The sequence below is a fragment of the Pandoraea sp. XJJ-1 genome (assembly GCF_026802345.1).
GTDB lineage: Bacteria > Pseudomonadota > Gammaproteobacteria > Burkholderiales > Burkholderiaceae > Pandoraea > Pandoraea cepalis.
This window is the reverse complement of record NZ_CP113827.1, coordinates 916176-972592: the sequence shown is the minus strand read 5'-3', so window position 1 is coordinate 972592 and position 56417 is coordinate 916176. Positions and strand designations below refer to the sequence as shown.

The window sequence follows — 56417 nt, the reverse complement described above, 5'->3', positions numbered from 1 at the left end:
GCAGCTTGATGACATGGAGTTCCTGCTTGGAACACGAGGAGTCAAGCATGGTTACATTGACTATGTAGGGTGCTGGTTCGTGAAAGCTGTCGAATACGGAACGCACACGCAAGCGTCGTGCGCCTTCGTGGCGACGAACTCTCTCTGCCAAGGACATCAGGTTCCCCTGATCTGGCCTCTTCTTACGGCAGCTGGCCATCAGATTGCCTTCGCTCACACATCCTTCAAGTGGTCCAATCTTGCGAGCAAGAATGCGGGCGTGACGGTAGCGATCATCGGCCTGTCTAGGACGCCGAAGCCGACGCGGCAGCTTTACTCGGTCTCGGACGATGGCACTGTCACCATCAGACAGGTTCCACACATCAACTCCTACTTGGTAGGTGGGCCGGACATATTGGTGGTGAAGAGATCGTCTCCAGCCAACGGGTTGTCGCCGATGGACCTCGGAAACATGCCCTATGACGGTGGCAACCTACTCCTTTCGCGATCGGAGGTTGCAGCCCTGAAGCTACATCCCGAACAGCAGCACACCTTCATTCGTCGCATCTACGGGTCCAAGGAGTTCATCAACAACCTAGAGCGTTACTGTCTCTGGATCGAGGACGACCGACTCGACGAGGCAAGAAGCGTCCCTGAGATTGCGGGCCGTATTGACGGGGTTAGTGCCATGAGGCTGAAAAGCTCGGACGCCGGCGGCAGGGCAATGGCAGCACGATCCCATCAGATGCGAGAGATGCGGACTGCGCAGAACCTGACTGTCGTCATGCCGCGGACTTCCTCCGAGGCGCGTCCGTACCTACCCGCAGGAATCGTGGATGCAGAGAACATAGTGTCTAGCGAAGCTTTCGCTGTGTTTGATGCGCCGCTTTGGCAGTTGGGGTTGCTTGTCTCGCGTATGCATTTGATTTGGATCGCCACGGTCTGCGGCCAGCTTGAGACACGTTACCGTTACTCGAATGTTCTTGGCTGGAACACCTTTCCCGTGCCGATGCTCACCGACAAGAATAAGGCCGACCTTACGCGTTGCGCCGAAGATATTTTGCTGGCGCGGGAGCATCACTTTCCCGCGACCATCGCGGACCTGTACGACCCTGAGAACATGCCGGCTGACCTCCGCGCAGCCCATGATCGCAACGACGAAGTGCTGGATCGCATCTACATCGGTCGGTGCTTCAAGAACGACACCGAGCGGCTGGAAAAGCTGTTTGACCTCTATACCAAGATGACCGCTTCGGCTGCACCCGCCAAGGGCAAGAAGCGCAAAGCGGGAGCCAACGCATGAGCGACAAGATCAAGTCCGTACCGTCCGTTTCCGTCACCTACGCCCGCAACGGCGCATCGACCAAGGCCAATACCCTTGGGATGCGGCCCATGCAAGAGAGGGCATACGAGAGGCGGGGCGAGCAATACCTGCTTATCAAGTCGCCGCCCGCATCGGGCAAGAGCCGTGCGCTGATGTTCGTGGCACTCGACAAGCTCAAGAACCAGGGCATCAAGCAGGCCATCATCGTCGTGCCTGAGAAATCCATCGGGGCCAGCTTCAACGACGAACCGCTGTCGAAGTACGGCTTCTGGTCCGACTGGCACGTCGAACCCAAGTGGAACCTGTGCAACGCGCCGGGCAACGACAACGGCGGCAAGGTCAAGTCGCTGGGTGCATTCCTCGAAGGCGACGACAAGGTGCTGGTCTGCACCCACGCAACTTTTCGCTTCGCGGTCGATGCTTACGGCGTAGAGGCGTTCGACGACCGCCTGATCGCCGTCGATGAGTTCCACCATGTTTCGGCTAACCCCGACAACAAGCTGGGCACGCACCTCGGCCAATTCATCGCACGGGGAAAAGCGCACATCGTCGCCATGACCGGCTCCTACTTTCGGGGCGACGCAGAGGCCGTCCTCGCCCCGCAGGACGAGTCGAGGTTCGATACCGTCACCTACACCTACTACGAACAGCTCAACGGCTACGAGTACCTTAAGCAACTCGACATCGGCTACTTCTTCTACAGCGGGCCATATGTCGATGACATTCTCAAGGTGCTCAACCCGGCAGAGAAGACCATCATCCATATTCCCAACGTGAATTCGCGCGAAAGCACGGGGAAGAAGCATACGGAAGTCGAACACATCATCGAAGAACTTGGGGAGTGGCAGGGCATCGACACCACAACCGGTTTCCAACTCGTCAAACGCCCCGATGGTCGCGTGTTGCGCATCGCTGATCTGGTCGATGACGATTCATCGAAGCGCGACCGGGTGTCCGCCGCGCTGAAAGATCCGACGCAGAAGAACAACCGCGACCATGTGGACATCATCATAGCGCTGGGCATGGCGAAGGAAGGCTTCGACTGGATTTGGTGCGAACACGCACTGACCGTGGGCTACCGTGCCAGCTTGACCGAAATTGTGCAGATCATCGGTCGCGCCACCCGCGATGCACCTGGAAAGACTCGCGCGAGGTTCACCAACCTGATCGCCGAGCCGGACGCGACCGAGGAAGCGGTCACCGAGGCCATCAACGATACGTTGAAGGCCATCGCAGCGAGTCTGCTGATGGAGCAGGTTCTCGCTCCGCGCTTCGAGTTCAAGCCCAAGAATCCCGACAGCGGCCCGACGCCAGGCTTTAACTATGGCGAGGGTGGCTATGACCCGGACCGCTGCAACATCGGTGTCAATGAGCAGACAGGAGCCTACCAGATCGAGATCAAGGGCCTCGCCGAACCCAAGAGCAAAGAGGCAGCGCGCATCTGCCAGGAAGACTTGAACGAAGTGATCGCGGCTTTCGTGCAGGACAAGCACACCATCGAGCGTGGCTTGTTCGACGAAGAGCTGGTTCCCGAGGAGTTGACGCAGGTTCGCATGGGCAAGATCATCAAGGACAAATATCCCGAGCTTGACGCTGAAGACCAGGAGGCGGTACGCCAGCACGCTATCGCCGCCCTCAACCTTACGCAGCAGGCCAAGCGGCTTGTCACTGAAGGCGAGAGCGACGGATCGCCCAATACCGCCCTGATCGATGGCGTGCGCCGCTTTGCGATGGACGTGCGCGAGCTGGACATTGACCTTATCGACCGAATCAACCCCTTTGGCGAAGCCTATGCCATCCTCGCCAAGACAATGAGCGAGGACAGCTTGAAGCAGGTCGCGGCGGCCATCTCGGCCAAACGCACCTCGATCACGCCTGAAGATGCCAAAGTGATCGCCAAGCGCGCGGTTGAGTTCAAACGCGAGCGTGGGAGGGCTCCATCGGTTACCGCGCAGGACGCCTGGGAAAAGCACCTTGCCGAAGGTGCGGCCGCCTTCATGAGGTTCAGGGCGGAGGGACGCTATGAGTAACTCCGATCTTGACGACCTGGCGGCAGAGCTGGCCGAGTTCGCGCCACCTGAGAAGAAAAATGGACGTCCAGCCAGCGAGGAGCGTGTCATTGCCGGCTTCGAGGAAATCCAACGCTTCACCGAGCAGCATGGGCGTGCGCCGCAGCATGGCGAAGACCGCGACATATTCGAGCGCCTGTATGCAGTGCGACTTGACCGTCTACGCGCGCTCCCGGACTGCCGTGCCTTCCTTGAGCCGCTAGACCATCAGGGCTTGCTTGTTGGGTCGCCGGCCGTTGCTGCTTCCGCGGACGAAACTATCGACATCGACGAATTGGCTGCCGAACTGGCGGATGCTGCCGGCGCGGACGACATCACGGTCTTGCGCCATGTCCGTACCAGCGCCGAAAAGCGCGCGGCCGAGGAGGTCGCGGATCGCAAGCCCTGCGAGGATTTCGAGACCTTCCGGCCCTTGTTCGAGCGCGTGAAGGTGGAAGTCAAGACCGGTATGCGCCAGTCCCAACCCATCGAAGCGGGCCGCCGCGCGATTGAAGCCGGGGACTTTTTTGTTCTTGATGGCCTTACTCTCTACGTTGCTGAGGTCGGCGAGCCGCTGAAGACGACCGCCGGGGAAGTGGACCGCCGCCTGCGCCTCATCTTCTCCAACGGCACCGAAAGCAATCTGCTGCTGCGCTCGCTCCAGCGTGCGTTCTACAACGACCCCGCCGCGCGGCGGCTGGCCTCGCCCGAGAGCGGACAACTCTCCTTCGGCGGCGAACTTGAGGCCGATGATGTCGAAAGCGGCACGATCTATGTCCTGCGCTCCCTGTCCGATCATCCCTACGTCGCGCAGCACCGCGACATCATCCACAAGATGGGCGTGACGGGCGGCAGGGTTGAAACGCGCATCGCCAACGCCGAGAACGAAGCGACATATCTGCTGGCAAAGGTCGAGGTCGTTGCGACCTACAAGCTCGCTGGGATCAATCGCATTCGGATGGAGAACCTGTTCCACAGGCTGTTCGCGCCCGCTCGGTTGAACATCACTATCAATGACCGCTTCGGTCACCCCGTGCAGCCCGAGGAGTGGTTTCTCGTTCCTCTCTTCGTCATCGACGAAGCCGTGGCACGCATCAAGGATGGCAGCATCACCGGGTACATCTACGATCCCAAGGCTGCGAAGCTGGTGAAGGTATAGGGCAGCGCAAATGCATGAATAGCCTTGGCCTCAGGCCAGGATGAACTCCAGGAGGAAGCAGCATGATCAAGCCGCATCAGGAAGACCAAGCCGAGCCTCTTTTCATCACCGAGGAAGTCGAGGCCGAATTGATCGCGGCCGGCTACGAATTCTCACCGCCTGGCCACGCGAGGACCGCAAGCATCTCCGAGCTGTTCGGCTGGCGGCCTGGTGAGATGCTGTCGGAAGCCGTAAGCAGGCGGTTGGCGGGCACTTGTACAGCTAGGGAGTGCAAACCACGAGGCAAAGGTCTATGACGACGGAAGCAGAGGCGCTCGCCAACATCCTTGCGTGGTCTGCTGATAGTCCCGGCTGGCAGCGCGACGCACTGCGCCGACTTGCAACGCAAGCGGCTCTGGAGGCGGCCGAGATTGACGAGCTGGCTTCCATCTGCAAGGGCGACAACCCGGCAGTCCCGCTGGAAGCGGGGCACCTTCGCGGCCCGAACCGCGATCAGGGGGAAGTCTATCTGCGGCAGGTGCATGGAGTCCGGCATGTCAACGCCCTGGCTCTCGACCAACGGCTGACGCTCCACCGTGTCGGTTTGACAATTGTTTATGGCGACAACGGATCGGGAAAATCCGGCTACGCGCGGATTCTCAAGAAGGTATGTCGCGCCCGTATGCCTGGCCGAGCCGAGGAAATCGCGCCCGACATCTATGACGCTGCGCCAGGCACGCCGAGCGCCACGATCGAATACGCGATCAGCGGACACAACCGCACTTGCGCTTGGCAACTTGGGCAGGCTGCCGACACCGCGCTTTCAGGCATCAGCGTGTTCGATTCCCGCACCGCGAACGTCCACGTTGACGATACGAATGACGTGGCTTACACGCCGTTTCCGCTCAAACTGCTGGGTGCGCTGGCGCAGCTCTGTAAGTCGGTCAAGGACAAGCTCGCGGCCGAGATTGCGCAGATAAAGGCGCAAACGCCCGAGGCGATCAGGACGCCGGCATGCAGCAGGGACACAGCGGTTGGCAAGCTCATGGCCCGGCTCACCGCCAACACTGCGCCGGCGACGGTCGAAGCGTTGGCCACGCTCACGCAAGCAGAGCAGGACCGATTGGCGCAGCTCACGGCGGACCTGGCTGGTGATCCGGCTCGTGCGGCGCGCCAGCTTGCGGCGTTGAAGACCAAGGTTGATGGGCACGTTGCGCGCCTGGATCGGCTATTTGCTTCAATCAGCGACGATGCTGCCAATAACCTGTGCCGCCTTGCCGTTGATAGCGATGCCGCGCGCCGGGCGGCAGAAGCTGCCTCCAGTGCGCTGTTCCGCGACGAACCGTTGCCGCAGATCGGGTCGGAGGTTTGGCAGGCGCTATGGGCCAGTGCCCGAGCATTTTCTGACGCGGAAGCCTATCCCGAACGGCGCTTCCCCGTCACAGATTCCGGCAGCGTATGCGTGCTTTGCCAGCAGGATTTGACGCCTGTCGCCGCTGATCGTCTCAATCGCTTCGAGGCTTTTGTGCGCGACGACAGCCAGCAACGTGCCGACGCTGCGCGCGTCGCATACGACAAGGCGCTGGCAACGTTCAAGGGTGATGCTATTTCGTTGGCGGAGCTTACGAACATTGTGGCAACTGTCCGCGACGAACTGCGTCAGGATGCCTTGGCGATGGAGATCAGGGGCGCGGCCCTGCTGGCCCTGTGGCGTCATCGCCAGATCAGGCGACGCCACGCAAATCCAAGCGCCGCTATTGACGTGCCCGTTACTGAATATTCGCGTCAGGCGCTGGCCGATCAAGCAGCGGGCATTGAGACTCGGGCGAACGCCCTTGCCGCGGAGGCTGGCTCTCCAGCTCGCGTCGCCTTGCTTGCCGAAAAGGCCGAGCTTGCGGATCGGCAATGGCTTGGTGGCATCAAAGCCGATGTTTTCGCCGAAATCGAACGCCAGAAGAAAATCGCACGGCTTGAGGCAGCCCAGCGGGACACTGCTACGAACCGCGTCACGACAAAGAGCACCGAGATCGCTCAGGCTTTGGTGACAGACGCGCTACGTGCACAATTTGCTCGCGAGGTGGCGAGCTTCGAGATTGCTGGCCTCGCTGTGGAGCTGCGACAGCAAAACAGCGTTCAGGGCATCCCTCGCTTCAAGGTCGCACTTACACGGAAGCCCACGGCCGCGGTGGGACAGGTTTTGAGCGAAGGCGAGCATCGCTGCGTTGCCTTGGCCGCGTTCATGGCCGAACTCGCCACCACCGAAAACAAATCCGGCATCGTCTTCGACGATCCCGTTTCCTCGCTCGACCACATGCACCGGGAGGCCGTAGCTAAACGCCTGGTTGCTGAGGCCGCTCATCGCCAGGTCATTGTCTTCACTCATGACCTTGCGTTCCTATTCGAGTTGAATCGCGCGGCGGACGACGCGCAGCCTAAGCCGCCGGTTGCGATTAGCTCCATCAGCCGGGGTGCTGACAAGGCAGGTTTCTGCCGCAGCGAGCCGCCATTCAAAGCGCGTCGGGTCAGTGACATCACCACAAGTCTGAGCAATCAGCTTGCGGGTGAACGCTACCACTTCGAGCAAGGCAATCACGACGAGTGGCGAAAGTCCGTCAAATCCATCGCCGCAACGTTGCGCGATACGTGGGAGATCGCGGTTGAAGAAGCTGTCGGACACGTCATTCGGCGACTGTCCAACGAAGTGAAGACGCCTGGCTTGGTCAAGCTGACCGCGATCACGGTTGCTGACTGCGAGGCCATGCGCGACGGATTTGGTCGCTGTTCCGAGCTGCTGCACAGCGCCGCCGCTGCGTTGAATCGTCCTCTGCCGAGACCGGAAGCACTGACGGCAGAGATTGATGCGTTGGCGGCCTGGGCGGACAGCCTTCGGCAGCGTCAGGGCGCTGCGAGGTTGCCCTGAATCCTTGGCGTCACCTAAGTGCTGCGGGGGTGGGGCGTGGTATCGTTCATGGCATTTAAAGGGCATGCGTTAGTAAGTATTGGATTTATATGGTGGTTTTTTGGCTATTTATAATCGAGTGGGGATGATTCAGAGCGTGTTTAGGCCAGCCCGATCCCTGCACGGTCACCGGGCCATTGACGTTAGGGACACCCGTGGCAGGCGGCCTCCCGCCAACTTGAAAAAGCGCGCCACGCTACGGGGCGCTTTGCGTCTGTGGCCGCTCGTGGCTCTTGTGGACCGCCCCGAGGCGGTTCACGTGTTTCCTTACCTCCCTCGCCGACTGGAGAGCAAGGGAGGATCACCCGTCTACCGCGCAGAAATGGCCGTTGTCTGATGGATAGCGGTCATTTGGCCGGCCCAGCGACGAGCAGGACAACAGTCTCCTTTTGGCCGGAACGCGACACTACGCCGAGCGGCGCCCTCCTAATGGCACGACAGGGTCTACGGGCGGCTGGCGGAAAAAGAAAAGAAGCGACAAGCGAACGAGAAGCACCCGGTCGGGCGCTTCTCGTTTTTGACTGGCTACTTCATGTATTTGACGGTCACGGTGCCAGCGACCTTATTCTTCCCGATCTCATAGTCTGGATCATAGGTGGCGAGATTGTGCGCAGCTATACCAATTGCGGCACCTACGCCCAGAATAGCCGCCGGACTAAATATCGTTGCTAGGGAGGCAGAGCGATATTCCGTGTACACGCGGCATTTCAAATCGGATTTTTCGATTCTTCCTTCGATCATCTCGACGACTTTGCCGATGTCGGCGACGCCCACGACCTGAAATGAGGCGCGAGTGGAGATCAACTGGTTGAGCCTGCCGGTATTGAGTTCGTCGGCGGCGAACTTCTGAACGTCGATGGACATTTTTGGTCCTTCCAAGAGTGGGCATTTCGGACGCTGGGTTTCGTCGGCGTGTTGGCCTGCGACAATGCGGCGTTGCCGTGTTCCCCGTCAGCGGCTGATCTGGCGTCCGACAGTTTCCAAGTACATATGCGGGGCTGTGGGATATGGCCTCAGTTGCAGTTGCGCTGATCCTGGAAGTCAAAGTCGCTCAACTTGCCCCACCCGACGACACGCCCAGCACCCTGATTCGGGTTCGGTTTGTCGTAGTCCGGCACGGTCACCAACTGGATGTACCCGCCTGGCGCTTGCGCTTTGATGGTGAACGCTTCCATCGAGGTGAGCGCGCGTTTGCTTGCGGTGGCATTCGGTGCGTCGGCGACGTTGATCGGTGCCTTCATGACGAACCGCCCTCCTGGGCCCATCTTCGTTTTCGGAAATACACACTGTCCGACGTGATTGGCCGCGAACGCGGTCGACGAAACTACAAAGCCGATGGCGAGAGCCGTAGCGATTGTGATTTTCTTCATGATTTTCCTTGTGTTAATGGTGATGCGGGTGAGGGGCTGATTCGCCGTTTGTCGGGCTGGTCAGGCGAGCCCAATGAGGACGAAGGTTGCAATCCAAACCCAAAAGTAGGCTTTGGGTTGGCGCAACGAGGTGGCCCGCTTCCACAGGTACACCGGCACGATGAAAGCGAACTTGCCAAAAGCCGACGTGTCGACACCAGCTCGCTTGAGCTGCCGGTCGTCCAGCAAGCTCAAGCCAATGTTGACCATCAACGTGATGTACCAATACTGGTTTGACCGCAACGCTGCGGTAGCTGCCGCACTGGCCATATAGTCGGGGGCAATGGCAGCGGCAAAGGTCGCCTCAAGAAGTGCCCCGATGATTGGTGCGAACGCGAGGATCCACACGATCGTGTTGCCAATGCGTGTGGTCGGCAGCACCGGTGGCGCGCTTGCCAGACGTAAATGCACCGCGAGATCAGTTTCCGCAAGCTGCGTCCAGTCTGCTAATCCTTGCGACCAGACGAGAGTTTTCCCGTCGATCGTTCGGTTCTGAATCAACGCCCCGATCTCGATGGCACTAATCGCCCCGATGCGCTGGCCGTTCTTTTCGTAATGCCACGAGTCCGTCATGAAGCACCTTTCTCCTTAAAGGTTTGATGTGTTTACTCTACAAAGATGGGCGAACCATAGCCTTGTCCACTGACCGCAGCGTCACGGCTGGTTTTCGAGGCAAAGGATCAGATTAGATTTGTAGTATATAGTCATCATTAATTGATGTGTTTACAGCGTCGTTAATCAGTCGTCAAGCAGGCATCCTGCCGCTCATGACTGCCAAACGCCAGGACGCCACTGCTGCTCGCCAACCGGCCCCCATCTCGCTTGCCTTAGGCAAGCGGATCAAGCAATGTCGGCATGCTGCCGAGAAGTCCCAGGAGACACTGGCGTTTGAGGCACACGTGGATCGCACGTATATCTCTGCGATCGAGCGTGGGGTGGCGAACCCGTCGATTGAGACGATCGCTAACATTTGCCACGTGTTGGGTGTGACGCTCGCCGAGCTGTTCGAACCGCTCGGCAAAGTGTCCCTGGCGCCCACTGGCACTCGCCGTGCGAATGTGGCGACGCCGCCGGAGATCAAGCGTCAGCGCCTGCGCTAATGACATCGCGGATCGACACGCCGCCAAGTAATTGAACGCCTCGGGAAGCCGATGGCGACTGATATCGAAATAGCGTGTCGCTGTGTCGGGCAAGACGCGCATTGAACCCGGCAAGTCCAGGCTCGTTTCCCGCCGGGTCAATGAGCAACAGTGCTTGCGTATCAAAAGCGCGACCGCCTCCACGTCCCTCAATACCAACAACGAGCGCGGCGCGCCATTTGACCGGGTGCCGTTGCTGCCAGCCGATAATGACCGGCCATCCGGCGTCGAGCTCGCGCTGCACAAAGCATAGTAGGCCGCGCCCTGTGGCCGTACACATCGCAGGGCGCACGCCAAGATTCAACTCTGCGATAAAGCTCGCCAGTTCTGGTAACGTCATCCCGTCTAAATAATGCGGCCAAGCGTCGTCCCATACCTTCTGCTCTGGACCGCTACCGTGGTACGGCAGATAGACGGGATCCGTCAATTTGCCGAGTAGCGCAAGTGCCATGGCAACGCAGTGCAACGTGCTGCCGCCGTCCCAGTGACCTTGTCGACTGAACAGCGGGTTGCCTGTTTGCGCGATGACTGGTTGCTGACCTAGCCGGATGGCTGGGTGAAATTTCTGAATCAGCATGATCAATACTCTTCAGGCAGCAGAAGAGTCGTCGTCGACCGGTCGGCCTCGGTGATGATCCATACTTTCAGCTCTCCGCCCAATGGATAGCTCGATAGCACACGCCGCCCTGCCACGACCGACAGGTCGTTTTGCTCCCGATCAGCTTCGGGTAAGTCGCCCCAGTCGCCGCAGGCGTGGCGGTTGACCAAGGTAAAGATCGAGGTGCCAGCTGACTGGATGGCATCAACGGCGGCAGGCGTTGCCAACAAGCGGCCGAGCGGCAGGCGAGCGCGTCGGATGGGTAAAGTGGAATTCATCAAAATATCCTCCTAGATAGGGGCGAGCAGATACCTCCGAACGAATCGGACGTGCCGTTGAATGGAACCAATGGGGAAATGCCAGACGCAGAACGCGTCCGTAGGTTATGGTTGTTGCAGTAGCTAGCGAACTTCGGATGCGAGTGCGTTGGGGTAGTGCTTGGCGAGGATCTTATTCACTTGGTCGACCAGATCGGCGCGCAGGAACGTCAAATGACAATTTCCATTCTTGAACCAACGCAACTGGAAATAGGCGTTTTCGGCCTCCGTCTCGCGTAGACGCTGGGCGTGCAAAATGAGCGACGATATGCCATGTCGATGATCCGGCTCGGGCTTGCCATCGAGCACGCTGAACACTCGCGCTAGATCGTCCCGTTCGTTGGTGGCGTGATAATTTGAGCACCCTTGGGAAAGGAGATAGCGCACGATGATGCGCTTGCCGAAGCTGAATGGCGAATTGGATTTGTAGTCCCACGACAGCCGGCGAAAGCACTGAAGCACGCCGCGCTCGAGCATATCGCCGCGTGCGCCGTAGAGCTGGGCGAACGTGGCTTCGATATTGGCGGCGGTGAGTTCTGGCACGTCACCCTCTGCGATCTGCCGGTTCCACTGCTCACGTGCCTTGGCGTCCATGAACGTACGCATACCGGATTCCGACAGCAGGTGGTTCCAGCCGTGGGCATCGATGAGGCGCACCATGGCGGCTTGGGCTTCGTCGCGTTTGGCATAGTCGCCGGTGACGCTGGGACGGTCGCGGCAGCCGTAGCTTTCGTCGAGGACTAGCCGGGGAAAGCGTAGGTGCGCTGCGGCGGCGAGTTGTTGAGCTTCGCCGAGCAGGTCGAGTGCGGCGTGGATGCGCTCGACGATAGCCGTGCGCTGATTGGCGAGGTTGGCGATGCTGATGCTCTTGACGAGGTCGGTGGTGTCCATTGGGCATGGAGGGTTCGGTTTGAACGGGAAAGATGAGAGTGGGCATAAGCGCCGGGCAGCGTGCCCGGCAGCTATGCCGTGATGTCACGATCGGCAGGCTAGGACAGGTCGGCCAACTGGCGGCGCAGGGCGATAGCCCGAGCTTGCGAGCAGCCGAGGTGCCGACGGATGTCTGCAACGGTGGGGCGCAGCCTCCCGGCAGCAATGTCACGAGCGAGTTGGGTGGCGCCGTGATCGACGGCTTCCGGCGTAGGTGACGGTATCGACAATGGCGTGACGGGCTGTTCCGGCATGGCGTGACCGTCACAGTCAGCGTCAGCGCCGTCGTGACTTTCTGCGACTTCCGGCGCGACTGCGGGCACGACTGCCGCGAGTGGTGGTTTGCACCGAGAGCGAAGCGCGATGGCCCAAAGGAGACACGCTACGCCTTCCAGGACTGCCGCAAATGCCAGCCCAGTCAACAGATCGACGCGCGCTCCCGTTGTACCGAGTAACGCAGCGAGTCGTGCGGTCACGGGATTGATCGTCAACGCGTCGTGTTGGGCGATGGCGCGGTCGTCCAACGCTTGCGCGCGACGAATATCGCTGGCCTCTGCTTCCAGTGCATCGAGTCGGGCAGCCAGCGCGGCACGTCGTACCGCCAGAGTCGTGCATTTACCGGAACACGACTGGGCGTTAGCGACCGCCAGTCGTGCCAAGACGTCCGCTCGTTCTCCCATGACAACGGTAAGACTGCGCTTCAGAGGTGTAGCCAGGACAATGGGCACGGCGTCAGCGCGGATCTGCGCGGCGTGCTGCTGGGCGAATAGGAAGAAGTAGGCGTGACTGTTGATGATCGCGAGCATGCATGCGGCCCACAGCCAGTAGCCTACCCACCGGATGCCACCCGTAACACCTCGCAGCAACGCGGGCAACAGATGGGCGCTCATTACCAGCACGACGCCTAACGTGACCCACACGACCCGCTCGGCGAGCGTGCCGCCGCGTTGCCCGCCAGCAATGACCGAAATGCTGATCGCAGTGGCCGTGGCCGCTACGGCCAGCCACAGGGCAGGACGATCCCGGATCATGCCGCCAAATCTCGCTGATCGGCCCCGAGTAACGCGGCTCGCCGATCCAGCCGCTCCTTGAGACTAGACGGCGCAGTGGAACTGGGCACCCCGCTGTTGCCATCCGGTTCATCGTCACGTGATTCCGCGGGATAGAACTCCTCCGTAACCGCCGCGCTGTCTTCGATGGACTCTTCGAACGTGCCGTTCCGAAATCCGGCACGCGCTGCGGCGTCGAGTGCAGTCTGATCGAACCCAACCGCCTTTCGCCGCGCATCTAGTTCGCTCGCAACGGTGATCGCTTGTTCCAACGTACTCCCGCTTCGCACGCCGACGTCCACGTAGTAGATGGCCGAGCGGTAGCTTTGCGTGGTCGACTTGCCGCGTAGCTTCAGTTCCAGTGGTAGACATGCGAGCCGGTTGCCCGACACGGCGCTGAAGTAATGCAGGCGTGCGGCAAGTGTGCGAATCGAGTTGTACGAAGTGGTGCGGAAAATGAACGAGCCCATTTCGTCTTCGTCCCCAATGAGCACATTCAGGCGCCCATATGGTTTGCAGGCGCCACCTTGACCGAAGTCACAGGCTTCAGGGGACGGGCACGGCAACTCCTCGATACCGCCGCCGCCGGCTCGTCGACAAGTCTCGCCATTGCCGACGCACACGGGACGGCCCGACTCACGGTCGAAGCACGAGTACTCGGCGCGAAGGTTCAGGTCTGGATCGTTGAACAGGAGTTGAACGGGAATTGCACGCAGCTTGCCGGTATTGGCTTTACGCAGAGATTCATTCAGGGGGTGCAACATCCAGCCGTCGCGCTGCTGGATCTGGGTGGTCAGGGTGAACTGGTCGTCCTTTTCGGGACGACGTTTGCCGTTCTTCTCGACGACACGACCAATGGAGATCCGCCCAATGACGGGCGGCGTAATCGCAAGACCTTTGAGCATAAGGGACTCCTTGTTGATGCGAAGGGGAAGGTAGTGACGATCTAGACCTGCACAAGGAACCGGCGAGAACCGGGTTTCGTGATGGCGTACTGGATAGCGAGTTCGGGCTGATCGGCTAGCAACCGCTTGAGGTCAATGCCGGTGCCGTCCTTGCTGCGCTTGTAGGAAACGGAACCGGTCTCGAACTGCGCCCGGTCGGCTTCACCCATCGCTTGCGCGAGCGTCTGTTTCAACTGCGCTTCCACTGCCTGGCGAGATTCGATCTCGGTGCGTACCGAGACGAGATCGGCGAATGTTGCGGAAAGTGCCCGGTCATCCGTGAAATCGACCGTGCCGCCTGTGCCTGGATAGAGGCAGCGCAATGCCCGATCGGCCGATGCCGAGCCGTCGGCGGGCGGTGGAGTATCGGTCTGTACGTAATGCCAAAACGCCGCTTCGAGTTCGATCAATCGGGCAATCAGCGCGTCATCGCGAACAATCCGATGCACTTCGAGTGTCTGGCCGCATAGCAGCACCGCTATGTCAGCGGCGAGTTTCCCGGTGACGGCCAACTGGTGTTGGACCTGGAGCTGCACGTATTCCGGCACCCCGTCGCGCCATAGCCGAGCGCCGAACTCGCCCGCCGTCTTGCATTCGAGAATCGACACCTCGGGAGCGCCGACGATCTCGCGGTCGATATTGGCGAGCATCCAGGCAACGGTGGGATGCCGGAGCACGGCGTTGACGCGCCTCACTCGACGTCCGGTCTGTTTGGTGTAGGCCGCAGCGACGACCGGTTCAAGCAACGTGCCCCAATACACGGGATCGGTGGTGTCGTCGGGATCGGGCTTGGGGAGATCGGCGTCTCGCCCGGTCTTGATCATCCACAATTCCAGACGACTCATGTAGGGACTCAGTCCAACGGCGGCAGCAGCGTCTGAGCCGCCGATGCCTTTTTTCCTGACCGTTAGCCAGTCCTCGCGAGACAATGATGCCGTCTCGATTAGCCGCAGAGCCGGACGATGCCGGTCACGACTGGCAGGTTCGGGGTGTGACATTGCAACCTCCAAAAATAAGAAGGCCCGGCGGGATAGCTCCCGGCCGGGCCGTATGACGTAGTGTCGAAGGATTCACGCAACCAGCTTCATGGCCTCCTCCCAGGCTTTCTGCTTGAGTGCCGCGCCTGCGCCGAACCAGGCCGCATCGCGCCGGTGATCGTCGCTGCGCGCTCGCCGATGGTGATCCACGTGCTCGGTGATGGCATTGACCAGGCCCCATGCGGTGCCCGCTGCGGATGCCAGCGTTGCTCCTTTACCGGCCCCGACATACAGCTGCGCCACCGCCTTGACGGCGCGCTCGTTGACCGCAATCGCGTCACGATCTGCTGTACTCGTAGTGGAATAGGTGAGCACCCGGCGGAAAAATGCCTCGGCGGTGGCGTCGGAGACATTGCGTTCTGCCAACGCCTTGGTGCGGACCATAAAGGCGTCCCACGACGAGACGGCGATGCCGAGCTGACGTTTGACGGTCTGTGCATCGAACTGAGAGCGATGGGGGACTTTGACGGCACCCACATTGTTATCTAGTGCAATTGCCAACGTGTTATTGCAGACGACGCGCACCGATGTGAATTGTGCGGTGGTAGCGAGCGTGCCATCGCAGGCCGTGGCGAGCAGCAGATAACCCTTGAGCTCATCGCGGCCTTTGAGCGTGCCACTCTGGCCGGTGCGTGCGAGCGCCCACAGTTTTCGGCCCTCCTTCAGAACGCCCGCCGTTTCGAGCACGAACCCTCCGACCTCGGTCAGATCCTTGTAGAAGTCCAGGATCTCGGCGGGTTGCACGACTTGGTAGCGAGCGGACACGACGGACAGCGGTGCTTTGGTGTCGGAGCGATACAGGACCTTCTGATCTGGGAATGCGTGAATCGAGCCAAGATCACGGTTGCTGGCAGCGACAAAGCGCACTTCGGCTTCTTCGATGCGCCAGTCCATACCAGCGGCTTTTGCCCAGACGTCGAGCGATTGTTTCGGGGCAAGTTGGTTACCGAGACCGTGCCAGGGTGTTGCGCCGACGTAGGCCATGGATTGAACGAGATGCATGGATTCTCCTGTTAGGGATAGGAAGTGTGGATGGCGGAGTGAAGCGGCATAGAGCCCGGCGCTGGCCGGGCAAGATGACGCGGACGGAAAGCGAAAGAAATGCGCCAGAGTGGGCGCCGAAAAGTGGAGGAAGAGTTAGGAACAGCCGGTGTGAGCGTTAGGCCACCGGACAGCGAGTCTCAGTGGGCGGCGCACATCTCGATACGTGGCGCACAAGTGCGGACCAGAGGACACCGGCCAGGAAGGCGATGGCGAACGCCACCAGATATTCGAGCGGGGATGGCCCAATCATAGGACGTTGCGTCAAGCCGAAGCGTTGAACGTATGTCCGCATGCGGAGCAGCGATGATTGTCGAGAACGTTATCGTCGATGACTTCGCCCATGGCAGCCCCTGCTGCACAGCCTGCCGCACTGGCGGCAAGCCCCGCGAGGATGGCGCCCGCGAGTCCACCGAACACGGAGCCGATAGGGCCGGCGATCAGTCCCACCGTCGCACCGACTTCGGCACCTGACAACGTCATGGCGACACCGCTCGTTGCACCGGCGACCGCGCCAATGGTGCTACCCGCCTTTCTGGCCTGATTGCGCTTTTCGATACGGTCGGATCCGCATCGAGGGCATCGTTGACGCTCTGGTGTCGAGTGAGCCTCAGCGGTCTCTGGAGTCGGCGAGGCCTCGCCAAAACTGCCGCTGTCGCTCCACTCGTTTCGATTGACGGAATACGTGTAGTTGCGCTCGTCGATATCCGTGATTTCATTGTTCACGTCTTCTATGGCCGGCTCCTGCGCCATCAGTCCAGCTTGGGGGCCGTAGTGTTTGCGTACTCGCGAAGCGATAAGCCAGGCGGCGACGCACATCATCGTGATACTGACAAACAGTGTCGGGTAGAGAAAATTAGAATGCACATGTCCTCCGGAATCGGCCTTCGGGCGGGATCGCGCGAAGGAAGCAGCCGCACGGTAGCGGGCTCAGTTCCGTGATATGTGGTTGAAATAATCTTGAATCGCTCGAGCCAGCGCGCTCAATATCCTGGCGCAATTGAGTCTGTCCACGGGGGGCATGTTTTCGCGCACGACATCGCCCAAAGCACCGTACCTCGTCGAAACAAATCCGGCGTTCACGAGCACACGCGCGTTCATTTCCAGTGACTATTCTTCAAGCAAATTGGCTGGGACCCTTCGCACATCGAAAAACGTCTCAGAGACGGCTTCTACGAGCAGCGCTTAGTGCGTGATCAGATTTCCTCCCTGACCGGCCGTGCGCGACTGGGCCAGCACTCCGATCTGGAGGTTCAGTTTCAGGCGCAAATGGCGTCGGGGGCAAAACTTGTGCGAGAACTGCACCTGGCACCGGACGTTGAGCTCTCGGCGGAGCAAGTGGCACGCCTGACCCACAGCGTGGTCATCGTGGAGGCTCGTGTCGTCGACGGCCAGCGGGTGCTCGTGCCGGTCGTGTGTCTGGCGCGCACCGATATCGAACTGTTGGGCAATGGCCCAGTCAACGCTGCACGCGACGTAGCTCTCAAGGGCGTGAATTCGTTCGTCAACAGCGGCACCGTCATAGCAGATCGTGATCTGCATCTTGATGCCCAATCCATCGACAATTGCGGCGGACGCCTCGAGAGCGGTGAGCAGATGGCACTCGCGACGCGCGGAGATATGGACTTGATGTCGACACAGTTGAAGGCGGGCAGCCTGCGTTTGGATGCCGGGCAAGCATTGATTCTCGACACGGCGGCCGCGGCCGTCGATCAACGCGGTGCTGACGGCGCATTTCGCGGTACGACGACCTTGGGCGCGCGAGCAAAGCTCGACGTCGCATGGAGATGCGTCGATAAAGACCGGGGGGCAATTTCCGTCAACGGGCGAGCGATGTGTCAGTCAACGGCAATCTGCACACGGACATCGGTGGTTACTGGACGCTTGAATCGCAACAAACAGGTGAGAAGAAGGTTGTTGCCCGTGCTAACGGCATCTCCGACACGCATTTCAACGAAGCGCATTGCAGCACCCTCCATGTGGGCGGTAAGTCAGATATTGTCGTTGGCAAGGATTTCACCGTTCGGGGCGCTCAGATCGCACTGGACGGAGGCGGTGCGATAAAGGCCGATGGCAACGTCACGCTTGATGCGGCGCGCATCACCTCAACGCCCAACAGCTCCAGCGCGGGAGGGGACCGCACGGGGGACTATGCGGAAATGTAGTGGTTGCATCGATCCGATCAGACCTTGTTAGCCACCCCCCTCAAGAGCGGTAAAGGGATCGCGATCAAGTCGGGCCAAGACATCGCGGTCAAAGGCAGTAGCATCAGTCTGGACACGGGCAAGCTGACGCTTACACCGGCGTGCTCGCGGAGGTGCGGCTTGATGGGCCTCTCGGCGTGCTGGGCACCGATGTCACTGACATTCATAACCGCCATGCCGCCAGTTATATGGACTGCTGCAGCAACTGTAGTAATTCCGGCAGCAGTCCAGATAGTTCGCCAGGATGTTAGACGACAAGGTTGGCTTTTAGGAACGCCAGCAGGGACGCAGCGGTTCGATTTCCAGCATCGGTTTCGGGCAGGATTGCGGCGACTTCGACTGCCTCGATGGAGTCAATCGCGACGGTCACGAGCGCTTCATCGTCCATCGAAATTTGCGACGATGCGCTGATTTTTGACACCACCGTTACGCCCAGGCCGGCTCTAACAAGCTCAATTGCTGACCACGCATCTCGAACCTCGAAGTCAAAAACACAATGGAGGCCGGCAGTTGTGAACCATCGCTCCATGATGGAGCGAATGACGCCACCAGGTTTCATTGCAACCAAAGGTACCGACGCGAGGTCAGCAGCGGTTACTGCCCTCGCTCTCGCCAACGGGTGCGTCCGAGGAGCTACGCAAACCAGCTCGTTTGTGAACAGCGGTTCCACAATAGTCCGACTTACATTAACCGGCAGCGATACGATTCCGATGTCTGCTAGGCCGTTGGCGATGTTCCGAATGACGGCCGGTCGATGCGTCGCGTCCAAGTCGATGCGCAGGCCAGGATGGCTCGCCGCGAATCGACCAATGGCACCAACAATAAACGTGTTGGAAAATGCAGAGGTGAGCAAGATCCGCAGAGTTGCTCGGTGATGCCCAGCAATCTCGAGCGCTGCGGCCTCAATGCCCGAGAGCCCGTCATACAGACGGTCCACCTCTGCAAGCAACTGATATGCCTCAGCGGTGGGGGTGAGTTTTCCCTTCGCACGATTGAAGAGTGAAAAACCGACGGTAGTCTCGAGCGTGGAAATTTGATAGCTGACGGCGGGCTGCCCGATGGACAGAACATCTGCAGCGGCCGTCATCGAACCGGTACGCATCACTGCCCGAAACGCCTCAATTTGCCTGAGTTTGAGTCCCATGATGGGGTGCGCCTTCGCCGCCGTCACATTCATTTCTGGAGCTGCCAAGTGAGAGCGGAGACGCGAACCGAAATTCGCTTCCCCGTGGGCACGTGGCATCCAACGACCGCGTGCAGTGTCTGCAGCTCTTACGCAGCGACCGGGCGCTCCCCCTCCACTGTCGTGCGGTGCATCAGGCGCGAGGTCGAAGGGTCGAACGCGTCGCGATAATGCATCAGGCAACGATTGTCCCACATCATCATGTCACCGGGTTGCCATTGCTGGACCCAGACGTGGCGCTTTTCGGTCACGCGCGCCCACAGGTCTGCAAGCAGTTCCTTCGCCTCAGCTTGCGGCATTCCGACAATCGTTTGACGGTTCAACTCACCGCCGAGATAGATGCAAGGCTTCTTCGAATCACCATGCAGACGCACGATAGGATGGTCAACCCCCGACCAGGTTGCGTAATCTTCATTGTCCGGCTTCGTCTTGTTCAGTCGAACTTCACCGCGACCGTCAATGACGTTTTGGTGGTGAATCTCTAGACCCTTCAGACGTTCCTTCAACTCGTCCGACAATGCATCGTAGGCCGAGTACATATTTGCGAAGTACGTGTTACCTCCTTCCGGCGGAATCTCGATGGAGCGCAGGATGGCAGCCGAAGGCGGACGTTCGACGAACCACGTGTCGGTGTGCCAGTTCACTTCGCCATCGCCCAGGTCGCCTGCGGCCGTTCCGTCTACCTTTTTCTTGTTACTGATGACGAGGATTTCCGGGAATTCTGCATTCTTTCCCTGTTGCAACTGGCGCGGGTGAATGACCGGCGGCCCAAGGCGCTTGCTGAAAGCAACCTGTTCCGCATCGCCAATCTTTACGTTGCGGAAGCGAACGAGCGGGTACTGCTTCCAGACAGCGCGGAACTGTTCGATGGTCTCGTCACTGAGGGACTCGAACGGGAAGTCAGGAATTTCCGCGACGAAATCGTCAACGAGCGGGGTGACAGTGAAGTTCATTGCTAAAGTCTCTTTAATCGTTTGATAGGGACGACGCACGGTATGCCAGCGCTGCATCGTGAAATAATTGTGTCCCGACAAAACAACCTTGCCCAATAGAGCGTGAGGCATGCCTTATCGAAAAAACTGATATCCATCTGCGCATAGGCTTGGTCGAGGATCCGCGCAAGTGGAAATGGCGGCGGCGTCAGCACTCAATGACGTTGACCGCCAGGCCGCCGTGCGAGGTCTCCTTATACTTGGTCTTCATATCGGCCCCCGTCTGCATCATTGTTTGATGACAGAATCCAGCGACGCGGAGGGGCTCAGCAAGCACACGCGCTAGTAACGTCAGCGAGCCCGAGTCATCCAACGCTCGTACGAACATCGGTGCCGCACGCATGGGAGCAACGGTGTGTGAGCTGGATGAGCCAATACCAACCTTAAAAAGATCAAATACGCTCACTGTCATTGTTGCGCCCCTCTCTCTCCAGTCATGAAAAGGGCGGGCACCATCCGGCGCCCGCCTAAGTACTACCCTTTGGAGAAACTCATTAACGGGCGCGAAGTTGAACTGCGTCACCACGCCATGCTGGCAGAGTAAGAATCACGAGGCCCGAGACGATTGCGGCGGGAATGAGCAGAAGCGACGGTGCGGCAGGCATGTGCAGAGTGGCGATGAGCCACGTCGATGCGAGCGGAGAGAAGCCGCCAAAAATCGAAACAGACAGGGTGAAGCCAACACTCATCCAGGTCGTGCGAAGTTTCGTCGGGAAAATCTCGCAGATCATTGCCGGTGCCGGACCAGAGAACAGCGCGAACAGGGCGCCAATGCAGCACTGCAAGAGCAACACCTGCGTAAACGTCGCTCCGCTCGACATCACGTGCAGAATCGGATACGCGGAAATTGCAGTAAGAGCGCAGCTTGCGAGGAGCAACGGCTTACGGCCAATACGATCGGAAAGTGCGCCAGCAACGGGCAATAGAAGGGTCTGAACCAGCAGTGCGATATTGCTCGCCAGCAGCGCTTGCTCTCTTGCAAGGCCAGCCTCGCGCTGGGTGTACGTCACCATATAGGCGTTCACCAAGTACGACATGACGGTCCAGAAGATGGTGAATCCAAAGGCTTTGAGGCCGAGTTTGAACGCTGCGCTGCCTGCCACAGGAATGGTCGGAGCTTCCTTTTTGCTTTGTTCGTATTCGGGCGTTTCCTCGGTCTTGGCCCGCAGGAAAATGCTGAAAATGGAAATAGCGATACCACCAGCCACGAAAGGCAAACGCCAGGCCCACGCATGCACAATGTCCTCAGGCACAAGCGACAGCAGCGACGCAACCACTGATGCCAGCAACGCGGCACAGGATGCGCTCACGGTTTGGAAACTACCAAAAAAGCCGCGACGCTCTGGGGGCGACGATTCAACAATAAAGGCTGTGGACGTCCCATACTCGCCACCAGCAGCAAAGCCTTGGAGTGCGCGCAACGAGACCAACAGAATCGGGGCGGCAACCCCTATCGTTTCGTAGCTGGGGACCAAGCCAATACCAATGCTACCAATCGCCATACAGGTGACGGTCAAAACCATGGCGGGCTTGCGTCCCCTGATATCACCGATGCGGCCAATGACAATGCTGCCGATGGGGCGAGCGACAAAGCCAATGCCGTAGGCTGCGAACGTTTGCAAAAGCGAAACGACAGGGTCTTGGTTTGGGAAGAACAGCTTGGCGATTGTCGCGATAAAGTACGCGTACACCGCGAAGTCATAGAATTCGAGGAGGTTGCCGCTCGCTGCTGCAATCACGGCAATCCACGTCTTCCGAGTTGAGTTGTAGGGGGTCATGGAACGTCCTTCTGCTTCTTCAATGGAGCCGTCGCTTTACGAGGCAGTTGTCGCACCGACTTCGGTCTTGTTGAGTTCTGGCGCGGCAAAACACCGGTTAGCCAGAACCGGCAGAACCGAGCGAGCGTGGGCGATGCGAGCGGGATCGATTTCAGCGTAGAGCAACGTTTCCGCCTCTCCGGCTCGGGCAATTGCAACGCCAAGTGGGTCGACAACGATGCTCGCTCCGATATTTCGAGGTCCACATTCGCCACTGGCGATGACGTAGCACGTGTTGTCGAGGGCTCGCGCCGTGGTGAGAACTTCCCAGTGCCACTCCTTCATCGGGCCCTTGACCCACGCAGCGGGAAGTACCAAGGCATCTGCGCCATCAAGTGCCAGTCGCCGTGCAAGCTCCGGGAATCGGACGTCGTAGCACGTCATCATGCCAAAGCGCAGACCGTCAACATCGACCAGCGGAGGCACTTCGTTGCCAGGTGCGACCCGGACAGATTCTTGCATGGAGAACGCGTCATAGAGATGCAGCTTCTCGTACTTCGCAATCACCTCACCCTTGCGAATCGCGAAGAAAACGTTCTTGACTCGCTCAGCCCCCGTCGCGATGTGAATGGTCAGCATCGTGGTCATGTCGTTCGCTTTACTTGCTTGCAGCAACGCCGTCATGAACGGCCCGTCAATGCGCTGTGCTGCGCTTAAGACGAGGTCAGGGTCAGCGATGTCTCGCGCCAGGATTCCCTCCGGGAGGACGAGAAGGCGCACGCCATTGCTGGCTGCGGTGCGCATCAGTTCGATGCACTTCCGCTGATTACTCTGGACCGCACGGTCAACGGCGATTTGTCCGATTGCGATTTTCATTGGTGCTCCTCGTGTCGCATAGATGTGAAGTCAAACCGGAAAGATGGCTTTCGCATCGAGACGTGTATCAACGACACGCTGCTCGTAAAGCTCGACTGCGAAGTCGGCAATCATCTTTTCGTTGGGTGCGAAGCCGTTTGAGTTCCACGTCGCAGGCAGTTCGCGACGTGTTCTCGCGATGTCGTCAAGCAACCAAGGCGTCGTGTCTTGATACTTGGTTCTTTTTTCCATCCACACTCGCGACGACTCGTCGATGACTTCACTGAGCTCTTCAGCCAGCCCAGGATGCTGTTCGCAAAGAGCTGGTTTAATGCCGAGGATATGAATGCCTGGAACGTAGCCAACTTCGTTGAAGTAACGCACTTCTTCGGTGCGAAAATCTGACAGCAAGAACCGAAGACCAGCGTTGTCGCTGAAGAACTCGGGAGGCAGAAACGGCGAGAACAGGGCATCGAGTTCCCCGTCCTTGATCATGTCGACAAGCGGCTTCTCATTGGGTGTCGCCTCGAGGCGACCAGGCCGCGCGAATCGGCCGAGACGGTCGATGATGGGGTAGGACTCGGTCAGGCGTCCGGCGTACCACTGCACATCATCAATAGTGACGCCCACTCGCCGTAACAATGTACGGGTCCACGTGTTTCCCGAGTCGGACCAACCCGTAACCCCGATACGCTTTCCGGCGAGATCTTCGAGTCGCGTGATGTCGCTCTCCTCGCTCGTGAGAATGCACCGCTGACGAAACCCTCTCATCATGAAGTGAGGTAGGCATTTGAGCGGGTAACCACCGGCAGCAACACCCTGCACATACTTGCTGAAGGACACCTCGCCAGCGTCGTAGTCGTTTGTCTGAGCCCAGTCTTGCACAGCTTGGACACGGTCCACTTTGATGTCCAGCTTGCTCGACACTACGTCTCCCAACACCAAAGGGGTCAAATAGTCCCAGTCACGCACTGCCAATTTCATCTTCAAACGCATGTCGCTCCTCACTTTCCTACACGTCGAGAGCATTGCCGCTCAGTGACGATTTGAGTGTATATAGACATTAAAAATGTACAATGTGTTTTTTGTACTTGCACAAAATCCATCCTCATGACCGACGAAGACCGCACCTCAAAGCTTGTCTCCCGTATCCAGGACCGCAGCCCGGCGGGCATCGCGGTCGAAATTGCGAACCTAATTCGCAACGGGAATCTGCCGATCGGCACGCAGCTCCCATCTGTTCGAGATCTCGCCACCGCGCTCGGGGTGAGCCCGTCAACAGTCTCCAGCGCATGGCGTCAGCTACGTGCTCACCGAATGGTTTCAGGCTCTCGTCGCAACGGCGTCTGGGTTCAGGGCGACCAAACATCGCTTCGCCCCGTCCGCTACGAGGGTAGAGGAAACTTCGGCCCATATGCTGTTACAGACCTACGACTCGCGACCCCCGACCGCGAGCTGCTTCCCCCGCTCCAACAAGCGCTGGTGCATGCGACCAACGCGAAGAATCTGCACAGCTACGCGCGCGAGGTCATCACGCCCTCACTTCGCGATGCCGTTGAGGCTGTGTGGCCATACGAAGCGCCGGCCTTTATCGCTACAAACGGCGGCTACGATGGCCTCTATTTGGCGCTGATCTCGTCCGTCCTTCCGGGGGCATATGTCGCGGTCGAGACCCCCGCAACCGTCCGAATCCTCGACATCGTCGACAAGGTTGGAGCACGCTCAATCCCCGTCGAGTGCGATGACGAAGGCCCGCTTCCCGAATCGCTTGCCGCTGCGTTGAAGCTCAAGCCGTCAGCATTTGTCTTCCAGCCCGGTTCGCACGCTACGACGGGACGCGCACTCAGCAAAAAACGAATTGCCGCGTTAACTGCACTGCTCAAAAAGAGCGACACGCTCATCATTGAGGACGATGGATTCGGTTTGATATCTCCCGAACCCGCTACCAGTTTTGGTAAATCGTTTCCGGAACGCACCGTTCACATCAAATCCTTCTCCAAGTCCCACGGCCCAGATCTGCGATTGGCCGTAATGTCGGGCACTGCACACGTCATCGACCAGGTGCGCGGGTATCGCAACTTCCGCGAAGGCTGGACCACGCGCCTGCTCCAAGAGGCTGTCGCATGGCTCCTGCAGGACACGGAGTCGGTAGCTTGCGTCGAGCGTGCCCGTGCGATATACGCACAACGAAACGCTGCCCTTTCACGCGCCCTGACTGAGCGCCAAATTCCCCACAGTGCCGGCGGGCTTGTCGCTTGGGTTCCAGTGCCCTCCGAGCAAAATGCCTTGGTCACACTTGCCTCTCGCGGCATCGCTGTGAATCCTGGAAGCCCATCGGCACTTACGAAAACCGCGCATTTGCGTATTGCGACCGGTCAACTCAGCAATGACTTTGATCGCGTGGCCGACGCAGTCCTTGCCGGCCTTCACGACCCAGGCTGGCAAGAACCCGCTGACGCTGATTACTAAGCCGCAGGCGCCCGCGGGCGCCGTAGGCATCAGAATTTATGGTTGATGCCCAAGGTTGTGACGAGCTGATGGTTCGTCGACGACGGCGTTGCCCCGTTGACGGCCGCAACCGCCGTATTGCCGAGGGAGTTAGTGCCGCTCGCGGTTTGGTACACGCCAACCAGGTAGAGCGTTGTGCGTTTGGATAGCGAGTAAAGCGCGCCCAAGTCGTACTGGTTGTAGTGGGCGCCCGAATTGCTTGTGGCACCGCTGTCGCGCGTGTAGCTGTACGCTGCGCCCAGCATGAGGGCGGGCGTGATGTTGTATTTGACGTTGACTTCACCAATGTTGAACGTCGCTGAGCCTCGATATGCCGCCGTTTGCGTGCTCAATCCAGCAACGGTTGTTGCGCCGAGATCGTTGAACTTCACGTTGCTGTAGACCAAACCCAAGGTCACCGTGCCCACCTTGTAAGCGGCGCCTGCGGTCAAGATCTGCTGTGAACCAGCAGATGCATATCCACCAACGGCCGGACTCGTGATGTTTGATGCGGTCGCGCTGTCTCCAGCGCGATTACCGTAGAACGAGAAGTTCGGGTTCTTCGCGTACAAATACGCGACAGCGGCAGAGAACGGACCTGACGCATACGCGACGTCGATGTCATAAATATTGTTCTGGGTGAAGTTGCCCGCGCGCCCACCAAAACTGTACAAGCCCCCGAAAGTGAAGCCCTTGTACTCCATGCTTTGGAACTTCACTGCATTGTTCACGCGCCAGGAGCTATCCAAGTTATCGACGTCCCCCACGTGTGAGCCGTAGGCGGCACCGCCTGCCGCCCAACTGGATGCCTGGAACGGCCCGACTTTCGTCGAAACGTCAGTGTATTGACGACCAAGTGTGACCGTTCCGTATTGATTTGTGAGACCGACATACGCCTGGCGGCCAAACTCGGTGCCGTTCTGTCCAATCGTGCCGTTGGTCACGCTGTAGCCGGCTTCCAACTGGAAAATGGCCTTCAAGCCACCGCCGAGATCCTCTGTCCCCATCAGCCCCCATCGACCGCCATTCAGGTTGCCCGACGTCATCGACGTCAGTTGCTTGCCGCCTGCATTCGAATTGAAGCTCATGCCAGCGTCGACCAGGCCGTAAAGCGTCACGCTGCTTTGTGCGCTCGCCACATTGGCGAACGTCATTAGCGCTGCAGCGGCAAAGACCACCCGAGTGAGAGAGGGGGCACGGCCTTTGTCTGCACGAGTTCTCGAATTCATCATCAAGCCTTTATCTAGTTTTAAGGGGCCAACAGTGCACCCGTGCTCGCGAGTAGCCGTGATGCGTCACTGAAGGTTTGCAGCGAGCATTTTGTAGTGCCTCTGCAAGCCAACGAGACGGAGAATAAGCAAGAACAAAAACATGCACAATGATGTTTTTGTGCTTGCACAAAAAAATTTTACCGTACTAGGGAAAGCCCTAAGCCTTTGGTTGCACAGAGATTTTTTGTCAGGCATCGAAGATCCTGCCCGTAGCCGGTCAGCCTCTTCGGGCTCAGCCAGGCAAGTCTCAAGGTAAGGATCGAGAGCCCAACTGCACTGGGGTTTACGCGGGCGGATAGCGGCTGGGTCCCGCGCAAAGTCCCGTGGCGCAGGCGTATAACCCATAGGAATAGGCGGGTGTTTGTTTCGGACTTTGACACCCGGAATTGGACTTCATAATCTCAAGCCGTCAGCACAGGCGGCCGCTCGGCAGCTCTGCTTGGAGTTATGAGTAGCGGCGCAAACACACACTAAGCGCCCAATTGAATGGTCATCGAATCAAAAAGACGGAGAGTGAATTCGAGCATGAATCAGCAAACAATCTGCCCCCCTGAAAATGCTGGACCACAGGTTGCGCAGGAGGCGCAAGTTCCGACCACGGAGTACGAGATTCATCCTCGCCGTAAGAAGTCGGATCTGATTTGGCACGGTGCCTTGGTGATTGCCGTCATCGCGTTCTATCAACTCATCGTAGCGAACCCTCGTTGGGAATGGGACATCGTTGCGCACTACCTCTTCAACAAGCGCGTGCTTGAGGGGTTGAAGAACACCCTGGTCCTGACGTTCATCGCAAGCGCCCTGGGCCTCGTGCTCGGCGTCGCCATTGCGGCCTGTCGTATGTCTGAGAACCCCATCGCTCGAGGCGCTGCGTACCTCTACATATGGATCATTCGCGCGACCCCCGCGCTTGCAATGCTTCTTTTTCTGTTTTTCCTCGCAGCACTCGTTCCGCGAATTTCGATATCGGTGCCATTCTCGAACTGGTCGTTGTTCGACGTCGATACGAACAGCCTGATATCGCGATTCAGCGCCGCAGTCATCGGCTTGGCGATGTACTTGGGAGGCTACAGCGCTGAGATTTTTCGAGGTGGCCTCAACGCTGTTGACAAAGGGCAGCGCGAAGCTTGCAAAGCGCTTGGCATGAGCGACACAAGAATGATGTGGCACGTCGTAATGCCTCAGGCGATTCGCATCATCATTCCGCCGCTGGCCAACGAGGTCATTACGATGTTCAAGAACACCTCGCTGGTCACGGTTATCGGTTACGTCGAGCTACTGACAACGGTGCAACTCATTTACTCGAACACGTTTGAAACCATCCCTCTGCTCGCTGTCGCATGTATTTGGTATCTCGTTCTGACGAGTATCTGTTAGCGCCGATGTAAAACTGACCCACCCGCCGAAGTGAATCTGACCCACCTGGGAGAGGATGGCGGCTTTTGCCGCCGATGCTGACTCAGGAGCAAGCAGTGGAAATCAAGGTATTGGCAAGGCGCGGAGCGCCGGTGCGGGAGATAGCGAGGCAGATGGGTGTCTCGCGGAACACGGTCCGACGATATCTGCGCGACCAGAAGGCTAGCCGGTATAAGGGGCGAGAGCCTCGGCCAACCAAACTGGACCCGTTCAAGGCGTACCTGCTTGGGCGAATCGAGGCGGCGCGGCCGCACTGGATTCCGGCAACGGTGTTGCTGCGCGAGTTGCGGGAAGAAGGCTACGACGGCGGTATCAGCCAACTCAAGGTGTTCCTCGCGCCATACAGGGACGCGGAGCCGGAACCGGTCGTGCGCTTCGAGACGCCGCCAGGCCGACAGATGCAAGCCGACTTCACCACGATCCGACGCGGCAGGTCGCCGTTGCTGGCGCTGGTCGCCACGCTGGGCTACAGCCGGGCGACGTACGTGCGTTTCACGAGCGGCGAGGATGCCACGACGTTGTGCCAGTGTCTGCGAGAAGCCTTCGTCTACTTCGGCGGCACGCCCGAGCATGTGCTGTTCGATAACGCCAAGTCGGTCATCGTCGAACGCGATGCTTACGGCGACGGTCATCATCGCTGGAACGGCGAGATGTTGGCGCTGGCGGAAACGTATGGATTTACGCCGAAGGTATGCAGGCCGTACCGTGCCAAGACCAAGGGCAAGGTCGAGCGCTTCAACCGGTATCTGAAGCAGAGCTTCGTGGTGCCGCTGGCGGCGACGCTCAAGCAATCTGGCCTGAAGCTGGATGTCGAGGCGGCTAACGGCCATATTGGCCGCTGGCTGGCCGAGGTGGCGAATGTCCGGGTGCATGCCACGACGAAAGAGAAACCGTCGGTTCGACTGCCGTTAGAGCAAGCGGCACTGCTGCCGTTGCCGGTGTCGACCTCGATTACAGCACCGGTACCGACGCGGCTTAAGCGAGTGCTGCCGAGCGAAAGCCTGCAGCATCCGCTGTCGGTCTACGACGCCTTGCTGGAGGTGGCAGCATGAATCTCCAGCATGAACGCATTGCAGGGCTGTGTGACGAACTGAAACTGGACCGCATCGGGAACGACTGGAGCGTGCTGGCCCAGAACGCTGCCAACGCTGATGCCAGTCACGCCGACTTCCTCGAACAGCTACTGCTGACCGAACGGGATGCCCGAGAGGAACGCAAGCGCCAGACGCTGACCAAGATGGCCTCCCTGCCGGGCATCAAGACGCTGGAGCAATACGACTTTGGCTTCGCCAGCGGCGCACCGCGAGCCCAAATCCAGGAGCTGGCCGGGCTGGCGTTTATCGAACGGGCCGAGAATGTCGTGCTGCTCGGGCCATCTGGCGTGGGCAAAACGCACATCGCCTGCGCCCTGGCGTATCGGGCGACACAGGCAGGAATCAAGACGCGCTTCACGACCGCCGCCGATTTGATGATGCAGTTGGCCACAGCCCGGCAGCAGAACCGGCTGAGGGAGTTTTTTAACCGCGCCGTGGTTGGCCCGAAGCTGCTGGTTATCGATGAAATCGGCTACCTGCCGTTTGGACGCGAGGAAGCCAATCTGTTTTTTAACGTGGTGGCCAAGCGATACGAGCGCGGAGCCATCGTGCTGACGAGCAACCTGCCATTTACGCAGTGGGCCACGGCATTTGCCGACGACCAGACGCTGACTGCGGCGATGCTCGACCGGCTGCTGCATCACGCGCACATCGTGCAGATTGCAGGCGAAAGCTATCGGCTGAAGGACAAACGGAAAGCTGGACAAACTACACGCGCAGGCGCGAAAGCCGCCGCGTGACACGGAGCCTGGGTGGGTCAGATTTACTTCGGCGATACGCCGGAAGGTGGGTCAGATTTAAACCGGCGTTGACAAGTATCGCAATGCTTGGGCAGAACATGTTGGAACGTCGATTTGGAAAAGGAGTGCAACGATGATGTCATCGGCAAAGCCAACCGGTGAGCGCTTGTTCGAGGCCGGCCCGATTTTCAAAATGCATGCCGCCATTAAGCGCTTTGGCGACTTCACTGCCCTGCATGCTGTGGACTTCTCCCTGGAGAAAGGTGAAGTCGTGTCGATCATTGGACCTTGACCTGCTCCCCGCGTTTAGTACGGTGCCGGTGTAGAGTCCGTTCCAGAGAGGAACGGCAATGAAAAAGCGATTCACCGAAGAACAAATCATCGGCATCTTGAAGGAAACCGAGGCTGGCCTGAAGCCGGCGGAGCTGTGTCGCAAGTACGGTATCTCGGAAGCGACCTACTACATATATGGACTGCCCTAGATAGCAAGTTGATGTTTTGATTAGCACGGGAGTCGATTGCGTACATATATCCGGCGTCATGGAAAAGTCCTGCGCCTAACTGGAAATCCGCACGAACAGGCCTCAACAACTGGAAGACCTCAAGGGCCGTCATAAAAATCAGGTTCCCTGCTCGCCGGATCGACCGGTGTGCCACTGTCAATCATCAACGCATCGTCGGTGGAGGTAATGTTACGCAGGACGGTAAGGCTGGCCTGAGGCGAGTATGGCCCAGATGGTACGAGCCATCTTGTTGGCCATTGCGACGATCGCACGATTTGCGCCACGCCGCTGTTGAAGCGCCAAAGCCCAGGTATGCTTTTTATCCTGTTTGGTGGGGGCAGTTCGAAGTACCGCACGTGCGCCATGAATCAGTAGTGTTCGCAGATGTCGATCGCCGCGTTTGCTGATTCCCTGGAGTCTCGTTTTGTCGCCGCTTGAGCACTGGCGAGGCACCAAGCCCAGCCATGCGGAGAAATGACGCCCGTTTTTGAAGTCTTTGGGGTCCGAGACAGCGGCCACAATGGCGGTGGCCGTTTTGGGGCCGACGCCTTCGATCTTCGCGATGCGCTGGCACGTTTCACTGGCCTTGAAGACCGCATCAATGCGCTTGTCAAAACCGGAGATTCGACCGTCAAGCTCACGCAACTGGTCCATAAGATCGGACAGCATTTCTCGCGCGAGCGGTGTGAGCGCATTGCCGGTGTCAGCAACAATAGTTGGAATCTCCCGACGCGCCCGCGTGATTGACTGAGCAAACACGATGCCACGCTCGGCCAAGATGCCTCTCATTTGGCTTACCAAGCCAGTTCGATTGTTGACCAAGCGACTGCGAGCACGATGCAGACTTTGAACATCCTGCTGCTCAACAGACTTTACGGGAACAAATCGCATTGAGGGGCGTTGTAATGCCTCGCATATGGCCTCTGCATCATTGCTGTCGGTTTTGTTTCCCTTGACGAAGGGTTTGACGAACTGCGGACTGATCAACCGAACCGCGTGGCCCAGCTTCGCGAACTCCCTGGCCCAGTGGTGGGCGCTACCACATGCCTCCATGCCGATGGTGCACGGCGTGAGCCTCAGAACAGCTTCCATGAGTTGCGACCGCGCGACACGGCGTCGTAGCATGATTTTCCCAGACGCGTCGACGCCGTGCAGTTGGAACACATTTTTTGCCACATCGATTCCGAGAAAAGAGATTGCCATGATGGCCTCCGAACACGAGATGAGTCATTAGCACGATACCCCTTCGGGGGCAGTCCATCCCATTAACTGGAAAGCGAAGTTTGGCGGGATGACGGTCTCCGAAGCGCAGCGCCTGAAGGAGCTGGAGCAGGAGAACAGCAAGCTCAAGCGTCTGTTGGCCGAATCGATGCTCGACAACGCCGCGCTGAAGGACCTGCTGGCTCGAAAGTAGCAAGCCCGCAGGCCAAGCGCGAAGCGGTCCGGATATTGATGACCGAACGTGCCATGGGTGTTACCCGGGCCTGCGGGCTGGTAGGGATTTCGCGCTCGCTGTTCCACTACGAATCACGCCGCCGAGTTGATGACGAAGCGCTGACTGGCCGGATGATGGCCATCGCCGCGCAGAAGCGCCGCTACGGCTATCGCCGGATTCACGTGCTGTTGCAGCGGGATGGCTGCTTCGCCAACCACAAGCGCATTTGGCGCCTTTACAGCAAGGCGGGGCTGAGCGTGCGCAAGCGGCGACGCAAGCGTATTGCGGCTGTCGAGCGCACGCCGCTGCCGTTACCAACAGGCCCGAATCAGAGCTGGTCGATGGACTTCGTTTCTGACGGGTTGGCCTATGGTCGGCGGTTTCGATGCCTGAACGTGGTCGACGACTACACGCGCGAGTGCTTGGCCATCGAGGTCGATACTTCGCTGCCGGGCCTACGAGTGCAGCAAGTGCTCGAGCGGCTCAAGGAGATGCGAGGCTTACCCGCATCCATCACGGTCGACAACGTACTAACTGCAAGTGCTTAGCCAACAAATAGACAACAAGCATCCAGGCGCAGTCAGAATGACAGCGCGTACGTTGAAAAGAGCGTGCAACGCTTCCCAGCCAGTTCCGCTTTCAATGGGCGAGGCAGCTCACCATAGTAGAAACAAGATCCTGACGATATGCGCAGGTCTTCATCGTACTTAAAACAGCTTGGAGGCCCAGCGGAAGGTCCGAGCATTATCTACGAGGTCAGCGGCATGGCCCTGCCTCTACGGCCCTACTGAGAGGGATCGATCCGCTGGGTAAGCTTTGCTCATAAAATCGTTGATACGGTTGGCCAGTTTTGACGATGCTGAACGCGACGCGGGCCATTTTCGCTGCAACGGCGGTGAGCGCTTTGCGACGTAGATCAGGATTTCCAGGATCCGAATGGATATACCGATCGTACTTGTCCTTGAATGCATTCTCACGCACGCGAATGGCAACTTGTCCGGCCATCCAAAATGCCAGACGCAGGCGAGCGTTGCCGCGCTTGGATAGTTGCTCTCGTCCGCGTCGGGCGCCGGATTGCAGTTTGGCCAGATCAAAGCCGCAGTATTTCAAGAATTGCCGATGGTGAGCGAACCGCCTGACATCGCCGACTTCTGCCAGCACGGTCAGAGCGATGATGGGACCAATGCCTGGCAAACTCAGCAATTGCTCGTAATCCTTATTGGAGACCAGCACTTGCTCCGCGCGGTGCTCGAGTTCGCTACGCAGCTCGTTCAAATGCTGGGCTTGGCGCAACGACACTCGAAATGTCTCGACTGCGAGGCAATTCGGGGCGTGCGGTAACGCTGCCGAATGCTCCGCCATTCGCCAAATCTCGGTCAACTTCGCGGTCTTCTCAACTTTCCTGCCGACAAGATCCCAAGCTTGGAGAATGAACGCATCCAGGCTGAGGGCCCGCACGTGAGCCGGGGTTGGGAATTCAAGCATGAAACGAAGCCACCACTCGATACGCGTCGTTTGCCAATACCGCTGCATCTCTGGGAAATAGAGCGGAAGGTGGTGATTGGCAATGGAATGCAGCACTCGGGTCCGGGCTCGGGACACCTGATAGTACGTTTTTGATAGCTCCTGTAAATCATGATGCCCTTCGACCATAGGGTCGACGTATCGCATCACCATTCCGTGCTTGAGCATGTCCAGGATTACCGAAGCATCTTTCGGATCATTCTTGTCCCACGAATTGAATTTCGCTTCGCGATACCGTGCTTGTGCAACAGAGGACACAATGACTACCTCGACACCAGCACCCAACAACCGGTAAGCAATGGGCCTGTGATAGTCGCCAGTCGGCTCGAGGGCAGCTCGCCATGAGCCTGGCGTTGCGCTGATGAATTTCAGCAGCCGATCAAAATCTTGCGCGCTATTCGTCATTCTGAACCGGCGCTGCTCGCCGCTCAGCAATTCAACGAAAACGGCATTCGATCGACGAGCCACGTCGATCGCCAGTAAATTCGCTTTGGTCGTAGTATCCATAGTGTCAGCCATCTCGGCGTCCTCCTCAGATCCTTGAGAAACCTCAGGATGCCTCTCGCCCTGTTTGGCTGACAACCATTCTGCACTTACTACGGGCCGGAGTTCGCTGGTAAGGTGCTGGATGCGTGGGCCTACGAAGCCGGCGTCACGCTGTCGTTCATTCGGCCTGGCAAGCCGGTGGAGAATGCCTATATCGAAAGCTTCAACGGGCGGTTCCGCGACGAATGCCTGAACGAGCACTGGTTCGTCTCGATGCGCCACGCCAAGCGGCTGATTGAGGAATGGCGTATCGAGTACAACACCGAGCGGCCTCATAGCTCGCTCGGCTATCTGACGCCTGCGCAGTTCGCCCGGGCGCACGATGCAAAGCAGCAGTTTTTAACCTCGGACTCTAACTGCAGTTCGGACTAAAACCGGGGGCAGGTCAGCCCCAATGCAAACATGGGTACAAACGTGGGGGGAATGCAGAAAAATAAAAAAAGCCCTTGGGATCAAGGGCTTTTTAACATCTGTGGCGGAGAGAGGGGGATTCGAACCCCCGATAGGCTATTAACCTATACACGCTTTCCAGGCGTGCGACTTAAACCGCTCATCCATCTCTCCTGAAGGTCGCGAATTATAGCAGATCATCGGCAACATCCCATACCCTTTCGCACGAACCCCGCCAAAAATGCTTCCGCCACGCATCGTTACGGGCGGCGAAGATGGTCCACCAGATGTCGATCGCGCTCGCTCGGACGCCCACCCAGCAAGCTGAATAGGATCGCCACCGCAAACCCCGCCGGCACCCCGAACGCCCCCGCCGAAATCGGATCCACCCCCCACCAGCGCGCCCCAACAAACCCCGTCAAACGCGTGAAGAACGGATACGTCGTCACAATGTAATACACACACACCAGCAACCCACTCACCATCCCCGCCGTCGCCCCCAGCCGTGTCGTACGCTTCCAAAACACCCCCAGCACCAACGCCGGGAATAAGCACGACGCCGCCAACGAAAACGCCGCCCCCACCAGGAACAAAATGTTCCCCAGATTCAGCGACGTCACATACGACGCAAACATCGCCACGCACAACAACAAGATCTTCGACGTCGTCACCCGCTTCTGGCTCGACGCATTGCGATCCACCATGTGAAAGTAGACGTCGTGCGATAACGCGTTCGCAATCGTCAACAGCAACCCGTCCGCCGTCGACAACACCGCCGCCAACGCCCCCGCCGCCACCAGCCCCGAAATGACGTACGGTAGACCCGCAATCTCCGGCCCCGCCAGCACCAGCATGTCCGGCTGCATCCAGATCTCGCCCCACTGCACCACCCCATCGCGGTACACATCCGAGATATCGAGCTGCACCGGCGTCGCATGCCGCCACTGCATCACCCACCCCGGCAGATTCTCATATCGCGCCCCGACCAGATGCAGCAGCACGTCGTACTTGAGCATCACCGCCAGCGCCGGCGCACTCACATACAGCAGTGCCACGAAGAACAGCGTCCACCCCACGGAACTACGCGCGCCCTGCACCGTCGCCGTCGTCCCATACCGCGTCAAGATGTGCGGCAAGCTCGCCGTGCCGATCATCAGGCACACCATCAGCAACAGAAAGTTCAAGCGCTGCGCGTTGCGCGTAGCGTCGTCGTGCGCGGGGAACGGCTCCGTCATCGCGTGCTGCGGCTCGCTGCGCTCCACATACTGATTGCGCATCTCCAACCAACGGTTCTGCGCCTCGCCGACGTCGCGCGGGAACGCCTCCAGCTTCGCTTCCAGCACCTTCACGTCGCGCAACGGCCCGTTGCGACGCTTCGTATCCAGCAACTGCCGCTCCAGCTCCGCACGCTCACCATAAAAGCTGTCCGGTAAGCCGTCCAACCGACGCTGCATCTGCTCCGCCTGCTCACGGTAGTAATCACGCACCTCGCGCTCAGGCACCGACTGCTGTATCTGGCGCTCCAGCGCCTCGACTTTCGCCAACGCCGTGCCATAGCTGAATTGCGGAAACCAACCGTTACCCGTCTGATGGCCGATCATGGCCGTCGGCACCAGAAACGCCGTGATCATGATGATGTACTGCGCCACCTGCGTCCACGTCACGGCGCGCATGCCCCCCAGGAACGAGCACACGAGAATGCCCGCCAACCCAAAGAAAATGCCAATGGTGAATTCCACACCGATGAATCTCGACGCGATCAGTCCCACGCCTTGAATCTGGGCCACCAGATAGACGAATGAACACAGAATCGTCGAGAAGACCCCCAACGCCCGAACCACGTTGCTGTCGTAGCGCGTGCCAAGAAAGTCCGGCACCGTGTAGCGCCCCATCTTGCGCAAATACGGCGCAAGCAGGAACGCCACCAGACAGTACCCGCCGGTCCATCCCATGACGTACGCCAGGCCATCGTAGCCCGACACGTAAAGCGACCCCGCCAACCCCATGAACGACGCCGCGCTCATCCAGTCCGCCGCGCATGCCATGCCATTGAACACCGGCGGCACACGACGCCCCGCAACGTAGTACTCGGCAGCGTCCGACGTCCTAGAGATCAGGCCAATTACGGCGTAAACGGCAATCGTCACGAACAGGAACGCGTAGCCGATCCACACGCCCGGGCCGTTGACCCGCTCGAGCAGCCCCATCATCAACACGAACGCCAGGAAGCCCGCCGTGTAATAGAGGTAGTAGCGCAGCATTCTGCGCGTGAAACTCATCGGGACGTCGGCGCCGACGTGACGCGAGAGGGAGCGAGAGAGGAAGCGCTTCGAGATGCCGCAGACGCCGCAGCGTTGTTCATCCCGTCGCTATCCAGGCCGAGACTTTCGCGATGCGCATCGCGCAACGCATTCAGCTCACGATGGTAGCGCGCGTCATTGCGCCGTTGCAGCCACGCGTAGGCGACGATCAGGCCGATGTCGACCAGAATCGAACCCTGGGCGCCCATGTAGAACGGCAGCGGCCACCCGGCAAATCGCGTCTCGGCCCATTCGCGCGCCCAGAACTGCGGCACGAATGTCACCACGAAGCCGATCGCCATGAGCACGGCTACCCAACGCAATGTCCTGCGCCAGTGACGCGCCGCAATGCCGGCGGCTGCCCCATGCCAGTCGACATCGGGCAGCGAGCCACCGGCAGCAAGCCCCGGCGGCCGGCTGACGCCCACCGGGTCGGCCTTGCCGGCCGAGCCGGTCTGCGAGCGATTTGCCATAGCCCCGCCGCGGAACCCGCGCTTACTGCGCCTGCTTGAGCTGCTCCAGAATGGCCGGATTCTCTAGCGTAGACGTGTCCTGCGTAATCTCCTCACCCTTGGCAATCACGCGAAGCAAACGGCGCATGATCTTGCCCGAACGAGTCTTCGGCAGGTTGTCGCCAAAGCGAATGTCCTTCGGCTTGGCGATCGGCCCGATCTCCTTGCCCACCCAGTTGCGCAGTTCAACGGCCAGTTGCTTGGCTTCGTCGCCCGTCGGGCGCGAACGCTTGAGCACCACGAACGCCACGATCGCCTCGCCCGTGGTGTCGTCGGGGCGCCCCACGACCGCCGCTTCGGCCACGAGAGGATTGGCGACAAGCGCCGACTCGATTTCCATCGTGCCCATGCGGTGACCCGAGACGTTCAGCACGTCGTCGATACGGCCCATGATCGTGAAGTAGCCCGTCTTGGCGTCGCGAATCGAGCCATCCCCCGCCAGATAGATCTTGCCGCCCAACTCCGACGGGAAGTAGCTCGACTTGTAACGCTCCGGATCGCCCCAGATCGTACGAATCATCGCCGGCCACGGACGCTTGATCACCAGCATGCCGCCCTGACCGTTGGGCACGTCCTGCCCGGTTTCGTCGACGATGGCCACCGCAACGCCCGGCAGACCCAGCGTGCACGACCCCGGCACCAGCGGCGTGGCACCCGGCAGCGGCGTAATCACGTGTCCGCCCGTCTCCGTCTGCCACCACGTGTCGACGATCGGGCAACGCCCGCCGCCAACGTTTTCGTAGTACCACATCCACGCCTCCGGATTGATCGGCTCGCCGACCGACCCGAGAATGCGCAGCGACGACAGGTCGTACTGTTTCGGATGCACCGCGGGCGTCTGCTCGGCCGCCTTGATCAAAGAACGGATCGCCGTCGGCGCCGTATAGAACACGGTCACCTTGTGACGCCCAATCATCTCCCAGAACCGCCCCGCATTCGGGTACGTGGGCACGCCTTCGAACACGATCTGCGTCGCGCCCACCGCCAACGGACCATAAGCGATGTACGTGTGACCAGTGATCCAGCCAATGTCGGCCGTGCACCAGAAAACGTCGTCGGGCTTGATGTCGAAGGTCCACTGCATGGTGAGCGACGCCCACAGCAGATAGCCACCGGTGCTGTGCTGCACACCCTTCGGCTTGCCCGTCGAGCCCGACGTATAGAGGATGAAAAGCGGATGCTCCGCGCTGACCCACTCCGGTTCGCACTGATCCGATTGACCGGCGACGAGATCTTGCAGCACTTCGTCACGACCTGGGTGCATCGTCACATTGCCGCCCGTGCGACGGTAGACAATCACGGACTTCACATGGTCGCAGCCGCCCATCGCGAGCGCTTCGTCGACGATGGCCTTCAAGGGCAGCGCCTTGCCGCCCCGCATCTGCTCGTCGGCAGTGACGATCGCCACCGCCCCGGCGTCGATCACGCGCTCGTTGAGCGACTTGGCCGAGAAGCCGCCGAAGACGACCGAATGCGTCGCGCCGATACGCGCGCACGCCTGCATGGCGACCACGCCTTCGATCGACATCGGCATATAGATGACCACGCGGTCGCCCTTCTTCACTCCCTTGGCCTTGAGCGCATTGGCGAAGCGGCTCACGCGCGCGAGCAGGTCGCGATAGGTGACCGGGGTCACCGTGCCATCGTCTGCCTCGAACAGAATGGCCGTCTTCTCGCCCAGGCCCGCTTCAATTTGGCGATCCAGACAGTTATAGGAAGCGTTGATCTGACCGTCGGCGAACCACGTATAGAACGGCGCGTTGGTCTCGTCGAGGACTTGCGTGAACGGCTTGTGCCAGGCCAGATTTTCGCGCGCCTGGCGCGCCCAGAATCCCTCGTAATCCTTGTCGGCCTCGGCGCACAGCGCCTCATAGGCGGGCATGCCGGAGATCTTCGCTTGGGCGACGAGCGCCTGCGGCGGCGCGAAGACGCGCTGCTCCTGCAATACCGATTCGATTGCTGCCATGAGTTGTCCCCTCTTATAGATATGCAAAAACCATTGCAATCAAGCCCAAACAGATCGCTAACGTCACATTAAGACGAGCGACTTACTAACGCCTTACACTGGCGCACGCGACATCGTCGCGCCGCGCGCGGGACTCGCGCGAACGCGCACCCGTAGGGCGTCAGACTGTGGCGAATTCGCTACAATCCTACCCGCATCCCCCCCGACTCGCCACCCCGGACTCGCACGGAGCGCCCGTGAATTCGACATCTCCGTTCCAACCACCCACGCCGTCGCCCCCGACGGGGTCACCCGCCGACCGCCTGTTTGCGCGTTTTCCGAGTTTCGCGCTGGCACTGGCGATGACCTTCGTGGGCACCAACGTCGGCATCGGCAAGACCATGGTCGCCGTCATGCCGGTGGCCGCCTTCGCGCTGTGGCGCTTCGTGATCGCCATCGTCGCCCTCGCGCCCCGCTACCGTCCGTCGGCCATGCGACGCGTCACGCGCCCCCAATGGCGCAACCTTTTCGTGCAAACGTTCTTCGGCACGTTTCTCTTTACCTTGCTCATGCTCTCGGGCGTACGGATGACGACGGCCACCGCCGCCGGGGTCATCACCGCGACGCTGCCGGCCTGTGTCGCCCTGCTGTCGTGGGGCGTGCTGCGCGAACGCCCGTCACGACGCACGCTGGTGAGCATCGGACTGGCGATTGCCGGGGTCGCCCTGCTCAACCTGTCGCGCGGCGACACGCACAGCGCCAGCGCCCCGGGCGCCGCCGGCAACGCCTGGCTGGGCAACCTGCTCGTGCTCGGCGCCGTGGTCTGCGAAGCCATTTACGTGATCGTCTCGAAACGGCTCGCCGCCGAACTCACCGCCATCGATATCTGCGCCTACACCCACCTGATCGGCGGCGCACTGATGCTCCCCTTCGGCGTGGCGGGCCTGATGGCCGTGAACTACGCAGCGCTGACGCCCTGGCATTGGGCGCTCATCGTCTGGTACGGACTCGCCGCCAGTGTCTTCTCGTTTTTCCTGTGGATGCGCGGCATTCGGCACGTCAGCGCTCAACTCGCGGGGGTTTTCACCGCCATGGTGCCCGTGGCGGCGACCGCGTACGGCGTGATCTTCCTCGGCGAGCGGCTGGCCCCCGCCCAAGGCGCCGCGCTGGCCCTGACCGTCGCCGGGATCGTGCTCGCCGCGTTGCCGCGCGCCGGTTCACGCAAGACGCTATTGCCCGCCCGAGATTGAATCGGACACAGCGCCTGCGGCCAGACGTTGTAAAATGCCCGCCAAGCCGAATGTCGCGACGCGATATCCGTCACGGGCAAGCCAGTCGCCGTATCGCCCGATGTCCTTCTATTTGATTTGCGTATCCAATAATTCCGGTCTGCCGCGGCAAGCGCCGACCACTGTCACCACTTCGTCAAAACCGCCATGTCGACTCCCGGCCGCCCGTCCGACGCGCCGATGCGCCCCCTGCCCCGCATCATCTTCTTCAGCCGTTGGCTCCAACTGCCGCTGTATCTGGGGCTGATTGCCGCGCAAGGCGTCTACGTCTACAAGTTCCTGGCCGAACTCTGGCACCTGATCTCGCACGCCACGACGTTCGACGAAACGCAGATCATGCTCGTCGTGCTCGGCCTGATCGACGTGGTGATGATCTCGAACCTGCTCATCATGGTCATCATCGGCGGCTACGAGACGTTCGTCTCGCGCCTCGGTGTCGAAGGCCATCCGGACGAGCCGGAGTGGCTCGATCATGTGAACGCCGGCGTGCTCAAGGTGAAGCTGTCGATGGCGCTCATCAGTATTTCGTCGATCCACCTGCTCAAGACCTTTATCGATGCCGCACAGCAAACGCCCCACACGATCATGTGGCAGGTGATCATTCATTGTGTCTTCCTGCTTTCCGCCGTCGTCATGGCCGTCGTCAACAAGTTGACGAACGAGAGCCACGCCCCGGCGTACGCGACCCCGCAAGTCATTACCCCCATCCGTCCCCACTAAGTCGAGAGCCGTTTCATGTCTACCGTCATTAAAGAAGACGACGTCATTCAGAGCGTCGCCGGTGCCCTGCAGTACATCAGCTACTACCATCCGGCCGATTACATCCAGGCACTGGGCCGGGCGTACGAGGCCGAGCAAAGCCCCGCCGCGCGCGACGCCATCGCGCAGATCCTGACCAACAGCCGCATGTGCGCCGAAGGCCGCCGCCCGCTGTGCCAGGACACCGGCATCGTGACCGTGTTCGTGAAGGTCGGCATGAATGTGCGCTGGGACGCCAAGCGCAACCTCACCGACATGATCAACGAAGGCGTGCGTCAGGCGTACATGCACCCGGACAACGTGCTGCGTGCCTCGATCGTGGCGCCGCCCGAAGCCGGCCGCAAGAATACGAAGGACAACACGCCCGCCGTCATCCACTACGAAATCGTGGAAGGCGACAAGGTCGACATCACGGTCGCAGCCAAGGGCGGCGGCTCGGAGAACAAGTCGAAGTTCGTGATGCTCAACCCGTCCGATTCGATCGTCGACTGGGTCGTGAAGACGGTGCCGACGATGGGCGCCGGCTGGTGCCCGCCGGGCATGCTCGGCATCGGGATCGGCGGCACGGCGGAAAAAGCCATGGTGCTCGCCAAGGAATCGCTCATGGACCCGATTGACATCCATGACGTCATCAAGCGCGGTCCGCAGAACTGGAACGAAGAGCTGCGTATCGAGCTGTTCGAGAAGGTCAACGCCCTCGGCATCGGTGCGCAAGGCCTGGGCGGCCTGGCGACCGTGCTCGACGTGAAGATCCTCGACTACCCGACGCACGCGGCGTCCAAGCCGGTCGCCATGATCCCGAACTGCGCGGCCACGCGTCATGCGCACTTCACGCTGGACGGCTCGGGCCCGTCGTTCCTCGCCGCACCGTCGCTCGACGCATGGCCGAACGTACACTGGGCACCGAATACCGAGACGAGCAAGCGCGTCGACCTGGACACGCTCACGCCGGAAGAAGTCGCCAGCTGGACGCCGGGCCAGACCCTGCTGCTCTCGGGCAAGATGCTCACCGGTCGCGACGCGGCACACAAGCGCATCGCCGACATGATCGGCCGCGGCGAGCCGCTACCGGTGGACTTCAGCGGCCGCGCGATTTACTACGTCGGCCCGGTCGATCCGGTGCGCGACGAAGTCGTCGGCCCGGCGGGCCCGACCACGTCCACCCGCATGGACAAGTTCACCGACATGATGCTGTCGAAGACGGGGCTCGCCGTCATGATCGGCAAATCGGAGCGCGGCCCGGCCGCCATCGAGGCGATCAAGAAGCACAAGGCTGCGTACCTGATGGCCGTTGGCGGTGCCGCTTATCTCGTGTCCAAGGCCATTCGTGCGGCGCGCGTGCTCGCGTTCGAAGACCTCGGCATGGAAGCGATCTACGAGTTCGACGTCAAGGACATGCCCGTGACGGTGGCCGTCGATTCGACCGGCGTCTCGGTGCACCAGACCGGTCCGAAGGAATGGCAAGCCAAGATCGGCAAGATCCCGGTCGCTGCCGAGTAATGCGCCGTAAAGCGACGTAGCGCGTTGTAGCGCGCTACAACGCGACACCCGGTTGCCCCCGGCCGCAGAAAGCCGGGTCAGCGCCTGCTGGACCGAGCCCGGCCTTCGCCGGGCTTTTTTTGTCCGCTCGGCGCCGATCCGCGCCATGCCGATCTCACATGAAGGAGCACGAATGGATCGCATTTCCATTTGCACCTTGGTTCACGAAAGGCCCGGCAAGGCTTGGCTTCCCGGCCTTTTCAGGCTACGCTTCAACCGCTCGCAAACCGAACAAGGCAGGGATTCCAAATGAAAGGCGACAAGAAAGTTCTCGAACTCCTCAACGCGCAGCTCACGAACGAGTTGACGGCGATCAACCAGTACTTTCTGCACGCCCGGATGTACAACCACTGGGGCCTCGCAAAGCTCGGCAAGCACGAGTACGACGAGTCCATCGGCGAGATGAAGCACGCCGACAAGCTGATCGAACGCATCTTCATGCTCGACGGCCTGCCCAACCTGCAAGATCTGCACAAGCTGCTCATCGGCGAGAACACGGAAGAAATCCTGAAGTGCGATCTGAAGCTCGAATACCTCTCGCAAAAGACTTGCAAGGAAGGGATCGCCCATTGCGAAAGCGTGAAGGACTTCGTCTCGCGCGAAATCTTCAACGAGATCCTGCACGACACCGAAGAGCACATCGATTGGTTGGAAACGCAAATCGAACTGATCGACAAGGTCGGTCTGCAGAACTATCAGCAGTCTGGCATGGCGTCGTTCGACGAATAAGGTCGTACGCCGCAGCACGCGGACGCACCACGCATCGCCGCACCGATATCGGTTCGCGGGCTTTGCGCTAGAATTCCAGGGCCGGCCATTTGCCGGCCCTTTTTCGTTTGCCATGCCCTCCAACGCGCCGATTGGCGTTTTCGATTCCGGTCTCGGCGGCCTGTCGGTGCTTCAGGCCGTACGCGCCCTCCTCCCGCAAGAGTCCCTGCTCTATGTGGCCGACTCCCGCTTTGCTCCGTACGGCGAGCGCCCCGACGCGTTCATCGAACAACGCACACTGGCGATCGGCCGGTGGCTGCGCGAGCGCGGTGCCAAGGCACTCGTCGTCGCCTGCAACACCGCGACGGCGCACGGGGTGGCAGCACTTCGCGCCGATGCCTCGTGGCCGGTCGTCGGCGTCGAGCCCGGCATCAAACCCGCAGCGGCAGTGTCGAAGCGCGGTGTAATCGGGGTTCTGGCTACGGCGGCCACGCTGCGCAGCACCCGGTTCGCCGATCTGCTCGCGCGCCACACCGCACAAGGCCAACGCTTCCTTTGCCAGCCGGGTCACGGGCTCGTCGAGCGCATCGAAGCCGGCGATGTCGACTCACCCGACGTCATGGCACTGCTCGAACGATACGTGGAACCGATGGTGTCGCAAGGCGCCGACACGCTCGTGCTCGGCTGCACCCACTATCCCTTCCTGATACCGGCCATCCAGCGACGCTTCGGCACGACGCTCTCCCTTATCGACACCGGTGCGGCCATCGCCCGGCAGCTTGAGCGGCGTCTTGAATCCGATGCCCTGATCGCCCCTCGTCTGCCCGACACCTGTGGCGACCTCAAATTGTTCGCCACCGCGAACGCGAGCGCGCTGCAGACGATGGCCGATCGGCTACTGCCCAACGCGCCACGCGTTCAGACGATCGAGATCGCCGACATTGCCGAGATCACGTCGGATGGCCCGGCCAGTCTCGATCCGCTCCCAAACCTTCCCATCATCTCCGCCTGAACCCGCGACCGCAAACCCCTGCTCGCACCATGGAATAGGTCGACGGCACTTGCAAAACATCATCACTTGAATAATAATTATTCTCATTAATGTTACATTTTGACGTTTTCATCATGATCGTCTGCGTCTGCAAATCCGTCTCCGAACGCCAGATCAAGGCCTGCATCGATGCCGGTGCCACCTCGATGGAAGATCTTCAGATCGACCTCGGCGTTGCGCTGTGCTGCGGCAAGTGCGGCCCTTATGTTCAGGAAATGGTGTCCGGTGCGTCGCCGTGCTGCGGCCGCTCGTGCGATGGTGGCTGCCAGTCAGCCCATGCGACGCCCTCCTCGGAAGTCGTGGTCGTGCGGGAGCTGGCGCTGGCCGCCTGAGACGGCTTGCATCGTCACGCCCTCCCCCGATTGCCCTGCGGCATCGGCAGCAATTCTGCCGAGTGTTCTGCCTGGCATGTTTCCGAATCGCCTCTGCGGCCAAGTGTCGCATCGGCAACAGCGCCAGCCAACTGCGGCCTATGCGACGATTCGCATGTGCCGCCCAGCGCCAGCCAGCGACTTCTCACCCACCGGAGGTGTCAAATGGAACTCCTGATTGGCTTTGTGTCGACGCTATGTTTGTCGTTTTTCCTGTTTCGAAAGTGAGTTCGCGCACGGCGCTCGATTCATGCCGTCACTGTGTTCGCCGACCGCGCCGCTTGGCGCGGTTTTCCTTTCATCGTACGTCCCGGCCTATCCCGAACGTCGAGTCATCGCGCACCGCGCAGCGCTCGCCGTTCGTCGCCGCAATTTAGCGTACCCTAGCCGTTACCATGTCGACCGTGCCCCCTTCTGGCCTCACGCTCATGCCGAGCCGCGATCCGCTGATGTCGCCGCGCGCCGTCGCAATTGCGGCAGTGATCGTCGTCGCCCACATTGCCGCGCTGGTGGGCCTGTCGCACCTGCGAAATGCCCCGGCGCCGGCCACGATTGTGCCGACGGTCTTCACCGCCACCATCGTTCCGCCCCAACCGAGACCCGCACCGCCGCAGGCATCCCCCCCCAAGCCCGCGCCCGAACGTCCGAAGCCAAAGGTCGCTCCGCCGCCGCCCAAGCCTCGCGTATCGGCGCCCAATGCCATCGCACAAAAGGCCGAGCCGGTAGCGCCGCCGCAGCCAAGTGCCGAGCCGGTGAAAGACACGGCACCTGTCGCGCCGGCGGCACCGCCAGCACCGGCACAGGCCGTCGCGCCGCCGGGCCGCGTCGAAGGGCTGAAACTCGAATGCCCGGATCCGCCGCTGATCTATCCGACGCAGTCACGCCGCCTCGGTGAGGAGGGCGTCGCGACGGTAAGGATGGTCATCAATGTGCAAGGCCGAGTGGCGGAGGCAAACGTCGTCAAGTCGAGTGGTTATCCGAGACTTGATAAAGCCGCCATCGAATCGGCCTACAAGATGCGCTGCGCTGCGCCGATGAAAGACGGACGCGCGGTAGAAACCACGGCGACGAAGCCTTTCAGATTCAACATCGACGATTAACGCAACCCTTCACGAACGGGATCTCCCGAGGAAAGCAAAATGCAAGAGTATGGTTTGAGCCACGTCTGGGCGCAGGGCGATTTCGTTACCCGAGCCATCGCGATCGTGTTGTTGGTGATGTCGGTGCTGTCGTGGACGGTCATCCTCATCAAGGGCACCCAGGTCTTCCGCCTGAGCCGCCTGACGCGCACCGCCGAGCCGGATTTCTGGCACTCGGAGAATTTCTCCGCCGGTCTGCAGAAGCTGGGGGAATCCGGGCAGAACAACCCGTTCCTCGCACTGGCCCTCGCCGGCCAGGACGCCGCCGAGCATCACCGCCAGAGCCAGCCGCACCTGCACGACAAGATGGATGTAAGCGACTGGATCACGCGCGCCCTGAAGAACTCGGTGGACGACACGGTGTCGCGCCTGCAAAGCGGCCTGGCCATGCTGGCGTCGATCGGCTCGACCGCACCGTTCGTCGGTCTGTTCGGCACGGTGTGGGGCATCTATCACGCCCTGCTGGCGATCGGCGCATCGGGTCAGACGACGATCGACAAAGTGGCCGGCCCGGTGGGCGAGGCGCTCATCATGACCGCCTTCGGTCTGTTCGTCGCCATTCCGGCCGTGCTCGGCTTCAACGCCCTGACGCGCGCCAACAAGGGCATCGTGTCGAAGCTCAACCGTTTTGCCCACAGCCTGCACGCCTACTTCCTGACCGGCGCCAGCCTGCACCCGACGCAGTTCGCGACCAACGTCTCGCCGGTACGCAAGTCCACCCCGGCCAGCGCCAGCTAAGCCGCCGCGCCAGACAAGGAGTTCGCCATGGCTATGGGTTCATACAGCAGCGACGACGGTGCCGACGACGCCATGATGAGCGAGATCAACATGACGCCGCTCGTCGACGTCATGCTGGTACTGCTGATCATCTTCATCGTGACGCTGCCGGTGCTCAATCAATCGGTCAAGCTCGACCTGCCGCAGGCAAGCAGCCAGCCGGAAGACACCAAGCCGGCCAAGATCGATCTGTCGATCCAGGCCGACGGCACCGTCTTCTGGGACAAGCAGGTCGTCGACGAGACCGCACTCAAGGCGCGTCTGGCGCAGGCCGCCGAAGCCCAGCCGCAGCCGGAACTGCACCTGTTCGCCGACAAGAACGTGCGCTACGAGAGCGTCGCCAAAGTGCTGGCGCAAGCGCAGACGGCCGGCATCACCAAACTCGGCTTCGTGACCGCCCCCGACACGAAATAGGTTTGACGCGTTCACGAATCGCGCAAGCGCGGTGCTCGTCACCGCGCTTTTTTTCGCCCATCGAATTCGCAAACGACGTCGTGCGGCCACATTTGGCCGGCATTGTTCCAATCGGGTAACAATCCTTCCTGCGTTACGGGCTACTCCCGGGGCCATGCGCCCCGATATAGTTTGGGCACGACATTGGACGCACAATGCCATCTCGGCATGCGCCCCCCACAGGAGGTTTCCCCATGAGCACCCCGTCCGCCCGCCCGATCGCCCGCGTCTTCACGGCAGCGCAAACGCAGGAAGGCGCCGGTTTTCACGTCAATCGCCCGTTCCCGACACGTATGATGACGGACTTCGATCCGTTCCTCCTGCTCGACGAAATGGGGCCAATGCAAGTCGCCCCCGGGGACGCCAAGGGCGCCCCCGATCACCCGCACCGCGGCTTCGAGACCGTGACGTACTTGCTCGCCGGCGAAATGGAGCATCGCGACTCACAAGGCCACGCGGGCAAGCTCACGCCAGGCGACGTGCAGTGGATGACGGCTGGTGCGGGCGTCATCCACTCCGAAATGCCCTCGCAGGCCTTTCAGCAGCGCGGCGGCGAGATGCACGGCTTCCAGCTCTGGGTGAACCTGCCGCGCACGGACAAGATGATGACGCCGCGCTACCAGGAACTGCCGGCGGCCGGCATCCCGAGCGCGACAAGCGAAGACGGCAAAGTGTCGGTGCGCGTGATTGCGGGCGAGGCGCTTGGCACGCGCGCCGCCATCGAAACGCGGACGCCGATCCTGTACCAGCACTTCACGCTGCAATCGCAGGGAGTGCTCGATCATTCCGTGCCCACGGACTTCAACGTGTTCGCCTATGTGATCGACGGCGAAGGGCAATTCGGCGACGACGCCACTGTGGCCAAGACGCATCAGATGGTCGTATTCGGTGACGCCGGCGAGCGCATTGCCGTGCGCAACGTTAGCGACAGACCGATGTCGTTCCTGCTGATCGGCGGCAAGCCGCTGGGTGAGCCGGTGGCCCGCTACGGCCCATTCGTGATGAACACGGAGGGCGAGATTCGTCAGGCGATTCTCGACTTCCAGGCCGGCCGCATGGGACGGATTCCGGCCTCGAGCACCACCGACTGAGGCGTCGTCGTCGGGGAGATCCCCGCCGTTCGTACCGGCCCGGTGAATTTGGGTCACAATGGCACGCAGAGTGCGTTGTGGCTCGACATCGTCACCGGGCCGTTCTCATCCTCTCCCGATACGTTCCGTGCCGTTCACCCTAACGTTCATTTGGCCCCCACAGGAGCTGCCATGGCTGCAGAAGCGATAGTCACCGCCCATTTGGGCGCCGCAGGTTTTACCACGCCCCTCTCGGACGGCAAGCATGAATGGCTGGCCGACGAGCCCGCGGCGCTCGGCGGCGGCGACCTCGGTCCCGCCCCTGCGGCGTTGCTGCTTTCCAGTCTCGGCGCCTGCACCTCGATCACGTTGCAGATGTATGCGCGGCGCAAGGAGTGGCCGCTCAAGGAAGTGACCGTGACGCTCGCGATGAATCCGGACGGCAAACCGCCCGTCGGGACCACGCAAATCACGCGCAAAATCGAACTGGCCGGAGATTTGTCGGAGGAGCAACGTCAGCGCCTCTTGGAAATCGCGAATGCGTGCCCAATTCACAAGGTGTTATCGGGCACCATTGCCATCGACAGTCTGTTGGTCGAGTAATATTCGGCGCGACGCCGGCATGCTGTCACCGCATGCCGGCCCGCACCGATGGATGGGGAGACTTTCTTGCAGTACGAACACCTGATCGAGGTCAACGACCTCCTGAACCCGCTGGCCTTCGCGTTGACGCGCGATCAACTGTGGCGCGGTCTCGTGCTGCGCGCCGAGCAACCGGAGACTTTCGTGCTCGGACTCGACAAGTGCATCGTGCACGAACGCACCGACGACTCGCTGACCCGCGAGCTGCGCTTCGGTGAAGCGGTAGTGCACGACCGGGTCGTCTTCGAGGCCCAGCAGTGGGTGCGCTACGAGACGGCGGCGACGGATCAGCACGCGGGTGGCACCCTCACCATGCGTATCGAAGAGCCGACGCCGACGCATTACTTCGTGCGCTTCACCTACAGCACCACACTGCAGGAAGACGCCGCCACGGCAGACACGCGCTATAGCGAGTTCGTGAAGTCCGCCTATCGTGAGGCCGATATCGACACCGTCGGGCAGATCCGGGCGCTCGCCGAACAAGGCGCGCTGGGCTAAGCGGTCATCGGCAAGCGATTCGCCGGGCGTGGCGTGCCACCGTCCGGCGAATCCGCGATTAGCCACTCACTATTCGGAATTCACAGCAATAGCCATATTTCAATGTAAATAGTAATGATTCTCATTTAATATCTGTCTCATAGTCAGCCACACGGATGAGCGAGATGACCGCAAGCCACACCCCTGCCCGCCAGACCCCGCCCGCCATGGCACCGCGCCGCACGCTGTCGGCGTCACGTGCGCAAACGGATAAATCGGCCAGCCACACCACGGGGCGCGCGCTCACGAGCGAACACCTGCTGCAAGGCACGCAATGCGTGAACATCCTGCACAACGGACAGACGTATCAGTTGCGCGCCACGCGGTACGGCAAGTTGATCCTGACGAAATAAGACGCGCAATCCGTCACGAATTTTGGCGGCGGCACGACCACGACCGTGCCGCCCCGTTACCGAGTTTTGTGGGGACCACCTCGCCTAAGAGGTGTTTGGCAGTAGCCAGCGAATGCAACGCAATCCCATGTAGTTACGGCAAGCCCCTCTCTACCTGCGTTGCACGCCAGCCAAGCCGTTTTTTTTGTCCGTCCACGCGAGTTTCATTGATGTTCTCCTCGTGGCCCAGCCTGCCAAACCTCAGGGGGTGGCCATCCGGCCTGACAAGCCTTTGCCCCGTCCGCGAGGACGGGTTTTTCTTTCGTGCCGTCGAAAAAAAAGCATCGCCGAACTCATCGACGATGCTTTTTGTCCCTACGGACCTACGGAGGCGGGCGAGTGCCCCGAGGCACTTAGGCGCTCAGGCGCGCTTGACCGCCGCGATCCCAGCCCGCGCGATCTGGGCATCCTGCGTCGACTTCACACCGGACACACCGACCGCGCCAATCACGTTGCCGTCGATCACGATGGGCACGCCGCCTTCGAGCATCGCGGTGTTCGGCGCGCTCAGGAACGCAAAGCGGCCGCCATTGATCATCTCCTCGAACGCGCCGCTTTCACGACGGCCGACCGCGGAGGTCTGCGCCTTGCCCAGCGACATCATGGCCGTGCTGGGCGCCGCACCGTCCATACGATATAGCGACAGCGCGTGACCGCCGTCGTCGACGATCGTGATGCACACGTTCCAACCGTTCGCGGTGGCTTCGGCCACGGCGGCGGCGTTGATCTTCTGCACGTCTTCAACGCTCAGGACAGCTTTCGTCTTCATACGTCTCTCTCGTTTGAGGTTGGCAATTCAAGGAGCCCGCATCCATGCGTGACCCCGATTCGTTCGTCGTCCCTTTGAGACGCCGGTACTTCGTGGCATCGAAAAGGGCATGAAAAGCTCAATGCCCCACGGCCAGGGCCATCCATTCGCGCAGCGCCTGATGCGTGGTGCGCAAGCCACCGACGGTGGGCCACCAGCCGGGAATAACATCCGCTTCGAACGCGTTTGCATTGCAGCACGGTGCGGGTACCACCGTCAGTCCAGCACGTTCGAACTGGTCGCGAGCCCGGCGCATATGCCAGGCGCTCGTGACCAGATAGACGCGCGACACGCCGACGTTCGCCAGCATACGCGCGCTGAAGGTGGCGTTTTGCGCCGTATTCAACGATTGTCCTTCGATCCAGCGCACCGGGACGCCGAATTCTTCGGTCGCGACTTGGGCCATCATGCGCGCCTCGACCACATCGCCAGTCGGACTGCCGCCCGAGACAAGCACCGGCAATTGCGTGCGACGCGCGAGCAGCGCGCCATACCGCACGCGGGCCAACGTGGGGGCCTTCAGATCGGAATCGCGTTCACGCCCGAATTCTGGCGCATGATGGGTCGCCCCGCCACCAAGGATCACCACCGCCTGCGGCAGCGTCGCTGCCGCCCCGCTCGCCCCGCGCGCGGCGTCGAGCGACTTGAGATCGATCGGGGAGCGGGTTTCCAGCGGTCGAGCCAACTGCCGGCCGAACCAAGGCATCGCCTGCACCCATAGCGCAAGTATCGCGACGATCGCCAGCGTTTTGCCGACACGCGGACAGCGCCGCCCGATGGCGACGGCGAAACCCGCTAGCAGCAGTACATTGACCGGCGGCAGGAACAGGCTGACGAGAAGGGTGCGGGCAAGCCAATCGAAGGGCATCCGGCCAGTGTACTGGACTGCACTGCGCAGCGCACCCTTTCTCTATGACATCTTCCGTACGATAGCCGGGCCTGGCGTCAGGCTGTCAGGCCAGCAGGCTGCGCAGCATCCATGCGTTCTTTTCGTGCAGTTGCATGCGTTGCGTGAGCAGGTCGGCGGTCGGCTCGTCGGAGGCGGCGTCGACCGTCGGGAAAATGCCGCGCGCGGTGCGGGTCACCGCTTCCTGCCCTTCGACCAATTGGCGAATCATCTCTTCGGCAGCCGGCACACCGTCGGCTTCGGGAATCGACGACAGCTTCGCAAACTCCTTGTAGGTCCCCGGCGCCGGGTAACCCAACGCGCGAATACGCTCGGCAATCAGGTCGACGGCCAGGGCGAGTTCGTTGTACTGCCCTTCGAACATCAGATGCAGGGTGTTGAACATCGGACCGGTCACATTCCAATGGAAGTTGTGCGTCTTCAGATAAAGCGTGTAGGTGTCGGCCAGCAGATGGCTCAATCCTTCGACGATACGCTTGCGATCCTTCTCGCTGATGCCGATGTTCACACTAGCCACATTGTTCTTCTTTGCCATGATCCGACTCCGTTGGTGATGGTGCCCCCGTCGTACTGTGGGGGCACGCTGGACTGAAATGAAAATGCCGGCGCAGGCCGACGAATCCCGACTTCGGCGGGCATCGGTCCAGTCTATCGGGATCGTGTGACGATACCCGGCACGTCTGGATGTGATGCCTCTCACCCGCCGATGTTTCGCGCGAGCGCTCTCCGTACTTTCCTCGAGACGTGCGCGCTGGCATTCCGGTTACACTGCGCGCATGTCCGCAGACCCCGCAGATTCCGCCTACCGCCTGTCGATGCCCGACCGCCCGGCCGCGCACGACAAAGCGGACCGTGCCACGCCTCCCGCGCAAACGCCTCTGCCGCGCCAACTCCTGGTGACGCCCGATATCGCGACGCGCTCACAGATTGCCGGGTTCGCGTCACAACTCGCGCAAGCACTCGCCCGCGGCATCCGGCTGGTACAGCTTCGCAATCGTTCGCTCGATGCCGACAGCTACCGGGCCTTGGCAGAGAGCGCCCTGGCATTGACCCATGCGGCAGGTGCGCAACTTATCCTCAACCCGCCGCAAAGCGTTACGGATCTCTGGCTCGACGCACCGAACGGCGTGCACGCCAGTACTGTCCCGCAGGCAGACGGCTGGCATCTGACGAGTGCGCGACTCATGGTCTGCGATGCTCGTCCCGCGGGCTGGAAGCTTGTCAGCGCCGCCTGTCACAACGCCGCACAGGTCGAACGCGCCACGCTTCTGGGCCTCGACTTCATTACGCTATCGCCCGTGCTCGTCACCGCGACGCATCCGGACGCCAAGCCGCTTGGCTGGCCCGCATTCACCGCGCTCGCCGCGCAAACGTCGCTGCCGGTGTTCGCCCTCGGCGGCATGCGGGACGACGCCTTGTCGAGCGCGCGCCACGCCGGGGCCTACGGCATCGCCGCCATACGCGCTTTCTGGCCGTAGTCGACGCGCTCAGTCATGGCTTGCCGGGCTTCTCGATGCTTAAGACTAATTCGCCTTATGAAAACGGTCGAGTTAATCGTTTTTATGCGTTCAATAGCTAAAAACAATACGCCGCAGCACCAAGCGACGGCGTATTGCACCTTCAAGCGGTAACGGAACGGGTGGGTCCCGGCGTATCAGTTCGACGTTGCCGGCAGATCGAGGGGAATCACGCCCGGCAGATGGCATCGGGCGATGGCTTGCGCCACGGCGTCGATGGCGGGCAGCCGCGTGAAGCTCTTGCGCCACGCCAGCACGACGCGACGGTCAGGCACTGGTGCCGAGAACGGCACATAGCGCAGCAGACTGTCGGGCGCCTGCGTCTCGGGCACCGACGTCTTCGGCAGCACGGTGATGCCTACGCCGCTGGAGACCATATGACGAATGGTCTCCAGCGAAGAGCCTTCGAACGTCTTCTGGATACCGTCGGCATTCTGCGAGAAGCGCATCAGTTCCGGACACACACCCAGCACGTGATCGCGGAAACAATGCCCACTGCCCAGCAGCAGCATCGTCTCCTGCTTGAGATCGCCCGCGTCGATGTGCTCACGCTCGGACCACGGATGCGAACGCGGCAGCGCCACGACGAACGGTTCGTCGTAAAGCGGGCGCACCATCAGGCCGCTCTCCGGGAACGGCAGTGCCATGACCGCCGCATCGATTTCGCCCTGCTTGAGCAGCTCGATAAGCTTGAGCGTGTAGTTCTCCTGCAGCATGAGCGGCATCTGCGGCGTCGTCTCGATCATCTGTTTGACGAGGGACGGCAGCAGATACGGCCCGATCGTGTAGATCACGCCCAGACGCAGCGGCCCGGCAAGCGGATCGCGCCCCTGCTTGGCGATTTCCTTGATGGCGATCGTCTGCTCGAGCACTCGCTGCGCCTGAGCAACGATCTGCTCGCCGAGCGGCGTCACGCTCACTTCGGCGGCGCCACGCTCGAAAATCTGTACGTTCAGCTCGTCTTCGAGCTTCTTGATGGCCACCGAAAGCGTCGGCTGGCTGACGAAACAGGCTTCCGCTGCGCGACCGAAATGGCGTTCGCGCGCCACCGCCACGATGTACTTGAGTTCCGTGAGGGTCATGTCGTCCTAACCTGTGTAAATTAATCGAATTACCGCAATCGATAGATTTTGTTTTTTATAGCACAATCGAGCGGCGATTGCCCGTTTTCGGTCGACGTCCGCGTTGATGCCAGCGCAGATGCGTCCGTTGACGCCTCGCCGCCCGACCGTCGCGCAGACACCGGCGTTATGCCTTCAGATAGTCTTCCCGCGCCCCGAGCCAGCGCTCCAGGTGCGCCGCCACGGCACCGGGGTGCGACGCGAGCAGCACATCGGCCGCCTCCTGGGCGCCCGGGATCAGCCACGCGTCCTCATTCAGATCGACGAAGCGCAACATCGCCGCGCCCGACTGCCGCGCACCGAGAAATTCGCCCGGGCCGCGAATCTCCAGATCGCGTCGCGCAATGACAAAACCGTCGGTGGTCTCGCGCATCGTTTGCAAACGCGCCTTCGCGCCCATCGACAGTGGTGACGCATACATCAACAGGCATACCGATTCCGCCGAGCCGCGCCCCACGCGTCCGCGCAACTGGTGCAGTTGCGCAAGCCCGAAGCGCTCCGCATGTTCGATGACCATCAGCGAGGCATTCGGCACGTCCACCCCCACTTCGATGACCGTGGTCGCCACCAGCAGATGCGTGTCGCCACGCGTGAAGTCGTCCATCACGGCCGCCTTCTCCGCCGGCGCGAGCCGCCCGTGCACGAGTCCCACACGCAACTCGGGCAGCGCCGCGACCAGTTGGGCATGCGTGTCGACGGCCGTCTGCAATTGCAGCGCCTCGCTCTCCTCGATCAGCGGACAAACCCAGTACACCTGGCGGCCGGCCAGCGCCGCCGCCCGCACGCGTTCGATCACTTCCGGGCGCCGCGTGTCACTGATCAGCTTGGTGACGACGGGACTGCGGCCCGGCGGCAACTCGTCGATCACGGAAACGTCCAGATCGGCGTAGTACGTCATCGCGAGCGTTCGCGGAATGGGCGTCGCGCTCATCATCAACTGATGCGGCATGGCGCTGCCACCCATGCCGGCGGTTTGCATCTTGCTGCGCAGCGCCAGACGCTGTGCCACGCCAAACCGGTGTTGCTCGTCGACTACCGCCATGCCCAGTCGCGCAAACGTGACGGTATCCTGAATGATGGCGTGCGTGCCGATGACCAGTTGCGCGTCGCCGCTCGCCACGCGCGCGAGGGCCTCGCGCTTTTCCTTCGCCTTCATGCTGCCCGCCAGCCACGCGACCTCGACGCCCAACGGCGCAAGCCAGCCCGAGAGTTTGCGCAGATGCTGCTCCGCAAGGATTTCGGTCGGCGCCATGATCGCCGCCTGATACCCTGCGTCGATGGCCTGTGCCGCGGCCAGCGCCGCAATGATCGTCTTGCCGCTGCCCACGTCGCCCTGAAGCAGGCGCTGCATCGGATGCGGTTCGGCAAGATCGGCGCGGATCTCGGCCCACACGCGTTGCTGAGCGCCGGTCAGGCGAAACGGCAGCGCCGCCTCGAAGCGTTCGAGCAAGCCCCCCGGCACGCGGGCGCCGAGCGCAGGGGCCGCGAGCCGTCGACGCGCCGCCTGTGCCCGTTTGAGCGACAGTTGCTGCGCGAGCAACTCCTCGCACTTGATGCGCAGCCATGCCGGATGCGAGCGCTCGACAAGCGCTGTCTCGGACACATTGGGCGGAGGCGCGTGCAGCAGGTGGACGGCGTCGGACAACGCCGGGAGCGGATGCTCGGGCCCCATGACACGCTGAAGCAGTCCTGGCGGCAGCAACTCCGGCAACGGCGTGCGCTCCATCGCGTTGTGGATCGCTTTGCGCAGATACGCTTGCGACAGGCCCGCCGCGCTCGGGTACACCGGCGTGAGGGACTCCGGCAGCGGCGCGGCGGCGTCCTGCACCACGCGATACGCGGGGTGGACCATCTCCAATCCGAAGAAGCCGCCACGCACTTCGCCACGCACTCGCACGCGCGTGCCAACGGCGAGTTGCTTCTGCTGGCTGCCGTAGAAATTCAGAAAACGCAGCACAAGTTCGTGGCCTTCGTCCGCAATGCGTACGACCCATTGACGGCGCGGCCGGTAGGCCACTTCACTTGACGTGACGACGCCCTCCACCTGCGCCAGTTCGCTCGGCAGCACTTCGCCGATCTTGCGCAGGGTGGTTTCGTCCTCGTAGCGCATCGGCAGATGCAGAATCAGATCGATGTCGCGCTTCAGGCCGAGCTTGGCGAGCTTGTCGGCCGTGCCCGAGCCGGTCGTCTTGCGCGCGGCGGCCTTCGCGTTTTTCGGTGACTGGGAGGACTGGGTGGACGTGGCGGGGGCCGCGTCGTCCTCCCCTGTCGGCG

At 60.8% G+C, this 56417-nt stretch carries 56 protein-coding genes, 1 tRNA gene and 3 pseudogenes (2 of these 60 cut by a window edge); 31 read left to right on the top strand and 29 right to left on the bottom strand.

From position 1 onward, the window contains the following. The 5 genes from OYT13_RS04455 to OYT13_RS04435 form a co-directional block, all read left to right on the top strand. Positions 1 to 1282 carry the final stretch of a class I SAM-dependent DNA methyltransferase gene (locus tag OYT13_RS04455; protein ID WP_268567330.1) on the top strand. It extends 1508 nt beyond the left edge of the window, so the window shows 1282 of its 2790 coding nt (coding positions 1509-2790); its start codon lies beyond the left edge, outside the window; the stop codon is at positions 1280 to 1282. After that, a complete protein-coding gene (locus OYT13_RS04450; RefSeq protein WP_268567329.1) occupies positions 1279 to 3333 on the top strand; it encodes a DEAD/DEAH box helicase in 2055 nt (684 codons plus the stop codon). The genes OYT13_RS04455 and OYT13_RS04450 overlap by 4 nt, the downstream gene beginning before the upstream one ends. Continuing rightward, the gene (locus tag OYT13_RS04445) at positions 3326 to 4510 is read left to right on the top strand and encodes a GIY-YIG nuclease family protein (protein ID WP_268567328.1); all 1185 of its coding nucleotides are present in this window, start codon (positions 3326 to 3328) and stop codon (positions 4508 to 4510) included. Before OYT13_RS04450 ends, OYT13_RS04445 begins: the two co-directional genes overlap by 8 nt. A gap of 62 nt (positions 4511 to 4572) precedes the next feature. After that, positions 4573 to 4806: a transcriptional regulator gene (locus OYT13_RS04440; RefSeq protein WP_268567327.1), complete on the top strand. Its 234-nt coding sequence runs from the start codon at positions 4573 to 4575 to the stop codon at positions 4804 to 4806. Further along, positions 4803 to 7409, top strand: coding sequence for an AAA family ATPase (locus OYT13_RS04435; RefSeq protein WP_268567326.1), 2607 nt, complete (start codon positions 4803 to 4805; stop codon positions 7407 to 7409). Before OYT13_RS04440 ends, OYT13_RS04435 begins: the two co-directional genes overlap by 4 nt. Before the next feature lie 564 nt (positions 7410 to 7973). On the opposite strand, the gene OYT13_RS04430 is transcribed toward OYT13_RS04435, so the two are convergent. From OYT13_RS04430 to OYT13_RS04420, 3 genes are all read right to left on the bottom strand, one after another. Next, positions 7974 to 8312, bottom strand: coding sequence for a hypothetical protein (locus OYT13_RS04430; protein WP_268567325.1), 339 nt, complete (start codon positions 8310 to 8312; stop codon positions 7974 to 7976). Between the two features lie 149 nt (positions 8313 to 8461). After that, a complete protein-coding gene (locus OYT13_RS04425; RefSeq protein ID WP_268567324.1) occupies positions 8462 to 8689 on the bottom strand; it encodes a hypothetical protein in 228 nt (75 codons plus the stop codon). Positions 8690 to 8878: 189 nt separating this feature from the next. Further along, entirely contained in the window at positions 8879 to 9430 is a 552-nt protein-coding gene (locus tag OYT13_RS04420; protein ID WP_268567323.1) for a DUF4339 domain-containing protein, read from the bottom strand. A gap of 182 nt (positions 9431 to 9612) precedes the next feature. Here OYT13_RS04420 and OYT13_RS04415 point away from each other — a divergent pair, with 182 nt between their 5' ends. Next, on the top strand, positions 9613 to 9957 hold the full coding sequence (locus OYT13_RS04415) for a helix-turn-helix domain-containing protein (RefSeq protein WP_036661778.1): 345 nt from the start codon (positions 9613 to 9615) through the stop codon (positions 9955 to 9957). Here the strand turns inward: OYT13_RS04415 and OYT13_RS04410 are convergent. From OYT13_RS04410 to OYT13_RS04375, 8 genes are all read right to left on the bottom strand, one after another. Next, the gene (locus OYT13_RS04410; RefSeq protein ID WP_268567322.1) at positions 9935 to 10573 is read right to left on the bottom strand and encodes a hypothetical protein; all 639 of its coding nucleotides are present in this window, start codon (positions 10571 to 10573) and stop codon (positions 9935 to 9937) included. The genes OYT13_RS04415 and OYT13_RS04410 overlap by 23 nt on opposite strands. A gap of 2 nt (positions 10574 to 10575) precedes the next feature. Then, the gene (locus tag OYT13_RS04405) at positions 10576 to 10872 is read right to left on the bottom strand and encodes a hypothetical protein (protein ID WP_268567321.1); all 297 of its coding nucleotides are present in this window, start codon (positions 10870 to 10872) and stop codon (positions 10576 to 10578) included. A gap of 123 nt (positions 10873 to 10995) precedes the next feature. Then, entirely contained in the window at positions 10996 to 11802 is an 807-nt protein-coding gene (locus OYT13_RS04400; RefSeq protein ID WP_268567320.1) for a DUF4942 domain-containing protein, read from the bottom strand. 98 nt (positions 11803 to 11900) lie between these two features. Continuing rightward, positions 11901 to 12872, bottom strand: a complete 972-nt coding sequence (locus tag OYT13_RS04395) for a hypothetical protein (RefSeq protein WP_268567319.1) — start codon at positions 12870 to 12872, stop codon at positions 11901 to 11903. Continuing rightward, positions 12869 to 13795, bottom strand: a complete 927-nt coding sequence (locus OYT13_RS04390; protein ID WP_268567318.1) for a recombination directionality factor — start codon at positions 13793 to 13795, stop codon at positions 12869 to 12871. Before OYT13_RS04390 ends, OYT13_RS04395 begins: the two co-directional genes overlap by 4 nt. 41 nt (positions 13796 to 13836) lie before the next feature. Further along, positions 13837 to 14832, bottom strand: coding sequence for a YqaJ viral recombinase family nuclease (locus OYT13_RS04385; protein WP_268567317.1), 996 nt, complete (start codon positions 14830 to 14832; stop codon positions 13837 to 13839). Positions 14833 to 14904: 72 nt separating this feature from the next. After that, entirely contained in the window at positions 14905 to 15873 is a 969-nt protein-coding gene (locus OYT13_RS04380; RefSeq protein ID WP_268567316.1) for a DUF932 domain-containing protein, read from the bottom strand. A gap of 303 nt (positions 15874 to 16176) precedes the next feature. Then, complete coding sequence (locus tag OYT13_RS04375; RefSeq protein WP_268567315.1) at positions 16177 to 16779, bottom strand: hypothetical protein; 603 nt, start codon at positions 16777 to 16779, stop codon at positions 16177 to 16179. 321 nt (positions 16780 to 17100) lie between these two features. On the opposite strand from OYT13_RS04375, the gene OYT13_RS04370 reads away from it, so the two are divergent. Both OYT13_RS04370 and OYT13_RS25215 read left to right on the top strand, forming a co-directional pair. Beyond that, complete coding sequence (locus tag OYT13_RS04370) at positions 17101 to 17976, top strand: hypothetical protein (RefSeq protein WP_268567314.1); 876 nt, start codon at positions 17101 to 17103, stop codon at positions 17974 to 17976. Then, a complete protein-coding gene (locus OYT13_RS25215) occupies positions 17892 to 18077 on the top strand; it encodes a hypothetical protein (RefSeq protein ID WP_442796481.1) in 186 nt (61 codons plus the stop codon). The genes OYT13_RS04370 and OYT13_RS25215 overlap by 85 nt, the downstream gene beginning before the upstream one ends. A gap of 286 nt (positions 18078 to 18363) precedes the next feature. Here the strand turns inward: OYT13_RS25215 and OYT13_RS04365 are convergent, their stop codons facing one another. The 6 genes and pseudogenes from OYT13_RS04365 to OYT13_RS04340 form a co-directional block, all read right to left on the bottom strand. Next, on the bottom strand, positions 18364 to 19260 hold the full coding sequence (locus OYT13_RS04365) for a LysR family transcriptional regulator (protein ID WP_268567313.1): 897 nt from the start codon (positions 19258 to 19260) through the stop codon (positions 18364 to 18366). Between the two features lie 128 nt (positions 19261 to 19388). Beyond that, on the bottom strand, positions 19389 to 20363 hold the full coding sequence (locus tag OYT13_RS04360; protein WP_268567312.1) for a TauD/TfdA dioxygenase family protein: 975 nt from the start codon (positions 20361 to 20363) through the stop codon (positions 19389 to 19391). A gap of 226 nt (positions 20364 to 20589) precedes the next feature. Beyond that, positions 20590 to 20634, bottom strand: a pseudogene (locus tag OYT13_RS25210) (hypothetical protein); the annotation flags it as partial. 151 nt (positions 20635 to 20785) lie between these two features. Beyond that, positions 20786 to 22069 (bottom strand): MFS transporter, encoded by a 1284-nt coding sequence (locus tag OYT13_RS04350; RefSeq protein ID WP_268567311.1) that lies wholly within the window; start codon positions 22067 to 22069, stop codon positions 20786 to 20788. A 36-nt stretch (positions 22070 to 22105) separates the two neighbouring features. Next, on the bottom strand, positions 22106 to 22924 hold the full coding sequence (locus OYT13_RS04345) for a deaminated glutathione amidase (RefSeq protein ID WP_268567310.1): 819 nt from the start codon (positions 22922 to 22924) through the stop codon (positions 22106 to 22108). Positions 22925 to 22954: 30 nt separating this feature from the next. After that, entirely contained in the window at positions 22955 to 23899 is a 945-nt protein-coding gene (locus tag OYT13_RS04340; protein WP_268567309.1) for an ABC transporter substrate-binding protein, read from the bottom strand. Between the two features lie 114 nt (positions 23900 to 24013). Here OYT13_RS04340 and OYT13_RS04335 point away from each other — a divergent pair, with 114 nt between their 5' ends. Further along, positions 24014 to 25372, top strand: coding sequence for an aminotransferase-like domain-containing protein (locus OYT13_RS04335; protein WP_268567308.1), 1359 nt, complete (start codon positions 24014 to 24016; stop codon positions 25370 to 25372). A gap of 29 nt (positions 25373 to 25401) precedes the next feature. Here the strand turns inward: OYT13_RS04335 and OYT13_RS04330 are convergent, their stop codons facing one another. Further along, positions 25402 to 26622, bottom strand: coding sequence for a porin (locus tag OYT13_RS04330; protein WP_268567850.1), 1221 nt, complete (start codon positions 26620 to 26622; stop codon positions 25402 to 25404). A gap of 564 nt (positions 26623 to 27186) precedes the next feature. Here OYT13_RS04330 and OYT13_RS04325 point away from each other — a divergent pair. From OYT13_RS04325 to OYT13_RS04305, 5 genes and pseudogenes are all read left to right on the top strand, one after another. Further along, positions 27187 to 28035 (top strand): amino acid ABC transporter permease, encoded by an 849-nt coding sequence (locus OYT13_RS04325; RefSeq protein WP_268567307.1) that lies wholly within the window; start codon positions 27187 to 27189, stop codon positions 28033 to 28035. A gap of 74 nt (positions 28036 to 28109) precedes the next feature. After that, on the top strand, positions 28110 to 29126 hold the full coding sequence (istA, locus tag OYT13_RS04320; RefSeq protein ID WP_268567306.1) for an IS21 family transposase: 1017 nt from the start codon (positions 28110 to 28112) through the stop codon (positions 29124 to 29126). Continuing rightward, positions 29123 to 29908, top strand: coding sequence for an IS21-like element helper ATPase IstB (gene istB, locus OYT13_RS04315; protein WP_038618124.1), 786 nt, complete (start codon positions 29123 to 29125; stop codon positions 29906 to 29908). Before istA ends, istB begins: the two co-directional genes overlap by 4 nt. 133 nt (positions 29909 to 30041) lie before the next feature. Next, the gene (locus OYT13_RS04310) at positions 30042 to 30200 is read left to right on the top strand and encodes a hypothetical protein (RefSeq protein WP_268567305.1); all 159 of its coding nucleotides are present in this window, start codon (positions 30042 to 30044) and stop codon (positions 30198 to 30200) included. A gap of 58 nt (positions 30201 to 30258) precedes the next feature. Next, a pseudogene (locus OYT13_RS04305) lies at positions 30259 to 30372 on the top strand (transposase); the annotation flags it as partial. Positions 30373 to 30600: 228 nt separating this feature from the next. Here the strand turns inward: OYT13_RS04305 and OYT13_RS04300 are convergent. Next, positions 30601 to 31614: an IS110 family transposase gene (locus OYT13_RS04300; protein WP_268566701.1), complete on the bottom strand. Its 1014-nt coding sequence runs from the start codon at positions 31612 to 31614 to the stop codon at positions 30601 to 30603. Positions 31615 to 31702: 88 nt separating this feature from the next. Here OYT13_RS04300 and OYT13_RS04295 point away from each other — a divergent pair, with 88 nt between their 5' ends. Both OYT13_RS04295 and OYT13_RS04290 read left to right on the top strand, forming a co-directional pair. Next, positions 31703 to 31825, top strand: a complete 123-nt coding sequence (locus tag OYT13_RS04295) for an IS3 family transposase (RefSeq protein WP_004545012.1) — start codon at positions 31703 to 31705, stop codon at positions 31823 to 31825. 38 nt (positions 31826 to 31863) lie between these two features. After that, positions 31864 to 32394, top strand: a complete 531-nt coding sequence (locus OYT13_RS04290) for a DDE-type integrase/transposase/recombinase (RefSeq protein ID WP_268567304.1) — start codon at positions 31864 to 31866, stop codon at positions 32392 to 32394. Between the two features lie 208 nt (positions 32395 to 32602). On the opposite strand, the gene OYT13_RS04285 is transcribed toward OYT13_RS04290, so the two are convergent. Continuing rightward, positions 32603 to 33889, bottom strand: coding sequence for an IS110 family transposase (locus tag OYT13_RS04285; RefSeq protein WP_442796440.1), 1287 nt, complete (start codon positions 33887 to 33889; stop codon positions 32603 to 32605). A gap of 81 nt (positions 33890 to 33970) precedes the next feature. Here OYT13_RS04285 and OYT13_RS04280 point away from each other — a divergent pair. Continuing rightward, a pseudogene (locus OYT13_RS04280) lies at positions 33971 to 34288 on the top strand (integrase core domain-containing protein); the annotation flags it as partial. 101 nt (positions 34289 to 34389) lie between these two features. On the opposite strand, the gene OYT13_RS04275 reads toward OYT13_RS04280, so the two are convergent. From OYT13_RS04275 to acs, 4 genes are all read right to left on the bottom strand, one after another. Then, positions 34390 to 34480, bottom strand: a tRNA-Ser gene (locus OYT13_RS04275). A gap of 86 nt (positions 34481 to 34566) precedes the next feature. Further along, positions 34567 to 36585 carry a sodium:solute symporter family protein gene (locus OYT13_RS04270; protein WP_026131791.1) on the bottom strand — a complete coding sequence of 673 codons (2019 nt, stop codon included), beginning with the start codon at positions 36583 to 36585 and terminating at the stop codon, positions 34567 to 34569. Beyond that, positions 36582 to 37079, bottom strand: coding sequence for a DUF4212 domain-containing protein (locus OYT13_RS04265; RefSeq protein WP_261939171.1), 498 nt, complete (start codon positions 37077 to 37079; stop codon positions 36582 to 36584). Before OYT13_RS04265 ends, OYT13_RS04270 begins: the two co-directional genes overlap by 4 nt. Before the next feature lie 22 nt (positions 37080 to 37101). Continuing rightward, positions 37102 to 39084, bottom strand: coding sequence for an acetate--CoA ligase (gene acs, locus OYT13_RS04260; protein ID WP_017233121.1), 1983 nt, complete (start codon positions 39082 to 39084; stop codon positions 37102 to 37104). A gap of 341 nt (positions 39085 to 39425) precedes the next feature. On the opposite strand from acs, the gene OYT13_RS04255 reads away from it, so the two are divergent. The 13 genes from OYT13_RS04255 to hemP all read left to right on the top strand — a co-directional run bounded on the left by OYT13_RS04255 (position 39426) and on the right by hemP (position 49751). Then, positions 39426 to 40313 (top strand): DMT family transporter, encoded by an 888-nt coding sequence (locus OYT13_RS04255; RefSeq protein WP_268567849.1) that lies wholly within the window; start codon positions 39426 to 39428, stop codon positions 40311 to 40313. 186 nt (positions 40314 to 40499) lie between these two features. Beyond that, entirely contained in the window at positions 40500 to 41072 is a 573-nt protein-coding gene (locus OYT13_RS04250; RefSeq protein ID WP_017233120.1) for a TIGR00645 family protein, read from the top strand. A 15-nt stretch (positions 41073 to 41087) separates the two neighbouring features. Continuing rightward, positions 41088 to 42611 (top strand): fumarate hydratase, encoded by a 1524-nt coding sequence (locus OYT13_RS04245; RefSeq protein WP_268567303.1) that lies wholly within the window; start codon positions 41088 to 41090, stop codon positions 42609 to 42611. 288 nt (positions 42612 to 42899) lie between these two features. Then, a complete protein-coding gene (bfr, locus tag OYT13_RS04240) occupies positions 42900 to 43379 on the top strand; it encodes a bacterioferritin (RefSeq protein WP_017233118.1) in 480 nt (159 codons plus the stop codon). 112 nt (positions 43380 to 43491) lie between these two features. After that, a complete protein-coding gene (gene murI, locus OYT13_RS04235; RefSeq protein ID WP_268567302.1) occupies positions 43492 to 44370 on the top strand; it encodes a glutamate racemase in 879 nt (292 codons plus the stop codon). 113 nt (positions 44371 to 44483) lie between these two features. Next, positions 44484 to 44741 (top strand): (2Fe-2S)-binding protein, encoded by a 258-nt coding sequence (locus OYT13_RS04230; protein ID WP_017233116.1) that lies wholly within the window; start codon positions 44484 to 44486, stop codon positions 44739 to 44741. Between the two features lie 434 nt (positions 44742 to 45175). Continuing rightward, a complete protein-coding gene (locus tag OYT13_RS04225; protein ID WP_268567301.1) occupies positions 45176 to 45880 on the top strand; it encodes an energy transducer TonB in 705 nt (234 codons plus the stop codon). 39 nt (positions 45881 to 45919) lie between these two features. Next, positions 45920 to 46657, top strand: a complete 738-nt coding sequence (locus tag OYT13_RS04220) for a MotA/TolQ/ExbB proton channel family protein (RefSeq protein WP_017233114.1) — start codon at positions 45920 to 45922, stop codon at positions 46655 to 46657. 27 nt (positions 46658 to 46684) lie between these two features. After that, positions 46685 to 47110 (top strand): ExbD/TolR family protein, encoded by a 426-nt coding sequence (locus tag OYT13_RS04215; RefSeq protein WP_026131790.1) that lies wholly within the window; start codon positions 46685 to 46687, stop codon positions 47108 to 47110. A gap of 233 nt (positions 47111 to 47343) precedes the next feature. Further along, positions 47344 to 48240 carry a pirin family protein gene (locus tag OYT13_RS04210; protein WP_017233112.1) on the top strand — a complete coding sequence of 299 codons (897 nt, stop codon included), beginning with the start codon at positions 47344 to 47346 and terminating at the stop codon, positions 48238 to 48240. Between the two features lie 171 nt (positions 48241 to 48411). Beyond that, positions 48412 to 48822 carry an OsmC family protein gene (locus tag OYT13_RS04205; RefSeq protein WP_017233111.1) on the top strand — a complete coding sequence of 137 codons (411 nt, stop codon included), beginning with the start codon at positions 48412 to 48414 and terminating at the stop codon, positions 48820 to 48822. A gap of 66 nt (positions 48823 to 48888) precedes the next feature. After that, the gene (locus OYT13_RS04200) at positions 48889 to 49359 is read left to right on the top strand and encodes an SRPBCC family protein (protein WP_017233110.1); all 471 of its coding nucleotides are present in this window, start codon (positions 48889 to 48891) and stop codon (positions 49357 to 49359) included. 155 nt (positions 49360 to 49514) lie between these two features. Then, on the top strand, positions 49515 to 49751 hold the full coding sequence (hemP, locus tag OYT13_RS04195) for a hemin uptake protein HemP (RefSeq protein ID WP_026131789.1): 237 nt from the start codon (positions 49515 to 49517) through the stop codon (positions 49749 to 49751). A 400-nt stretch (positions 49752 to 50151) separates the two neighbouring features. On the opposite strand, the gene OYT13_RS04190 is transcribed toward hemP, so the two are convergent. From OYT13_RS04190 to OYT13_RS04180, 3 genes are all read right to left on the bottom strand, one after another. Continuing rightward, positions 50152 to 50559, bottom strand: coding sequence for a GlcG/HbpS family heme-binding protein (locus tag OYT13_RS04190; RefSeq protein ID WP_017233108.1), 408 nt, complete (start codon positions 50557 to 50559; stop codon positions 50152 to 50154). Positions 50560 to 50677: 118 nt separating this feature from the next. Next, positions 50678 to 51466, bottom strand: coding sequence for a YdcF family protein (locus OYT13_RS04185; RefSeq protein WP_268567300.1), 789 nt, complete (start codon positions 51464 to 51466; stop codon positions 50678 to 50680). A gap of 85 nt (positions 51467 to 51551) precedes the next feature. Further along, entirely contained in the window at positions 51552 to 52040 is a 489-nt protein-coding gene (locus tag OYT13_RS04180; protein ID WP_017233106.1) for a Dps family protein, read from the bottom strand. A 241-nt stretch (positions 52041 to 52281) separates the two neighbouring features. Here OYT13_RS04180 and OYT13_RS04175 point away from each other — a divergent pair, with 241 nt between their 5' ends. After that, a complete protein-coding gene (locus tag OYT13_RS04175) occupies positions 52282 to 52983 on the top strand; it encodes a thiamine phosphate synthase (protein WP_268567299.1) in 702 nt (233 codons plus the stop codon). A gap of 176 nt (positions 52984 to 53159) precedes the next feature. On the opposite strand, the gene OYT13_RS04170 is transcribed toward OYT13_RS04175, so the two are convergent. Continuing rightward, the gene (locus tag OYT13_RS04170; protein ID WP_268567298.1) at positions 53160 to 54104 is read right to left on the bottom strand and encodes a LysR substrate-binding domain-containing protein; all 945 of its coding nucleotides are present in this window, start codon (positions 54102 to 54104) and stop codon (positions 53160 to 53162) included. 166 nt (positions 54105 to 54270) lie between these two features. Then, on the bottom strand, positions 54271 to 56417 hold the 3' portion of the coding sequence (gene recG, locus OYT13_RS04165) for an ATP-dependent DNA helicase RecG (RefSeq protein WP_268567297.1). Its footprint extends 145 nt past the window's final position; the window shows 2147 of its 2292 coding nt (coding positions 146-2292); its start codon lies beyond the right edge, outside the window; the stop codon is at positions 54271 to 54273.

Bases quoted from the DNA above. Each gene is read 5' to 3' on its own strand.
- OYT13_RS04450 (WP_268567329.1), top strand. From the start codon at position 1,279: ATGAGCGACAAGATCAAGTCCGTACCGTCCGTTTCCGTCACCTACGCC.
- OYT13_RS04445 (WP_268567328.1), top strand. From the start codon at position 3,326: ATGAGTAACTCCGATCTTGACGACCTGGCGGCAGAGCTGGCCGAGTTC.
- OYT13_RS04440 (WP_268567327.1), top strand. From the start codon at position 4,573: ATGATCAAGCCGCATCAGGAAGACCAAGCCGAGCCTCTTTTCATCACC.
- OYT13_RS04435 (WP_268567326.1), top strand. From the start codon at position 4,803: ATGACGACGGAAGCAGAGGCGCTCGCCAACATCCTTGCGTGGTCTGCT.
- OYT13_RS04430 (WP_268567325.1), bottom strand. From the start codon at position 8,312: ATGTCCATCGACGTTCAGAAGTTCGCCGCCGACGAACTCAATACCGGC.
- OYT13_RS04425 (WP_268567324.1), bottom strand. From the start codon at position 8,689: ATGAAGGCACCGATCAACGTCGCCGACGCACCGAATGCCACCGCAAGC.
- OYT13_RS04420 (WP_268567323.1), bottom strand. From the start codon at position 9,430: ATGACGGACTCGTGGCATTACGAAAAGAACGGCCAGCGCATCGGGGCG.
- OYT13_RS04410 (WP_268567322.1), bottom strand. From the start codon at position 10,573: ATGCTGATTCAGAAATTTCACCCAGCCATCCGGCTAGGTCAGCAACCA.
- OYT13_RS04405 (WP_268567321.1), bottom strand. From the start codon at position 10,872: ATGAATTCCACTTTACCCATCCGACGCGCTCGCCTGCCGCTCGGCCGC.
- OYT13_RS04400 (WP_268567320.1), bottom strand. From the start codon at position 11,802: ATGGACACCACCGACCTCGTCAAGAGCATCAGCATCGCCAACCTCGCC.
- OYT13_RS04395 (WP_268567319.1), bottom strand. From the start codon at position 12,872: ATGATCCGGGATCGTCCTGCCCTGTGGCTGGCCGTAGCGGCCACGGCC.
- OYT13_RS04390 (WP_268567318.1), bottom strand. From the start codon at position 13,795: ATGCTCAAAGGTCTTGCGATTACGCCGCCCGTCATTGGGCGGATCTCC.
- OYT13_RS04385 (WP_268567317.1), bottom strand. From the start codon at position 14,832: ATGTCACACCCCGAACCTGCCAGTCGTGACCGGCATCGTCCGGCTCTG.
- OYT13_RS04380 (WP_268567316.1), bottom strand. From the start codon at position 15,873: ATGCATCTCGTTCAATCCATGGCCTACGTCGGCGCAACACCCTGGCAC.
- OYT13_RS04365 (WP_268567313.1), bottom strand. From the start codon at position 19,260: ATGGGACTCAAACTCAGGCAAATTGAGGCGTTTCGGGCAGTGATGCGT.
- OYT13_RS04360 (WP_268567312.1), bottom strand. From the start codon at position 20,363: ATGCCTCACGCTCTATTGGGCAAGGTTGTTTTGTCGGGACACAATTAT.
- OYT13_RS04350 (WP_268567311.1), bottom strand. From the start codon at position 22,069: ATGACCCCCTACAACTCAACTCGGAAGACGTGGATTGCCGTGATTGCA.
- OYT13_RS04345 (WP_268567310.1), bottom strand. From the start codon at position 22,924: ATGAAAATCGCAATCGGACAAATCGCCGTTGACCGTGCGGTCCAGAGT.
- OYT13_RS04340 (WP_268567309.1), bottom strand. From the start codon at position 23,899: ATGCGTTTGAAGATGAAATTGGCAGTGCGTGACTGGGACTATTTGACC.
- OYT13_RS04335 (WP_268567308.1), top strand. From the start codon at position 24,014: ATGACCGACGAAGACCGCACCTCAAAGCTTGTCTCCCGTATCCAGGAC.
- OYT13_RS04330 (WP_268567850.1), bottom strand. From the start codon at position 26,622: ATGATGAATTCGAGAACTCGTGCAGACAAAGGCCGTGCCCCCTCTCTC.
- OYT13_RS04325 (WP_268567307.1), top strand. From the start codon at position 27,187: ATGAATCAGCAAACAATCTGCCCCCCTGAAAATGCTGGACCACAGGTT.
- istA (WP_268567306.1), top strand. From the start codon at position 28,110: ATGCTGACTCAGGAGCAAGCAGTGGAAATCAAGGTATTGGCAAGGCGC.
- istB (WP_038618124.1), top strand. From the start codon at position 29,123: ATGAATCTCCAGCATGAACGCATTGCAGGGCTGTGTGACGAACTGAAA.
- OYT13_RS04310 (WP_268567305.1), top strand. From the start codon at position 30,042: ATGATGTCATCGGCAAAGCCAACCGGTGAGCGCTTGTTCGAGGCCGGC.
- OYT13_RS04300 (WP_268566701.1), bottom strand. From the start codon at position 31,614: ATGGCAATCTCTTTTCTCGGAATCGATGTGGCAAAAAATGTGTTCCAA.
- OYT13_RS04295 (WP_004545012.1), top strand. From the start codon at position 31,703: ATGACGGTCTCCGAAGCGCAGCGCCTGAAGGAGCTGGAGCAGGAGAAC.
- OYT13_RS04290 (WP_268567304.1), top strand. From the start codon at position 31,864: ATGACCGAACGTGCCATGGGTGTTACCCGGGCCTGCGGGCTGGTAGGG.
- OYT13_RS04285 (WP_442796440.1), bottom strand. From the start codon at position 33,889: ATGGCTGACACTATGGATACTACGACCAAAGCGAATTTACTGGCGATC.
- OYT13_RS04270 (WP_026131791.1), bottom strand. From the start codon at position 36,585: ATGAGTTTCACGCGCAGAATGCTGCGCTACTACCTCTATTACACGGCG.
- OYT13_RS04265 (WP_261939171.1), bottom strand. From the start codon at position 37,079: ATGGCAAATCGCTCGCAGACCGGCTCGGCCGGCAAGGCCGACCCGGTG.
- acs (WP_017233121.1), bottom strand. From the start codon at position 39,084: ATGGCAGCAATCGAATCGGTATTGCAGGAGCAGCGCGTCTTCGCGCCG.
- OYT13_RS04255 (WP_268567849.1), top strand. From the start codon at position 39,426: ATGACCTTCGTGGGCACCAACGTCGGCATCGGCAAGACCATGGTCGCC.
- OYT13_RS04250 (WP_017233120.1), top strand. From the start codon at position 40,500: ATGTCGACTCCCGGCCGCCCGTCCGACGCGCCGATGCGCCCCCTGCCC.
- OYT13_RS04245 (WP_268567303.1), top strand. From the start codon at position 41,088: ATGTCTACCGTCATTAAAGAAGACGACGTCATTCAGAGCGTCGCCGGT.
- bfr (WP_017233118.1), top strand. From the start codon at position 42,900: ATGAAAGGCGACAAGAAAGTTCTCGAACTCCTCAACGCGCAGCTCACG.
- murI (WP_268567302.1), top strand. From the start codon at position 43,492: ATGCCCTCCAACGCGCCGATTGGCGTTTTCGATTCCGGTCTCGGCGGC.
- OYT13_RS04230 (WP_017233116.1), top strand. From the start codon at position 44,484: ATGATCGTCTGCGTCTGCAAATCCGTCTCCGAACGCCAGATCAAGGCC.
- OYT13_RS04225 (WP_268567301.1), top strand. From the start codon at position 45,176: ATGTCGACCGTGCCCCCTTCTGGCCTCACGCTCATGCCGAGCCGCGAT.
- OYT13_RS04220 (WP_017233114.1), top strand. From the start codon at position 45,920: ATGCAAGAGTATGGTTTGAGCCACGTCTGGGCGCAGGGCGATTTCGTT.
- OYT13_RS04215 (WP_026131790.1), top strand. From the start codon at position 46,685: ATGGCTATGGGTTCATACAGCAGCGACGACGGTGCCGACGACGCCATG.
- OYT13_RS04210 (WP_017233112.1), top strand. From the start codon at position 47,344: ATGAGCACCCCGTCCGCCCGCCCGATCGCCCGCGTCTTCACGGCAGCG.
- OYT13_RS04205 (WP_017233111.1), top strand. From the start codon at position 48,412: ATGGCTGCAGAAGCGATAGTCACCGCCCATTTGGGCGCCGCAGGTTTT.
- hemP (WP_026131789.1), top strand. From the start codon at position 49,515: ATGAGCGAGATGACCGCAAGCCACACCCCTGCCCGCCAGACCCCGCCC.
- OYT13_RS04190 (WP_017233108.1), bottom strand. From the start codon at position 50,559: ATGAAGACGAAAGCTGTCCTGAGCGTTGAAGACGTGCAGAAGATCAAC.
- OYT13_RS04185 (WP_268567300.1), bottom strand. From the start codon at position 51,466: ATGCCCTTCGATTGGCTTGCCCGCACCCTTCTCGTCAGCCTGTTCCTG.
- OYT13_RS04180 (WP_017233106.1), bottom strand. From the start codon at position 52,040: ATGGCAAAGAAGAACAATGTGGCTAGTGTGAACATCGGCATCAGCGAG.
- OYT13_RS04175 (WP_268567299.1), top strand. From the start codon at position 52,282: ATGTCCGCAGACCCCGCAGATTCCGCCTACCGCCTGTCGATGCCCGAC.
- OYT13_RS04170 (WP_268567298.1), bottom strand. From the start codon at position 54,104: ATGACCCTCACGGAACTCAAGTACATCGTGGCGGTGGCGCGCGAACGC.